The sequence below is a fragment of the Allobosea sp. 10L417 genome, from assembly GCF_056395485.1.
On the sequence record NZ_JBFTJP010000011.1, the window covers coordinates 165,209 to 221,235 of the forward strand.

At 65.9% G+C, this 56,027-nt stretch carries 51 protein-coding genes and 1 tRNA gene (1 of these 52 cut by a window edge); 31 read left to right on the top strand and 21 right to left on the bottom strand.

Annotated features, from left to right (window positions below; translation table 11 throughout):
* The first annotated feature begins 388 nt into the window (after positions 1-388).
* Positions 389-985, top strand: coding sequence for an HdeD family acid-resistance protein (locus AC1DE3_RS23290; RefSeq protein ID WP_441510730.1), 597 nt, complete (start codon positions 389-391; stop codon positions 983-985).
* Positions 986-995: 10 nt separating this feature from the next.
* Here AC1DE3_RS23290 and AC1DE3_RS23295 read toward each other — a convergent pair whose 3' ends face one another.
* Positions 996-1,490 (bottom strand): hypothetical protein, encoded by a 495-nt coding sequence (locus AC1DE3_RS23295; protein WP_441510731.1) that lies wholly within the window; start codon positions 1,488-1,490, stop codon positions 996-998.
* 268 nt (positions 1,491-1,758) lie between these two features.
* Between AC1DE3_RS23295 and AC1DE3_RS23300 the strand changes: the two genes are divergently transcribed.
* Together AC1DE3_RS23300 and AC1DE3_RS23305 are read left to right on the top strand one after the other, a co-directional pair.
* A complete protein-coding gene (locus AC1DE3_RS23300) occupies positions 1,759-2,322 on the top strand; it encodes a YceI family protein (protein ID WP_476795095.1) in 564 nt (187 codons plus the stop codon).
* A complete protein-coding gene (locus AC1DE3_RS23305) occupies positions 2,319-2,879 on the top strand; it encodes a cytochrome b (RefSeq protein WP_441510733.1) in 561 nt (186 codons plus the stop codon). The genes AC1DE3_RS23300 and AC1DE3_RS23305 overlap by 4 nt, the downstream gene beginning before the upstream one ends.
* Here the strand turns inward: AC1DE3_RS23305 and AC1DE3_RS23310 are convergent.
* The 5 genes from AC1DE3_RS23310 to amaB form a co-directional block, all read right to left on the bottom strand.
* Complete coding sequence (locus AC1DE3_RS23310; protein ID WP_441510734.1) at positions 2,876-3,382, bottom strand: hypothetical protein; 507 nt, start codon at positions 3,380-3,382, stop codon at positions 2,876-2,878. The two genes, AC1DE3_RS23305 and AC1DE3_RS23310, sit on opposite strands and share 4 nt — an antisense overlap.
* A 98-nt stretch (positions 3,383-3,480) precedes the next feature.
* On the bottom strand, positions 3,481-5,157 hold the full coding sequence (locus AC1DE3_RS23315) for a thiamine pyrophosphate-binding protein (protein WP_441510735.1): 1,677 nt from the start codon (positions 5,155-5,157) through the stop codon (positions 3,481-3,483).
* Between the two features lie 72 nt (positions 5,158-5,229).
* Complete coding sequence (locus AC1DE3_RS23320) at positions 5,230-6,420, bottom strand: CaiB/BaiF CoA transferase family protein (protein ID WP_441510736.1); 1,191 nt, start codon at positions 6,418-6,420, stop codon at positions 5,230-5,232.
* Between the two features lie 109 nt (positions 6,421-6,529).
* Positions 6,530-7,726, bottom strand: coding sequence for an acyl-CoA dehydrogenase (locus tag AC1DE3_RS23325; protein WP_441510737.1), 1,197 nt, complete (start codon positions 7,724-7,726; stop codon positions 6,530-6,532).
* 129 nt (positions 7,727-7,855) lie between these two features.
* The gene (amaB, locus tag AC1DE3_RS23330) at positions 7,856-9,373 is read right to left on the bottom strand and encodes an L-piperidine-6-carboxylate dehydrogenase (RefSeq protein WP_441510738.1); all 1,518 of its coding nucleotides are present in this window, start codon (positions 9,371-9,373) and stop codon (positions 7,856-7,858) included.
* Positions 9,374-9,614: 241 nt separating this feature from the next.
* Between amaB and AC1DE3_RS23335 the strand changes: the two genes are divergently transcribed.
* From AC1DE3_RS23335 to AC1DE3_RS23345, 3 genes are all read left to right on the top strand, one after another.
* Positions 9,615-10,529 carry a LysR family transcriptional regulator gene (locus AC1DE3_RS23335; protein WP_441510739.1) on the top strand — a complete coding sequence of 305 codons (915 nt, stop codon included), beginning with the start codon at positions 9,615-9,617 and terminating at the stop codon, positions 10,527-10,529.
* A gap of 88 nt (positions 10,530-10,617) precedes the next feature.
* The gene (locus tag AC1DE3_RS23340; protein ID WP_441510740.1) at positions 10,618-11,841 is read left to right on the top strand and encodes an NAD(P)/FAD-dependent oxidoreductase; all 1,224 of its coding nucleotides are present in this window, start codon (positions 10,618-10,620) and stop codon (positions 11,839-11,841) included.
* A gap of 16 nt (positions 11,842-11,857) precedes the next feature.
* Complete coding sequence (locus AC1DE3_RS23345; protein ID WP_441510741.1) at positions 11,858-12,364, top strand: DinB family protein; 507 nt, start codon at positions 11,858-11,860, stop codon at positions 12,362-12,364.
* Positions 12,365-12,490: 126 nt separating this feature from the next.
* Here AC1DE3_RS23345 and AC1DE3_RS23350 read toward each other — a convergent pair whose 3' ends face one another.
* Positions 12,491-13,024, bottom strand: coding sequence for a GNAT family acetyltransferase (locus AC1DE3_RS23350; RefSeq protein ID WP_441510742.1), 534 nt, complete (start codon positions 13,022-13,024; stop codon positions 12,491-12,493).
* Positions 13,025-13,200: 176 nt separating this feature from the next.
* Here AC1DE3_RS23350 and AC1DE3_RS23355 point away from each other — a divergent pair, with 176 nt between their 5' ends.
* The 3 genes from AC1DE3_RS23355 to AC1DE3_RS23365 are packed head-to-tail and all read left to right on the top strand — an operon-like array spanning position 13,201 to position 14,948.
* Positions 13,201-13,833 carry a LysE family translocator gene (locus AC1DE3_RS23355; RefSeq protein WP_441510743.1) on the top strand — a complete coding sequence of 211 codons (633 nt, stop codon included), beginning with the start codon at positions 13,201-13,203 and terminating at the stop codon, positions 13,831-13,833.
* A gap of 9 nt (positions 13,834-13,842) precedes the next feature.
* Entirely contained in the window at positions 13,843-14,409 is a 567-nt protein-coding gene (locus AC1DE3_RS23360) for a chromate transporter (protein ID WP_441510744.1), read from the top strand.
* Positions 14,409-14,948, top strand: a complete 540-nt coding sequence (locus AC1DE3_RS23365; protein ID WP_441510745.1) for a chromate transporter — start codon at positions 14,409-14,411, stop codon at positions 14,946-14,948. The genes AC1DE3_RS23360 and AC1DE3_RS23365 overlap by 1 nt, the downstream gene beginning before the upstream one ends.
* Here AC1DE3_RS23365 and AC1DE3_RS23370 read toward each other — a convergent pair.
* The gene (locus tag AC1DE3_RS23370) at positions 14,915-15,907 is read right to left on the bottom strand and encodes a hydrogen peroxide-inducible genes activator (RefSeq protein ID WP_441510746.1); all 993 of its coding nucleotides are present in this window, start codon (positions 15,905-15,907) and stop codon (positions 14,915-14,917) included. The two genes, AC1DE3_RS23365 and AC1DE3_RS23370, sit on opposite strands and share 34 nt — an antisense overlap.
* 178 nt (positions 15,908-16,085) lie before the next feature.
* On the opposite strand from AC1DE3_RS23370, the gene katA reads away from it, so the two are divergent.
* The 3 genes from katA to AC1DE3_RS23385 all read left to right on the top strand — a co-directional run bounded on the left by katA (position 16,086) and on the right by AC1DE3_RS23385 (position 19,997).
* Positions 16,086-17,573 (top strand): catalase KatA, encoded by a 1,488-nt coding sequence (gene katA / locus AC1DE3_RS23375; RefSeq protein WP_441511182.1) that lies wholly within the window; start codon positions 16,086-16,088, stop codon positions 17,571-17,573.
* Between the two features lie 157 nt (positions 17,574-17,730).
* The gene (locus AC1DE3_RS23380; protein ID WP_441510747.1) at positions 17,731-18,657 is read left to right on the top strand and encodes a cation diffusion facilitator family transporter; all 927 of its coding nucleotides are present in this window, start codon (positions 17,731-17,733) and stop codon (positions 18,655-18,657) included.
* A gap of 131 nt (positions 18,658-18,788) precedes the next feature.
* Positions 18,789-19,997 carry a M20 family metallopeptidase gene (locus AC1DE3_RS23385; protein ID WP_441510748.1) on the top strand — a complete coding sequence of 403 codons (1,209 nt, stop codon included), beginning with the start codon at positions 18,789-18,791 and terminating at the stop codon, positions 19,995-19,997.
* A 6-nt stretch (positions 19,998-20,003) separates the two neighbouring features.
* On the opposite strand, the gene AC1DE3_RS23390 is transcribed toward AC1DE3_RS23385, so the two are convergent.
* The gene (locus tag AC1DE3_RS23390; protein ID WP_441510749.1) at positions 20,004-20,585 is read right to left on the bottom strand and encodes a TetR/AcrR family transcriptional regulator; all 582 of its coding nucleotides are present in this window, start codon (positions 20,583-20,585) and stop codon (positions 20,004-20,006) included.
* Positions 20,586-20,691: 106 nt separating this feature from the next.
* On the opposite strand from AC1DE3_RS23390, the gene AC1DE3_RS23395 reads away from it, so the two are divergent.
* On the top strand, positions 20,692-20,916 hold the full coding sequence (locus AC1DE3_RS23395; RefSeq protein ID WP_441510750.1) for a hypothetical protein: 225 nt from the start codon (positions 20,692-20,694) through the stop codon (positions 20,914-20,916).
* Positions 20,917-20,924: 8 nt separating this feature from the next.
* Here AC1DE3_RS23395 and AC1DE3_RS23400 read toward each other — a convergent pair whose 3' ends face one another.
* Both AC1DE3_RS23400 and otsB read right to left on the bottom strand, forming a co-directional pair.
* Complete coding sequence (locus AC1DE3_RS23400; protein ID WP_441510751.1) at positions 20,925-22,766, bottom strand: glycoside hydrolase family 15 protein; 1,842 nt, start codon at positions 22,764-22,766, stop codon at positions 20,925-20,927.
* Positions 22,767-22,776: 10 nt separating this feature from the next.
* Positions 22,777-23,577 carry a trehalose-phosphatase gene (otsB, locus tag AC1DE3_RS23405; protein ID WP_441510752.1) on the bottom strand — a complete coding sequence of 267 codons (801 nt, stop codon included), beginning with the start codon at positions 23,575-23,577 and terminating at the stop codon, positions 22,777-22,779.
* A 279-nt stretch (positions 23,578-23,856) separates the two neighbouring features.
* Here otsB and otsA point away from each other — a divergent pair, with 279 nt between their 5' ends.
* The 6 genes from otsA to AC1DE3_RS23435 all read left to right on the top strand — a co-directional run bounded on the left by otsA (position 23,857) and on the right by AC1DE3_RS23435 (position 31,609).
* On the top strand, positions 23,857-25,410 hold the full coding sequence (gene otsA / locus AC1DE3_RS23410) for an alpha,alpha-trehalose-phosphate synthase (UDP-forming) (protein WP_441510753.1): 1,554 nt from the start codon (positions 23,857-23,859) through the stop codon (positions 25,408-25,410).
* A 182-nt stretch (positions 25,411-25,592) separates the two neighbouring features.
* Positions 25,593-27,860 carry a phosphoenolpyruvate--protein phosphotransferase gene (gene ptsP / locus AC1DE3_RS23415; protein ID WP_441510754.1) on the top strand — a complete coding sequence of 756 codons (2,268 nt, stop codon included), beginning with the start codon at positions 25,593-25,595 and terminating at the stop codon, positions 27,858-27,860.
* A 49-nt stretch (positions 27,861-27,909) separates the two neighbouring features.
* Positions 27,910-28,995, top strand: a complete 1,086-nt coding sequence (gene prfA / locus AC1DE3_RS23420; protein ID WP_441510755.1) for a peptide chain release factor 1 — start codon at positions 27,910-27,912, stop codon at positions 28,993-28,995.
* A gap of 74 nt (positions 28,996-29,069) precedes the next feature.
* Positions 29,070-29,321, top strand: coding sequence for a hypothetical protein (locus tag AC1DE3_RS23425; protein WP_441510756.1), 252 nt, complete (start codon positions 29,070-29,072; stop codon positions 29,319-29,321).
* 53 nt (positions 29,322-29,374) lie between these two features.
* On the top strand, positions 29,375-30,214 hold the full coding sequence (gene prmC, locus AC1DE3_RS23430; protein WP_441510757.1) for a peptide chain release factor N(5)-glutamine methyltransferase: 840 nt from the start codon (positions 29,375-29,377) through the stop codon (positions 30,212-30,214).
* A gap of 420 nt (positions 30,215-30,634) precedes the next feature.
* A complete protein-coding gene (locus AC1DE3_RS23435; protein WP_476780906.1) occupies positions 30,635-31,609 on the top strand; it encodes a DUF4167 domain-containing protein in 975 nt (324 codons plus the stop codon).
* A gap of 66 nt (positions 31,610-31,675) precedes the next feature.
* On the opposite strand, the gene AC1DE3_RS23440 is transcribed toward AC1DE3_RS23435, so the two are convergent.
* Together AC1DE3_RS23440 and AC1DE3_RS23445 are read right to left on the bottom strand one after the other, a co-directional pair.
* Complete coding sequence (locus AC1DE3_RS23440) at positions 31,676-32,461, bottom strand: MOSC domain-containing protein (RefSeq protein WP_441510759.1); 786 nt, start codon at positions 32,459-32,461, stop codon at positions 31,676-31,678.
* A gap of 129 nt (positions 32,462-32,590) precedes the next feature.
* Entirely contained in the window at positions 32,591-32,899 is a 309-nt protein-coding gene (locus AC1DE3_RS23445; RefSeq protein WP_441510760.1) for a DUF2293 domain-containing protein, read from the bottom strand.
* A 175-nt stretch (positions 32,900-33,074) separates the two neighbouring features.
* Here AC1DE3_RS23445 and clpB point away from each other — a divergent pair, with 175 nt between their 5' ends.
* Entirely contained in the window at positions 33,075-35,693 is a 2,619-nt protein-coding gene (clpB, locus tag AC1DE3_RS23450; RefSeq protein ID WP_441510761.1) for an ATP-dependent chaperone ClpB, read from the top strand.
* A 160-nt stretch (positions 35,694-35,853) separates the two neighbouring features.
* On the opposite strand, the gene metW is transcribed toward clpB, so the two are convergent.
* Positions 35,854-36,477, bottom strand: a complete 624-nt coding sequence (gene metW / locus AC1DE3_RS23455) for a methionine biosynthesis protein MetW (RefSeq protein ID WP_441511183.1) — start codon at positions 36,475-36,477, stop codon at positions 35,854-35,856.
* A 180-nt stretch (positions 36,478-36,657) separates the two neighbouring features.
* Positions 36,658-37,827 carry a homoserine O-acetyltransferase MetX gene (metX, locus tag AC1DE3_RS23460; RefSeq protein ID WP_441510762.1) on the bottom strand — a complete coding sequence of 390 codons (1,170 nt, stop codon included), beginning with the start codon at positions 37,825-37,827 and terminating at the stop codon, positions 36,658-36,660.
* A 309-nt stretch (positions 37,828-38,136) separates the two neighbouring features.
* On the opposite strand from metX, the gene AC1DE3_RS23465 reads away from it, so the two are divergent.
* The 4 genes from AC1DE3_RS23465 to AC1DE3_RS23480 all read left to right on the top strand — a co-directional run bounded on the left by AC1DE3_RS23465 (position 38,137) and on the right by AC1DE3_RS23480 (position 41,223).
* Positions 38,137-38,973 (top strand): chorismate mutase, encoded by an 837-nt coding sequence (locus tag AC1DE3_RS23465; protein WP_441510763.1) that lies wholly within the window; start codon positions 38,137-38,139, stop codon positions 38,971-38,973.
* A gap of 32 nt (positions 38,974-39,005) precedes the next feature.
* Positions 39,006-40,112: a histidinol-phosphate transaminase gene (gene hisC, locus AC1DE3_RS23470; RefSeq protein WP_441511184.1), complete on the top strand. Its 1,107-nt coding sequence runs from the start codon at positions 39,006-39,008 to the stop codon at positions 40,110-40,112.
* A gap of 5 nt (positions 40,113-40,117) precedes the next feature.
* A complete protein-coding gene (locus AC1DE3_RS23475; RefSeq protein ID WP_441510764.1) occupies positions 40,118-41,056 on the top strand; it encodes a prephenate/arogenate dehydrogenase family protein in 939 nt (312 codons plus the stop codon).
* 91 nt (positions 41,057-41,147) lie between these two features.
* Positions 41,148-41,223 (top strand) — tRNA-Thr (locus AC1DE3_RS23480).
* 99 nt (positions 41,224-41,322) lie between these two features.
* On the opposite strand, the gene AC1DE3_RS23485 is transcribed toward AC1DE3_RS23480, so the two are convergent.
* Positions 41,323-41,580, bottom strand: coding sequence for a hypothetical protein (locus AC1DE3_RS23485; RefSeq protein ID WP_441510765.1), 258 nt, complete (start codon positions 41,578-41,580; stop codon positions 41,323-41,325).
* A gap of 251 nt (positions 41,581-41,831) precedes the next feature.
* Between AC1DE3_RS23485 and AC1DE3_RS23490 the strand changes: the two genes are divergently transcribed.
* The 4 genes from AC1DE3_RS23490 (at position 41,832) to aspT (AC1DE3_RS23505) (ending at position 49,766) form a co-directional block, all read left to right on the top strand.
* A complete protein-coding gene (locus tag AC1DE3_RS23490; RefSeq protein ID WP_441510766.1) occupies positions 41,832-44,594 on the top strand; it encodes a decarboxylase in 2,763 nt (920 codons plus the stop codon).
* A 40-nt stretch (positions 44,595-44,634) separates the two neighbouring features.
* Positions 44,635-46,326, top strand: a complete 1,692-nt coding sequence (aspT, locus tag AC1DE3_RS23495; RefSeq protein WP_441510767.1) for an aspartate-alanine antiporter — start codon at positions 44,635-44,637, stop codon at positions 46,324-46,326.
* 49 nt (positions 46,327-46,375) lie between these two features.
* Positions 46,376-47,995, top strand: coding sequence for a bifunctional aspartate transaminase/aspartate 4-decarboxylase (locus AC1DE3_RS23500; protein ID WP_441510768.1), 1,620 nt, complete (start codon positions 46,376-46,378; stop codon positions 47,993-47,995).
* Positions 47,996-48,080: 85 nt separating this feature from the next.
* Entirely contained in the window at positions 48,081-49,766 is a 1,686-nt protein-coding gene (gene aspT / locus AC1DE3_RS23505; protein WP_441510769.1) for an aspartate-alanine antiporter, read from the top strand.
* Between the two features lie 58 nt (positions 49,767-49,824).
* Here aspT (AC1DE3_RS23505) and AC1DE3_RS23510 read toward each other — a convergent pair whose 3' ends face one another.
* Positions 49,825-50,712, bottom strand: coding sequence for a DMT family transporter (locus AC1DE3_RS23510; RefSeq protein ID WP_441510770.1), 888 nt, complete (start codon positions 50,710-50,712; stop codon positions 49,825-49,827).
* A gap of 82 nt (positions 50,713-50,794) precedes the next feature.
* Here AC1DE3_RS23510 and AC1DE3_RS23515 point away from each other — a divergent pair, with 82 nt between their 5' ends.
* A complete protein-coding gene (locus AC1DE3_RS23515; RefSeq protein WP_441510771.1) occupies positions 50,795-52,225 on the top strand; it encodes an aminotransferase-like domain-containing protein in 1,431 nt (476 codons plus the stop codon).
* 89 nt (positions 52,226-52,314) lie between these two features.
* Positions 52,315-53,253, top strand: a complete 939-nt coding sequence (gene hemC, locus AC1DE3_RS23520) for a hydroxymethylbilane synthase (protein WP_441510772.1) — start codon at positions 52,315-52,317, stop codon at positions 53,251-53,253.
* A 108-nt stretch (positions 53,254-53,361) separates the two neighbouring features.
* Here the strand turns inward: hemC and AC1DE3_RS23525 are convergent, their stop codons facing one another.
* From AC1DE3_RS23525 to AC1DE3_RS23540, 4 genes are all read right to left on the bottom strand, one after another.
* Entirely contained in the window at positions 53,362-53,568 is a 207-nt protein-coding gene (locus tag AC1DE3_RS23525; RefSeq protein WP_441510773.1) for a hypothetical protein, read from the bottom strand.
* A gap of 102 nt (positions 53,569-53,670) precedes the next feature.
* Positions 53,671-53,817, bottom strand: coding sequence for a hypothetical protein (locus tag AC1DE3_RS23530; protein ID WP_441510774.1), 147 nt, complete (start codon positions 53,815-53,817; stop codon positions 53,671-53,673).
* A gap of 4 nt (positions 53,818-53,821) precedes the next feature.
* Positions 53,822-54,034, bottom strand: coding sequence for a hypothetical protein (locus tag AC1DE3_RS23535; RefSeq protein ID WP_441510775.1), 213 nt, complete (start codon positions 54,032-54,034; stop codon positions 53,822-53,824).
* A gap of 68 nt (positions 54,035-54,102) precedes the next feature.
* Positions 54,103-55,197, bottom strand: a complete 1,095-nt coding sequence (locus AC1DE3_RS23540) for a DNA topoisomerase IB (protein ID WP_476852809.1) — start codon at positions 55,195-55,197, stop codon at positions 54,103-54,105.
* 119 nt (positions 55,198-55,316) lie between these two features.
* Between AC1DE3_RS23540 and AC1DE3_RS23545 the strand changes: the two genes are divergently transcribed.
* A protein-coding gene (locus AC1DE3_RS23545; RefSeq protein WP_441510777.1) for a M81 family metallopeptidase crosses the window boundary here: on the top strand, positions 55,317-56,027 show its start. Its footprint extends 774 nt past the window's final position; the window shows 711 of its 1,485 coding nt (coding positions 1-711); the start codon lies at positions 55,317-55,319; its stop codon lies off the right edge, out of view.

A 56,027-nucleotide genomic window follows, 5' to 3' on the forward strand; every position in this document is an offset into this window, starting at 1 on the left:
AGCCGTCATGCCGGAGCGGCGGATCGCCGCCGTCACCGGCCGCTCCAGGGGGATCGGCGCCGCGGTGGCGGACCGGTTGAAACAGGACGGCCTGACACCGTAATCTGGGACATCGCCTCTCCGTGGAGACGGTCGCGGCCATGGTGGCCAGAAGCCCGCTGAAGCGGCTCGGGGCCGTTTCGGAGCGGGCCGGGGCCGGCCGCCCGGCTTGCGAGCGAGCGCTGCAGCTTCGCGACCGGTGCGGTGTTCGGTCTTTCGGGCGGGCGCGCCACCTACTGACGCCGGGCTTGCGTCAGATCATTGACGCAACCGCTGCGTGGGTTTCTCATACGCGCCGTCGAACGAGGTAGCCCGGCTGTCGCGGCTGCCCGGAATGGAGTCGGTCGCCATGAGCACACCGTCTGGAGTCTCCAACCCTCCCTCTCTCGGTACGCATCTCATTCCGCTCCGGCGTAGCTGGGGCTGGTTGATGGCGGAGGGGATCATCCTCATCATCCTCGGCGTTCTCGGCCTCGGCGCCGTGGCGCTGCTCAGCCTCGCCAGTGCCATCTGGTTCGGCGCCATGATCTTTGTCGGCGGCATCGTCGTGCTGATCGACGCCTTCCGCCATCAAGCCTGGAAAAGCCGCCTCTGGCACATCCTGATCGGCGTGCTCTACGTTGCGGTCGGTGTGATGACCTTCGTCAATCCGCTGGTCGCCACGGCGTCGCTGACCCTTCTGGCCGGTGCGGCTCTGGTCGCGACGGGCGTGCTCCGTCTGATCATGGCCTTCCAGAACCGGGAGCTGCCCTATTGGGGCTGGGTCGCCTTCTCGGGCGCGCTCTCGCTGCTGCTCGGCGGCATGATCCTGGCGCAATGGCCCGCGTCTAGCCTCTGGGTGCTCGGCACCTTCCTGGCGATCGAGCTGATCTTCCAGGGCTGGGCGGCGATCGCACTGGCGCGCGCCATTCGCTCGACCTTCGACGGTGTCCGCTCGAAGGCCTGATGCAGCAAGGTCAGGGCAGGGCGGGTTCGCGTTGCGCCGCCGGCTGAGCCAGCGAGATGTCGGCGGGGCTGGGCGGCGCGTCGCGGAAATCGCGGAAGAAGCTGCGGCCGCCGGCCGCGGCTGCCTGCAGTTGGCCCTTCCAGCTCTTCTCGCCGGGCTTGCCGCCTAGCGCGGTAAAGTCCCCGTCGATCATGTGATCGCTGTCGCGGCCCTGATAGACCAGCACGCCGCGCGCCGTGACGACCACATCGCCGCGGCGCAATGTCGGGTCCTTCAGATACCAATCGGGGTCGCGCTGGGGGTCGAGCTTGACCACCGGCGGCTTCGGCTTGGAGGCGACCTCGGCCGAAGCGCGTTTCCGGTGAGGCTTCACGGTGACGCTCAGCGGATCATAGGGCTCGTATTCGATCACCGGGCGGGGTCTCGGCCGCCCGAACAGGGCGTTGGCCAGATCGTCGAGCAGGCCGGCGGCGCCCGCCGGCATAGTGGCGGCGATAGTCGCCACGGCTGCGACACACACGACTTTACGCAACCGTCTTGCCATCTCGCCGGCCTCCCTGCCGGAACAACAACTGACGACTCTCCGCAAAGTTTCAACGACACGACACGGGCGCGCTTAACGACTGGTCAAGCGCCCGCGCCCGCGCGAAGGCGCCGTCAACCTTGATAGATCGATCTTGAATCACCTTTCCGTGTTCCGGCTCACGCGGCCATGGCATTTCCTTCAAGTTGGCGGATGGTCGCTTCTTCTCCGGCAGCTTCCGGGTGCCATGATGATCAGGATTCGTGCCTTCGCTTTCGCCGCCCTGCTGGCCGCATCGCAGGCTCAGGCCCAATCCACTTGGACCTTCGATCGCGGTGCGACCGAAGTTGGCTTCATCGGGCACCGTTTCGGGGCCGTGGTCACGAATGGGCGCTTCGAGCGCTATGACGGCAACTTCGCCATCGATTTCGACCATCCCGAGCGAAGCCGCGTCCGGGTGACGCTGGAGACCGCGTCGATCAAGGCGGGCTCGCCATTGGTCGACGGCTTCATCGCCGGGGAGAGCATGCTCGATGTGGCTCACTATCCCGTGGCGAGCTTCGTTTCCGAACACGTTTCGCGCACAGGCGAGAACAGCCTCGACATCCGCGGCAGGTTGACGATCAAGGGCGTGACGCAGCCTTTCGACGTGAGGGCCACCGTGGATGGTGATATCGAGCGGGCGAGGCGCGGCGAAATGCTGCCTTTCCAGGCCAGCGGCAGTTTCCTGCGGCCGGTCTACGGTATCGGCCGCGACGTGAACGTCGTCGACGATCGCATGGAGATCGTCATCAGAGGGCGCCTGAAGCGATGAGCGAGCCGGCCCGCTGGCATCCGGCCAGTGTCGTGCTGCACTGGCTGACGCTGCTGCTCGTGCTGTTCCAGTTCTGGATATCCGGCCCGATGCGGGACGAGAGCCGCGACCTCATCGCCCGCTTCGAACTCTATCAGCGGCACAAATCCGTCGGGCTGACGATCGCGCTCTTCGTGGTGCTGCGTCTCGCGCTGCGTCTGGCTGTTCCGCAGCCGGAGTCGTTCGAGAAAAACCGGTGGTTACGCGCCGCGGCCGGCACTGTCCACGCCGGGCTCTATCTTTGCCTGCTGGCACTCCCGGTCACCGGGCTGCTCATGGCGGCAGCCGCTCCGATCCAGATCCCGACACTCTATTTCGGGCTGTTTCCGGTGCCGCACCCGATCGGTCCGAACCCCGCCATCTACAAGCAGATGCTTTGGCTGCACGATCAGCTCGGCAACATCCTGATCGCTCTCGGTACTGCACATGTGGCGGCTGTGGCCGTCCATATGCTGCTCTGGCGCGATGGCCTGCTTGGCCGGATGTGGTTTGGCCGCGTTGATGGCCGAAATGTCTAGCGGGCCGTCGCCTGGTTGTTTTCGCCGGCTTCGGTCGTCGCGGCTCCCGCCCTGACCGGGTCGCTATGGAACATGTTGCGGCCGCCGGCGGCTGCGGTCTGCAACGTCTGCTTCCAGCCCTTGGGGTCGCTGCCGCCCAGGGTAACGAAATCGCCGGGATGCGTCGCATCGCTGTCGCGGCCTTGATAAACCAGTACTCCGCTCGCGGTGACGACAATATCGCCCCGCCGCAGCGTCGGGTCCTTCAGGTGCCAGTTCCGGTCGGTCTGCGGGTCGAGCTTGACGACGGGCGGCTTCGGCTTTGACGCTGGCTCGGACGCACGCTGACGTGGCTTGGCCCGCGGCGCTTCGTCGAATTCATAGATCGGCGAGGCTCGCAGGCGCGGCGGGCCGAAGATCGCCCGCGCCAGATTGTCGAAGAAGCCTGCGGCCTCCGCACCAGGCGCCGCCGCGATGGCGGCCAAAGCCGCCATCCCGAATCGGATCGCAAATCCGTGCTTCATCGCCGAGCCCTCCGCATCGTCGTTTCCTCAACGACGGTTGGTCGCGAAAGGTTCGGCTCCGGTTCAGGCGCAGTGGCGAATTTCTCGCTTGGGCGCGATCAGCGCTTGCCCTGCGCGGCGAAGGCCTCGGCCCGGATCGTCGAGAGCGACTTCGCCGGGGTGATCGCTTCCGGGTCGAGCAGGCAGTGGATGATCGCGGGCTTGCCGCTCTTTACCGCCCGTTCGAAGGCCGGCGCGAACTCCGCTGTCGTTTCGACGCGCTCGCCATGGCCCCCGAAGGCCCTGGCATAATCAGCGAAATCGGGATTCTTCAGCGTCGTTGCCGAGATGCGGCCCGGATAGTGCTTCTCCTGATGCATGCGGATCGTGCCGTACATGCCGTTGTCGACCACGACGACGATCACGGGCAGGTCGTATTGCACGGCCGTCGCGAAATCCTGGCCGTTCATCAGGAAGCAGCCATCGCCGGCGAAGGCGATGACGGTCCGCTCCGGGAAGATCTGCTTTGCGCCGATCGCCGCCGGCACACCGTAACCCATCGAGCCCGAGGTCGGCGCAAGCTGCGTCGCGAACTTGTTGAAGCGGTGGAAGCGGTGCACCCAGGTGGCGTAGTTGCCGGCGCCGTTGCACATGATCGCGTCGTCGGGCAACTGGCTCCTCAGCCAGCGCACCATCTCGCCGGGGTGGAATTCTCCCGGCACCGGCGCTGGCTGCTCGCTCCAGGCGATATAGGCCTCATGCGCGGCCGCGCTCGCGCCAGCCCAGGCCGGAGCCTTCGGCGGTTCGATCGTCGCCAGCGCGGCACAGAAGCCAGCGGGCGAGGCGTTGATCGCCAGTGTCGGGCGATAGACCCGGCCGAGCTCTTCCGGGTCGGGATGAACATGCACCAGCGGCCGGCCCGGATTGGGAATGCCGAACAGGCTGTAGGACTGGCTCGGCATCTCCGAAAGGCGGCCGCCGACGAGCAGGACGAGGTCGCTTTCCTGGATACGGGCCAGCAGCTTCGGGTTCGGGCCGATGCCGAGATCGCCTGCGAAGTTCGGATGATCAGCCGGGAACAGCATCTGCCGCCGGAAGGATACCGCAACCGGCAGGTCGAAACGCTCGGCGAAATCCTGGAAATCGGCGATCGTCTCTGGGCTCCAGCGCGAGCCTCCGAGGATCGCGATCGGCGACTTGGCCGCGGCGAAGCGCTTGGCGAGATCGTCCATCTGCACCGGCGAAGGGTGCTGCTCGGTTATGCTGTAGGGCTCGGCGTCGGCGACATCCGCGAGATCGGTCAGAACGTCCTCGGGCAGCGCGATCACCACGGGACCGGGGCGGCCCGAGGTCGCGACATGGAAGGCGCGGCTGATGATCTCCGGGATGCGCGCGGCATCGTCGATCTCGGTCGCCCATTTCGTCATGGTGCCGAAGACGGCGCGGTAGTCGAGCTCCTGGAAGGCCTCGCGCTCGCGCATGCCGCGTTCGATCTGGCCGACGAAGAGGATGAGCGGGGTCGAGTCTTGATCGGCGATATGGATGCCGGGCGAGGCGTTGGTGGCGCCGGGGCCGCGCGTCACGAAGCAGATGCCGGGCTTGCCGGTGAGCTTTCCGACGGCCTCGGCCATCATGCAGGCGCCGCCTTCGGCCCGGCAGATCGTGACCTTCATCGAGGCATCGTGCAGCGCGTCGAGCACGGCGAGATAGCTCTCGCCCGGCACGCAGAAGGCGTCGGTGGCGCCATGGATCAGAAGCTGGTCGACGAGGATCTGCCCGCCGGTACGATTAGCCATGTTCGCTGCCCTTTTTCGAGCCCTCATCCTTCGAGACGCCGCATCGCGGCCCCTCAGGATGACGGCTGAGTGTCATGGTGCCGTGGAGACTCCGCCCCAGGCCGGATCGTTCAAGATGTCGTCTTCATGTTCGCCGAGCCGCGGACTCGGCCGGCTTGCCACCTGCCGCACACCGTTCATGACGATGGGCGAGGCGACGGTCGGAATGCTGCCCGCCTTGGCGGCTGCGCTCGGCAGCGCGACGTTGACGCCGCGTGCGATCACCTGCGGATCGTCGAAGACCTCGCCGATGTCGTTGATCGGCCCGGCGGGAACGCCGACCTTCTCCAGCGCCGCCAGCAGATCGGCCTTGCCGTAGCGCTGGCAGAGCGCGTGCAGCCGTGCGGTCAGTGCGATCCGGTTCTTCACCCGCGACTTGTTGTCGACATAGTCGGGGTCGTCGGCCAGGGCCGCATCGCCCAAAACGTCGCAGAGCTTGCGCCACTGGCCGTCATTGCCGGTGGCGATGATGATGTGGCCGTCTGCGACCGGGAACACGTCGTAGGGCACGATGTTGGGGTGGGCGTTGCCGAGCCGCGGCGGCGGGCTGCCCGAGACCAGATAGTTCATCGCCTGGTTGCCGAGTACCGCGACCTGCGAGTCGAGCAAGGCGAGATCGAGCGTCGCGCCTTCGCCCGTCGCGTCGCGCTGGCGCAGCGCGGAGAGGATGCCGACAGAGGCATAGAGCCCGGTATAGATGTCCGCGACCGCATAGCCCGCCTTCATCGGCGCGCCCGCAGGCTCGCCGGTGATCGACATCGCCCCGCCCATGCCCTGGACGAGGAAGTCGTAGCCGGCGCGCGGCGCATAGGGGCCGTCCTGCCCGAAGCCGGTGACCGAGCAATAGACGAGGCGCGGGAATTCCTTGCGCAGCGAGGCCGCGTCGAGCCCGTATTTCTGCAGGCCCCCGACCTTGAAGTTCTCGATCACCACATCGGCATGCGCGGCGAGCCGCCTGACCAGAGCTTGTCCTTCTGGCGTGCGGAAGTCCGCCGTGATCGAGCGCTTGCCGCGATTGGCGGCGTGGAAATAGGCGGCTGAGAGATGCTCTTCACCGGTGCCCTCGACGAAGGGCGGGCCCCATTTGCGGGTGTCGTCGCCCTCGGGCGCCTCGACCTTGACGACGTCGGCGCCGAGATCGGCCAGGAGCTGGCCGATCCAGGGGCCTGCGAGGATGCGCGCGAGTTCGAGGACGCGCAGGCCGGCGAGGGGAGGGGTCGTCATGGCGGGTTCGACTCGGGCGTCATGGTCGGGCTTGACCCGACCATCTCCGGGGGAGGTTCGCATGGGACGAGATGCCCGGGTCAAGCCCGGGCATGACGCCTGACGGCGCTCAGAAGAACGCCTGCAGGCCGGTGATGGCCCGGCCGAGGATCAGCGCATGGACGTCATGCGTGCCCTCATAGGTGTTCACCGTCTCGAGGTTCGCCGCGTGGCGCATCACCTGATACTCGATCTGGATGCCGTTGCCGCCATGCATGTCGCGGGCCTGGCGGGCGATATCGAGCGCCTTGCCGCAATTGTTGCGCTTGACGAGGCTGATCATCTCGGGGGCCATCTTGCCCTCGTCCATGAGCCGGCCGACGCGCAAGCTGCCCTGCAGGCCGAGCGTGATCTCGGTCAGCATGTCCGCGAGCTTCTTCTGATAGAGCTGCGTCTGGGCGAGCGGCTTGTTGAACTGCTTGCGGTCGAGCCCATACTGGCGGGCGCGGTGGAAGCAGTCCTCGGCGGCGCCGAGCACGCCCCAGGAGATGCCGTAGCGGGCGCGGTTGAGGCAGCCGAACGGGCCCTTCAGGCCCGAGACGTTCGGCAGCAGGTTCTCCTCCGGCACGATGACGCCGTCCATGACGACCTCGCCGGTGATCGAGGCGCGGAGCGAAAGCTTGCCGCCGATCTTCGGCGCCGAGAGACCCTTCATGCCCTTTTCGAGGATGAAGCCGCGGATCTGGTTGTCATGCGCTGATGACTTCGCCCAGACGACGAAGACGTCGGCGATCGGGGAGTTCGAGATCCACATCTTCGAGCCGCTCAGCTTGTAGCCGTCGGCGACCTTCTCGGCGCGGGTCTTCATGCCGCCGGGGTCGGAGCCGGCGTCCGGCTCGGTCAGGCCGAAGCAGCCGACCCACTCACCGCTGGCGAGCTTCGGCAGGTACTTTTTGCGCTGCTCCTCGCTGCCATAGGCATAGATCGGGAACATCACCAGCGAGGACTGCACCGACATCATCGAGCGGTAGCCGGAGTCGATGCGCTCGACCTCGCGGGCGACGAGCCCGTAGGAGACGTAATTCGCGCCGGCGCAGCCATATTCCTCGGGGACGGTGACGCCGAGCAGCCCGAGCTCGCCCATCTCGTTGAAGATGGAACGGTCGGTCTTCTCGTCGAGATAGGCGTCGTGGATGCGCGGGGCGAGCTTCTCCTGCGCGTAAGCGCGGGCCGTGTCGCGGATCAGCCGCTCGTCCTCGGTGAGCTGCTCGTCGAGCAGGTAGGCATCGTCCCAGGTGAACTCAGCGAGCTTGTGGCTGCCGGCCATGGTCTTCGTCTCCCTCATCGTCTGGCCGTCATGGTCGGGCTTGACCCGACCATCTCGAAAACCAGCATCTTCTCGTCATGAGATTCTCGGGTCACCGCTATCAGGCGCCCGAGAATGACGGCTTATGCCTCACGCATCCACGTCGAAGCTGACGCCCTGCGCCAGCGGCAGCGTGGTGCCGTAGTTCACGGTGTTGGTGGCGCGGCGCATATAGGCCTTCCAGGCGTCGGAGCCCGCCTCGCGGCCGCCGCCGGTCTCCTTCTCGCCGCCGAACGCGCCGCCGATCTCGGCGCCCGAGGGGCCGATATTGACATTGGCGATGCCGCAGTCGGAACCCTCGTCCGAGACGAAGAGCTCGGCCTCGCGCATGTTCAGCGTGAAGATCGAGGAGGACAGGCCGGCGCCGACCGCATTCTGGATCGAAATCGCCTCGTCGATGGACTTGTACTTCATCACATAGAGGATCGGCGCGAAGGTCTCGCGCTCGACCGGGCCGCACTGGCTGGGCATCTCGACCAGCGCCGGACGGACATAGAAGCCCCCAGTGCCGACATCGACCTTCTCGCCGCCATGGACCTTGCCGCCCTCGGCCTTGGCCTCGGAGAGCGCCTTCTGCATGCCCTGATAGGCGGCCTCGTCGACCAGCGGACCGACCAGCACGCCGGCCTCGCGGGGATCGCCGATCTTCACCGAGCCGTAGACCTTGGCGAGCTTCGGCACGAGCGCGTCATAGACGCTCTCATGCACGATCAGGCGGCGCAGCGTGGTGCAGCGCTGGCCGGCGGTGCCCATCGCCGCGAAGGCGATGCCGCGCAGCGCGATGTCGAGATCGGCCGAGGGAGCGACGATCGCGGCATTGTTGCCGCCCAGCTCGAGGATGGCGCGGGCGAAGCGAGCCGCCAGCTTCTGGCCGACTTCCTTGCCCATGCGGGTCGAGCCGGTGGCCGAGACGACCGGGACGCGATGGTCCTGGACCAGGATGTCGCCGAGTTCGCGGCCGCCGATCAGGATCTCGGAGAGGCCGACGGGGGCCTCGGGGCCGAAGCGCTTCATCGTCTTCTCGACGATGGCCTGCACGGCAAGCGCCGTCAGCGGGGTCTTCTCGGAGGGCTTCCAGACGACGCTGTCGCCGCAGACGAAGGCGAGCGCCGCGTTCCACGACCAGACCGCGACCGGGAAGTTGAAGGCCGAGATCACGCCGCAGACGCCGATCGGGTGCCAGGTCTCCATCATCCGATGGTTCGGGCGCTCGGTGGCGATGGTCAGGCCGTAGAGCTGGCGCGACAGGCCGACGGCGAAGTCGCAGATATCGATCATCTCCTGGACCTCACCGAGGCCCTCGGAGGTGACCTTGCCGGCTTCGAGCGTCACCAGCAGGCCGAGATCGGTCTTGGCGGCGCGCAGCTCCTCGCCGAGCAGGCGCACGAACTCGCCGCGCCGCGGCGCCGGCACCTTGCGCCAGGCGAGATAGGCGGACTGGGCCCGGCCGATCGCGGCCTCGGCTTCGCCCGGGGAGGTCTCGCGCAGGGTTACGACGGTCTCGCCGGTGATTGGCGAGCGGGCCGAGAGGCCGGCATCGGCATAGGCACTCTCGGAGACGCCGAGGCGCTTGAGCAGGGCGAGCGTGTCGTTAGGGAGAGAGGTCATGTGTCTGCCTGTTCGCCGATGCCAGTGAACCACAGCCCTCATCCTGAGGAGCGCCGAAGGCGCGTCTCGAAGGATGTTCCAGTGAGCGGCGTCTTCTGGAGCATCCTTCGAGGCGCAGGCTGGCGCCTGCTCCTCAGGATGAGAGCTCGGGAGACCGTGGTCGCCCTTTGGTCGCGGAGAATGCCCCCTTTCCTATCGCTGGGGCAACCGATATGTTCTCACCACTTGGTGAGTTCTAATCATGGACGATGTTCTGATCCCCGGCCGCCTTACGGTGCCATCGCTGTCCGCGCTCGCGGCCTTCGAGGCGGCGGCCCGGCATGGCAGCTTCACCCGCGCGGCCGAGGAGCTGAATCTGACGCAAGGAGCCGTCAGCCGGCAGGTTGCCCATCTCGAAGGGGCGCTTGGCGTCAGCCTGTTCGAGCGCATCAAGAAGCGCGTCAGCCTCACCGCCGCGGGCGCGGCCTATGCCGCGGAGGTGCGCGAGGGGCTGTCGCGGCTCGCCGCCGCCACCGTCTCGACGATGGCTTTTCGGGGCGCGGCCGGCGTGCTCAACCTCGCCATCCTCCCGACTTTCGGCACCCGCTGGCTGATTCCGCGTCTGCCGCGCTTTATCGAAGCCCATCCCGGCATCACCATTAATTTCGCTACCAAGCTCGTGCCCTTCGACTTCACGCGCGAGCCGCTCGATGCCGCCATCCATTTCGGCGACCCGGTCTGGCCCGGTGCCCGGCTGCACCGGCTGATGGGCGAGGAGATCGTGCCGGTCGCTTCGCCCGCCCTTGTCGCGCGCTTCGGCCTTGCAGAGGCCGCCGATATGCTTAAAGCGCCGCTATTGCAGCAATCGACACGACCGCGCGCCTGGGCCAACTGGCTGGAACAGCAGGGCCTGCCGCCGCAGCGGGCGCTGATGGGGCCGCGCTTCGAGCAATTCGCCATGGTTTCGCAAGCGGCGGTGGCGGGCCTGGGCCTCGCCATCGTGCCGCGCTTCCTGGTCGAGGAGGAATTGCGCTCGGGCGCGCTCGTCATCCCGGTCGACCGCTCCCTGGTCGGGCAGGAAGGCTATTATCTCGTCTATCCCGAGGAGAAGGCGGGGCTGCCGGCCGTCGCCGCCTTCCGCGATTGGCTGCTGGCGGAGTGCGCGCCCGCACCCTGACCCTCTCGACAAGCGGCTCCGGTCGCGTCATTCATGCGCGGAATTCACCAACCCGGCTCTTGAGCCGAACCGTCGCGCGAGGGCCGCCATGTCGTCCGTCTCCGAAACCGCCGATGTCGTGATTTGCGGGGGCGCCGCGATCGGCTCCTCCGTCGCCTATCATCTCGCCGCCGATCCCGGCTTCACCGGCAAGGTCGTGGTGATCGAGAAGGACCCGACCTATCGCTTCTCCGCCTCCGCGCTCTCCGCCGCCTCGATCCGCCAGCAATTCTCCAGCGCGGTGAATATCCGCATCTCGCTCTTCGGCGTCGATTTCCTGCGCAATATCGGCGCACATCTCGCGGTTGATGGCGAAGTGCCGGCGATCGACCTGCATGAAGGCGGCTATCTCTATCTCGCGAGCGACGCCGGCGCGCCGGTCCTTGCCGCCAACCAGAAGCTGCAGGCGGCTGAAGGCGCCGATATCGCCCTCTATGACCCGGCCGCGCTGAAGCAGCGCTTCCCCTGGCTCAATACCGAGGATCTCGCCTGCGGCACCTTTGGTGTCAGCGGCGAGGGTTGGTTCGACGGCTGGGCGTTACTCCAGGCCTTCCGCAAGAAGGCGCGCAGCCTCGGCGTCGAGTACCAGCAGGGCGAGGTCGCGGGTTACGTTACCGAGGGTGGCCGGGTGACCGCTGTCGAACTCGCCGATGGCAGCCGCATCGCCTGCGGCGCCGTGGTCAATGCTAGCGGGACGCATGGCGCAAAGCTGGCGGCGACGGCGGGCATAGACATCCCGGTGAAGTCGATGAAGCGCTACGTCTTCACCTTCACCTGCAAGGGTGATGTCGATGGCTGCCCGCTGCTGATCGACACCACCGGCGCCTGGTGCCGGCAGGAGGGCAAGCGCACGGCGGAGGGCCAGCTCTTCATCGGCAGCTGTTCGCCGCTGACGCCCGAGCAGGATGTCGAATGGATCGAGACTGATCCTTCCGCCGAGGACGTCGATTGGGGCTTCTTCGAGGAGGTCGTCTGGCCGGCGCTCGCCCACCGCATACCGGCCTTCGAGCAGATCAAGCCCGGCCGCGCCTGGGCCGGTCCTTACGACATGTGCGGGCTCGACCATAACGCCATCGTCGGCCCGGCGGTCGGAGTGCCCAATCTGTATCTCGCCAACGGCTTCTCCGGCCACGGCCTGCAGCAGTCGCCGGCAGTTGGCCGTGGGCTCGCCGAGCATATCGCGCATGGCCGCTATCGCTCGCTCGACCTTGCCGATCTCGGTCACGAGCGCATCGTTACGGGCAGGCCGCTCAAGGAGGCCAACGTCATCTGACGAGGAGGCCGCCACCATGGTCGATCCCGCCTATGTCCGGACCATGGCCCGCTACAATGCCTGGCAAAACCGCAGCCTGATGGAAGCGGCGGACGGGCTGACAGACGAGGCGCGCAAGCTCGATCGCGGCGCCTTCTTCAAGTCGATCCACGGCACCTTCAACCATATTCTCTGGGGTGACGAGATCTGGCTCAGCCGTCTCACGGGCAGCGAGAAGCCGTCAGTCGGCGGCCGCGATTCGGCGGTTTATTTCGAGGACTGGGCGCAGTTCTGCGCGCGCCGCCGCTTGCGCGACCAAGCCATTCTCGACTGGGCGGAGAGCGTCGAGGCCGATTGGCTGCGCGGCACGCTGATCTGGTATTCCGGCGCAGCCGGCCGCGAGATGGGCAAGCCGCGTGCCTTCGTGATCGCCCATTTCTTTAACCACCAGACCCACCATCGCGGCCAGATTCACGCCATGCTCACGGCGGCCGGTGCGAGGCCCGACGATACCGATCTCTTCCTGGTCGACGAGACGCGGTGAGGGCAACCGCTGTCATGCTCGGGCTTGCCCCGAGCATCTCCTGCCGAAAGAAGCTCCAGTGCTCTTGCTGCCGGAGATTCTCGGGTCACTGCTTCGCGGCGCCCGAGAATGACGCGAGGCGACCGCTTATCCTTCGCCTGCGACGGAGGAGGGTATGCCCGCATGTCCCTTTGGTCGCCTGTCTTTCGCGCCTTCCTCATCCTCCTCATGCTCCGGCGGAACCGACGCCGTCGCGTTCTGGCTGAGCTTCTGGAAGAGGCCGAGACCCACCAGCGCGAGCACTGCCAGCAACATCAGGAGGCCGGGATAGACGAGGTCTCGCATCGTCTCGCGCGACGTCTTGGCGATCAGCACCAAAGACTCCAGCGAGAGCGCCACGATCATGATCGACATGAACTTGGTCAGCGATCCCCGTGCCTCGGCGGGCCGGCGCATCTCGCGATCGGCCACCACCTCTTCCTCGAACAGGAACTTGCCGACATCGGCGACCGCCACCGCGATGATCACCAGGCCGATCGCGTCGAGCATGGTGTCGAGCGCGCCGTCGCCGGTCCAGAAGCCGTGCGACGTCCGCCAGACCGCGACCCCTATCAGGATGATCGAGGCGCCGAGCAGCGCGAAGGCGATGATGGTGTAGAGCAGCCGGCTGAACAGCGTCATGTCTCCCCCCAATCCGCTTGCTGGCGACAACCGCCGTTGAGGCGGCCGGTTCCGTTCCTGTGCCTCCGGGGCCGCCGCGGACGCATCGAAGGCTTGCATGGCGGCTCCCGCGGCAATGCGATTGCCGGCTACCCTGTTCCATGGTCCAAGCGCTGAGTTCCGCGGAGCGCTGAGCCATGCCCGAGACGACCACCCTCGTGACCTTCGCCCTGATCGCGCTGGGCATGGTGCTGACGCCCGGACCCAACATGATCTACCTGATCTCGCGCTCGATCGCGCAGGGCAGGGGAGCGGGGCTGATCTCGCTCGGCGGCGTCATCCTCGGCTTCTTCGTCTACATGTTCTGCGCCGCCTTCGGCATCACGGCGCTGCTCTTCGCCGTGCCCTATGCCTATGACGCGCTCAGGCTGGGCGGTGCTGCCTATCTGCTCTGGCTGGCCTGGCAGGCGGTGCGGCCGGGCGGGCGCTCGCCCTTTCACATCCGCGACCTGCCCCATGACGGGCCGCGCAAGCTCTTCGCCATGGGCTTCCTGACCAGCCTCCTCAATCCCAAGATCGCGATGTTCTATCTCGCGCTGCTGCCGCAGTTCATCGACCCGGCCGCCGGCGATGTGCTGGCCCAGTCGGTCGTGCTCGGCTTCATCCAGATCGCGATCAGCGGCAGCGTCAACGCTCTGATCGCGACGGCGGCGGGCAGCATCGCGCTCTTCCTGCGCACGCGTCCGTTCTGGTCGCTGGTCCAGCGCTGGCTGATGGGCACTGTGCTCGCCGGCTTCGCCTTGCGCATGGCGATGGAAGCGCGGCGCTAGCAATCGTCGATGTCAGCCCTCGAAACCGCGACGGACGCGCCTCCGCCTTCCCTGCCGGCCCTGTTCACCGGTTTTCTCAAGATCGGGATGATGGGTTTCGGCGGCGTCGGCCCCGTGGCGCGCCATATCATCGTCGCCGAGCGCAACTGGCTCGACGATCGCGGCTATGCCGAGCTGATGGGCATCTGCCAGGCGCTGCCGGGCGCAAATACCGTCAACGCCGCCGTCATGCTCGGAGACCGCTTTCGCGGCGCGGCCGGTGCTTTGACCTGCGTCTTCGCCCTGATGGCGATGCCGCTGCTCGCGCTCGTTGCGATCGCGAACATCTATAACGCGGTTTCCGACCATCCGCTGGCGCAGGTCGCGCTGACGGGCGCTGCTGCCAGCGCAGCCGGGCTGATCCTCGGCACAGCCGCACGGCTGCTCGCAAAGGCCGGCCTTGCTCGCTGGGCCTGGATCATGGCCATGGCCGCTTTCGCGGCGGTTGGCGTGCTGCGGCTGCCCATGCTGCCGACCCTGCTGGTGCTCGTGCCGCTCGGCCTGGCCGCCGCCTCTCTGGGAGCGCGGCGGGTCTGATGGAGCGCGGCATCTTCGGCCAGTTGATCGTCACCTTCGGCACGATCTCGCTGATGGCGATCGGCGGCGCCAACGCCGTGGTGCCGGAGGTCCACCGCCAGATCGTCGACATTCTCGGCTGGATGGACGCGCCGACCTTCGCCCGCCTCTTCGCCATCGCCCAGTCCGCGCCGGGGCCGAACGTGATGCTCGCCAGCATCGTCGGCTGGCATGTCGCCGGGACGGGCGGCCTGCTCGTCGCCACCGCGGCGATGCTGCTGCCGTCCTCCGTGCTGGCGCTCGCCTGCAGCCGTGGCCTGCAACGCTTCAGCGACAACAGCATCGTTCGGATCGTGACGCTCGCCCTGGTGCCGATCGCGCTCGGCCTGATGCTCGCGAGCGGTGCCGTCGCGACGCTGGCAGCCGACGCCGGGCTTTTCGGCTTCGTGATCACGGCTGCAACGGCCGCGGTGACCTATCGCTCGAAGCTCAATCCGCTAGTGCCGATGGCGGTGGGCACCGTCGTCTATGTCCTAGCCTGGTACGCCGGCCTCGTCTGACGTTCCGGCTGGGCGGCCGCGAGGTTGATCGCTCCCGGCTCGGCCGCAGGGAGGCGATTTGCCGTCAGGGCTTCGCCGATTTCCGTGAGAACGGCACCGAGTGCCTCGAAATCAGCCTTGCGGGGCGAGGTTCGGCGCCAGGCGAGGCCGATCGAGCGGCTCGGCACCGGTGCGGCGAAGCGGAAGAGCCGCACCGGCATGTCCGGTCTGAATTCGATCGGCAGCGCCATCGCAGGCATCAGCGTGGTGCCGAAGCCGTTGGCGACCATCTGCATGATCGTGGAGAGACTGGAGGCGCCATATTGCCGACGCGAGCCGCCCGCGGTGGTGCGGCAGAAGCTCAGCGCCTGGTCACGGAGGCAATGGCCTTCCTCGAGCAGCAGCAGGTTCTCGCCCGCGAACGGGGCGTCGGGCCGGAAGGGCGGGGCATTCTGTTGCGTTTCGGCGGGGACGGCGAGCAGGAAAGGGTCGTCGAACAGCGGCAGGGTCTCGATTCCCGCGCGTTCGATCGGCAATGACAGCAGGGCGACGTCGAGTTGCCCTTCGATCAGTTCCTCCAGCAGCGTCGCGGTCTGCGTCTCTCGCAGCCTCAAATCCAGCGCCGGGAAGCGCCGCTGCAGCAGCGGCAGGGTCGTCGGCAGCAGATAGGGCGCGATCGAGGGAATGACGCCCAGGTCCAGCTCGCCGCCAAGGAGGCCGCGACGGTGGCGGGCGTGGTCGACGAGATCGCTGGTCTCCAGCAGTATGCGGCGGCCGCGCTCGGCGATCTCGGCGCCCATCTCGGTCAAGGCGACTGCGCCGCGCCGTCGCTCGACCAGCTGACAGCCCAGAAAGGCCTCGAACTCCTGGATCTGCAGTGACAAGGCGGGCTGGCTGACATGGCATTCCTGCGCGGCGCGGCCGAAATGACGGTGCCGGGCGAGGGCGACGAAATAGCGGAGCTGCTTCAGTGTGACCATGTCGATTTGATAAACTTATCGTGCCCTGCCGTAAACGGTATTGGACATTGTCGTCACATGGCGCTGTTACTTCCTCCAATTCCAAACCGGCCGTGCCCGTCACGCGGGCGGTCGACCGTTCAGGAGGGAATGAGCCATGTCAGCCAACGATCCGAAGAACCCGCAGACCGGCGTCGCGATGACGACCACGGCCGGAGCGCCGATCCCGGACAACCAAAATTCGATCACTGCCGGCGAACGCGGCCCGGTCCTCCTGCAGGATTATCAGCTGATCGAGAAGCTGGCTCACCAGAACCGCGAGCGTATCCCGGAGCGCGTCGTCCACGCCAAGGGCTGGGGCGCCCATGGCACGCTGAAGATCACCGGCGACATTTCGAAATACACCAAGGCCAAGGCGCTCCAGCCTGGCACCGAGACCCCGCTGATCCTGCGCTTCTCGACGGTGGCGGGTGAAATGGGCGCCGCCGACGCCGAGCGCGACGTGCGCGGCTTCGCCATCAAGTTCTACACCCCGGAAGGCAACTGGGATCTCGTAGGCAACAATACACCGGTCTTCTTCGTGCGTGACCCGGTCAAGTTCCCCGACTTCATCCACACCCAGAAGCGCCATCCCAAAACCAATATGCGCTCGCCCACCGCGATGTGGGATTTCTGGTCGCTCTCGCCGGAAAGCCTGCATCAGGTCACCATCCTGATGTCGGATCGCGGCCTGCCGACCGATGTTCGCCACATCAATGGTTACGGCTCGCACACCTATTCCTTCTGGAACGACAATGGCGAGCGCTACTGGGTGAAGTTCCACTTCAAGACCATGCAGGGCCACAAGCACTGGACCAATGAGGAAGCGGAGAAGGTCATCGGCAGGACGCGTGAGTCCACGCAGGAAGACCTGTTCAATGCACTGGAGCGCGGGGAGTTCCCGAAGTGGAAGGTGCAGGTCCAGATCATGCCCGAGCTGGACGCCGAGAAGACCCCCTACAACCCCTTCGACCTCACCAAGGTCTGGCCGCATGCGGATTATCCGCCGATCGACATCGGCGTGATGGAGCTCAACCGCAACGCGGAGAACTATTTCGCCGAGATCGAGAACGCCGCCTTCTCGCCGTCGAACATCGTGCCTGGCATCAGCTATTCGCCTGACAAGATGCTGCAGGCCCGCATCTTCTCCTATGCCGACGCCCATCGCCACCGGCTCGGCACGCATTACGAGAACATCCCGGTCAACCAGCCGAAATGCCCGGTGCACCACTATCACCGCGACGGCCAGATGAACACCTATGGCGGCATCCGCACCGGTCATCCGAACGCCTACTACGAGCCCAATTCCTTCAATGGCCCGGTCGAGCAGCCCGCGGCCAAGGAGCCGCCGCTGAAGATCTCGGGCGATGCCGATCGCTATAACCACCGCATCGGCAATGACGACTACGGCCAGCCGCGTGCGCTGTTCAACCTGTTCGATGCCGGCCAGAGGGAGCGCCTCTTCTCCAACATCGCCGCGGCGATGGGGGGCATCCCGCAGGAGATCGAGGAGCGCCAACTGGCGCATTTCGACAAGGTCCACCCGGATTACGGCAACGGCGTGCGCCGCGCGCTCGCCAAATCCGACGGCCGGGCCCGGCCGGCGATCTCGGTGACCGAGAACACGCCGCAGGAAGCGGCCGAGTGATCGGCTGATCCTTCGCGAGATAGGAAAAGGCCCGTCTGCCTCGCAGGCGGGCCTTTTTTATTAGGCGGCACGGCCTCACGCCCAATGTGGGGGAATGGCATTTCGGCCGCCCGGCCTGTAGCGTCCGGGGAGGGCGGCGGAGCGAAGGGCCAACTCCGTGAACACAGAGCAAAACGTTCTGCGCGTCTCGATCGCCGTCACCTTCCTCCTCGCAGCGGCGGGCATTGCCTTCGGCCTCCTCTCCGGCTCCTTCGCGATCGTCTTCGACGGCGTCTACGCTCTGACGGACGCGACCATGACGATCGTCGCGCTGCTGGTCGCCAATCTGATTACGTCCTCGACGGCTGACGGCGCTGTCGGCGGCAGGCTGGTCAAGCACTTCACCATGGGCTTCTGGCACCTGGAACCAATGGTCCTCGGCCTTAACGGCATCCTCCTGACGGGAGCAGGGATCTATGCGCTGATCAACGCAATCGGCAGCATCATGGCCGGTGGGCGGCATCTCGCCTTCGATTACGCCATCGTCTATGCGGTGCTGACGATGCTGATCGCCTTCGCCATGGCGATCTACGGCAAGCGGGCCAACCGGGACCTCCATTCGAACTTCGTCGCGCTGGATGCCAAGGCCTGGGCGATGTCCGGCGGCCTCAGCGGCGCGCTGCTCGTCGCCTTCGTCTTCGGTTACGCGATCCAGGGGACTCGGTTCGCCTGGATGCTGCCCTATGTCGATCCGGTCGCGCTGGCGCTGGTCTGCATCGTCGTGATCCCCATGCCGATCGGAACGATCAAGCAGGCCCTCGCCGACATTCTGCTGGTAACGCCGGCCGATCTGAAGCGCCATGCCGACAACGTCGCGGAGGACATCGTCCGTCGCTACGGCTTTGCCACCTACCGATCCTATGTCGCGCGGGTCGGCCGCGGACGGCAGATCGAGCTCTATTTCATCGTGCCCAAGGACGGGCCGGCGAAGAAGCTGGAGGAATGGGACCGCATCCGCGATGAGATCGGCGAGGCGATCGGCGACGATACGCCTGACCGCTGGCTCACCATCGTTTTCACCACAGATCCCGAATGGGCCGATTGAGCCCGTCTAGGCGGCGCCGGCTGGCATGCGCGCGGTGAATGGGATCTCCGCTGTGGTTTGCCGTTGCCGCGAAAGGCCCAGCCTATAAGCTGCCCGGCATTGTCCCATCCGGAACGAATGCGAGTGAGCCGATGAGCGCTTTGACCCCCGAGGAGCAGAAGGTCACGGAGTGGCTGGCGAGCCGCAAGGAAGGCATGGTCGCGCTGTTGCGCGAACTGGTCGATACCGACTCGGGCTCCTACGACAAGGCCGGCGTCGACCGGGCAGGAGAGGTCGTCGCGCGCTTCCACAAGGCGAATGGGCTCGACGTCGAGGTTTTGCCGGACGCCCGCTTCGGCGATGCCGTCAAGGCGCGCCTGCGCAATCCGACAGCCAATGACCAGCGACCCGTGCTGCTGCTCGGCCATCGCGATACCGTCTTCCCGCAGGGCGAACCGACGCGCAGGCCGTTCACGATCAAGGGCGCGCGTGCCTATGGGCCGGGCGTCGCCGACATGAAGGGCGGCATCGTGATCTCGGCCTTCGTCGCCGCGGCGTTTTCAGAATGCGGCGGCCTGACCTCGCCGCTCATGATGCTGACGACCAGCGATGAGGAGATCGGCTCACCGTCCTCCCGGCCGGTGATCGAGGAAGCGGCGCGCGAGTCGCGCTGCGTCTTCAATGCCGAGCCCAGCCGGCTGCCTGCCGGAACCGATTTCGCCAGGGACCACAAGCAGTCGGTCACCAGCGGCCGCAAGGGCGGCGTCTTCATGCGCGCCGAATTCACCGGCAAACCCGCCCATTCCGGCGCGAACTATGAGAAGGGCGCCTCGGCCATCGTCGATCTCGGCCACAAGATCCCGCAGCTCCAGGGCCTCACCGATCTGGAGAAGGGCATCACCGTCAATGTCGGGCTGATCGGCGGTGGCCAGACCGTCAACACCATCGCCCCGCACGCCTGGTGCGAGATCGATCTGCGCTATGTCACCGCTGCCCAGCGCGACGAGATGGTCGGCAAGATCACGGCGATCGTCGAGGCGCCGCAGGTGCCGGGCACCAGCGCCGTGCTCTCGATCAAGGGCGAATTCCTGCCGCTGGAGCGTTCATCGGAATCGGCCGTGCTCTACGACGTCTATCGCGAGGCCGCGGGCGCTTTCGGCATCGGGGTGACCGCGGAATTCACCGGCGGTTGCGCCGATTCAGGCTTCACCGCCGCGCAGGGCACTCCGACCTTGTGCAGCGTCGGGCCGATCGGCGGCATGGCCCATACGCCGGACGAGTTCCTGGAGGTCGAGAGCCTGGTCCCGGCGGCGCAGGTGCTGGCGCTTGCCGTGATGCGCGCTGCCGCGAAGGTCGGCTGAGAGCGGTCAGCGGCAGAGCAGATCGATCTTGCGGCTGAGCGAAGGCTCGTCCTCGCTCAGCCGGTCGGTCAGCACATGCAGCCAGTTGAAGCCGACCCAGAGCTCGAGCCGGTCGTCGATCTCCTCAGGCGCGAACTCGCCGCGCTCGGCGGCGCGCACGAACATCTGCCGTGGCGCCGCCAGCCTCTCCGGCATGAACTTGAAGCGCAGCGCGGCGAGTGCGCTTTCGCTGCTCTGAGCCTCGGCGATCAAACCCCGGAAGACGCGCCCCGCCGTATCCTCGCGCCAGAACCGCCAGAGATCCCTGGTGTAGCGCAGAAGGTCGGCGCGCAATGAGCCCTCGTCGGGCACGGGGATCGCGGCGTCCTTTTCCGCGCCGTAGACGTCAATGAACAGATCGGCCTTGTTCGGCCACCAGCGGTAGATCGTCGGCTTGCCGGCGCCGGCACGGCGGGCAACCTCCTCGATCGAGAAGCCGGCATAGCCCTTCTCCGCCAGCAGATCCCGCGCTGCCGCCTTCACGGCCGCCTCCGTCTCGGGGCTGCGCCGCGCGCCGATCGAGGCACGCCGCTTCAGGTGCGGTTCCATTGCAATCCCGTCCTTGTCGCTTCGCGGTCTCTCCTTGACATAACGAAACGGGCCGTTTAGATCAACCAATCGAAACGGTCCGTTTCGTTATGAACAAGGCCATCACATGGGCACGCCTTCTTCCTTCTCGCGCCTTGCGGCACGCCTGCGCTTCCTGGCGGTTGCGACTGCCGGCGCCTATGGCGCCATCAATCTCCTGCTGGCTTTGCTCGCGCCGCTGACACAGGGGTGGCCGACGCTCGGCGTCACGGCCCTGGCAGTGCCGCCGATGGTGCTGGCGATGGTCTACGGTGTGATCCCGATCGCGTTCCGTTTCGGTTCGCCCCGCTGAAGCATGGCTCAGAACGCCTCTTCCCAGTCGCGGCTGAGGCGCATCGCGCAGTTGATCAGCCCGACCATCGAATAGGTCTGCGGGAAATTGCCCCAGAGCTCGCCGGTTTCGAGGTCGGCATCCTCCGAAAGCAGGCCGAAGCTGTTGCGCCGCTTCAGGATGCGCTCGAACAGCTCCTTGGCCTCCTCGCTGCGCCCGATCGCGTTCAGCGCATCGACATACCAGAAGGCGCAGATCAGGAAGCCGGTGTGCATGTAGCCGAAATCGTCCTGTACCGCGTAGCGCAGCAGCAGGTCGCCGCGCTTCAGGTCGCGGCCAATCGCCTCGACGGTGGCAATGAATCGGGCGTCATCCGGCTTGACGAAGCCGATCTCGGCGAGGAGCAGCAGCGTCGCGTCGAGTTCCTGACCGTTGAAGGTCGAGACGAAATGACCTTTCTCGCCGTTCCAGATCTGCTCGGCGATGATGGTTTTGAGCCGCTTCGCCTCGCCCTTCCAGTATTCCTTGCGATCGGCGCGCCCGAGCGTGCCGGCGATGCGGGCGAGCCTGTCACAGGCGGCCCAGCACATCACGCTGGAGAAGGAGTGCACGGCTTCCTTCTCGCGCAGCTCCCAGGGGCCGGCATCGGGCTTGTCGAACACGGAGATCGCCAGCTCGCCCATCCGTTCGAGCTGGCTGAACAGCGTATCCTTGCCGGGCTGGATCAGGCGACGGTCGAAGAAGGAATGCGTCGCCGCCAGCACAACCGCGCCGTAGCCGTCGTTCTGGATCTGCACCGCCGCGCCGTTGCCGAAGCGCACCGGCTGGTGCCCGCGATAGCCTGAAAGGTTCGTGGCCTCGAACTCGATCAGCGTGCCGCCGCGCGTGATCGGGTAGAGCGGCGGCAGGTGCTCGGCGCCGCTCTCCGAGAAGGTGTCGACGATATTGGTGATGAAGCCGAGATAATCCTCCATCGTCCGCGTCGTGCCGAGCCGGTTCAGCGCATGGACGACGAAATAGGCGTCGCGCAGCCAGCAATAGCGATAGTCCCAGTTACGTTGTGTGCCAGGCGCCTCCGGAATCGAGGTGGTCAGTGCGGCGACGATGGCCCCGGTCTCCTCGAAGGAGCAGAGCTTGAGCGTGATCGCCGCGCGGATCACCTCTTTCTGGTACTCGAACGGGATCGAGAGCGAGCGCACCCAGTCGCGCCAGTAATCGGTCGTCTTGTCGAGGAATTCGCGTGATGCCGTTTCGATTTCCGCGCGCAGCGCCTCGTCCGAGCCAATGACGAAGGAATAGGTCTGATCCACGGCGAACGGCGTGCTCTCCATCACGTAGGAGATCGGCGCATTCGTCGTCAGCCGGATCGTCTGGTCGGCGCCGACGAAGCGCATGTGGTTGGAGCCGCGGGTGATCTCGTCGGGCTCTTCTCCGATGCCGAGGCAGGGCTTGAGCAGGACGCGGATGCGCGGACGGCCCGAGATGCGGCGCACGCGGCGCACGAGCTGCGGCGGACGGAAAAAACGCTCGTAGCGCACGAAGCGCGGCGCGAAATCGAGAATCTCGATGGCGTTGCCCTGATCGTCCGACAGCACGGAGGAGAGGATCGCGGTGTTGTCGAGATAGCCCTGCTCGCAGCGCGTCATGCCGACGAGCTCGATGGCGAAGAAGCCCTTGTCGAGCTCATCATTGCCGTCATCGGCCTTGTTGTTGATCAGCGAGCAGAACACCGGATCGCGGTCGAAACGCGGGAAGCAGCCCCAGACGATGCGGGCGCGCCGGTCGATGAGCGCGGCGATCGAGCAATTGCCGATCACGCCGAGGTCGAGCGAGGCGGAGTGCTGCCCCGCAGCCGTGGTCGTTACGCTCATGGCTAGGCCCTTAGTTCTGGGAAAAACTGGAGGCGGTCAGGCCGCCATTCTCGGCGGCTTCGAGCAGGATATGCCGCAAGGCGGTCGGCGAGGCGAGGCGGATCGTCGCCAGGCTCTCTCGATCCGCGCCGATGCGGATCGAAAGCCCACCCATGGCGTTGACCGTCTCGAAGCCATCCTCGTCGGTGATGTCGTCGCCGATGAAGACGGGGCGGTGGCCGGCATAGGCCGGTGTCGCCATCAGCCAGGCGATGGCGCCGCCCTTGCTCGCGCCGGCCGGAACCAGCTCAGCGACGGACTTGCCCTCCTGGAGGCGCACGCCGGGCCCAAGCTTCGCAGCGGCCTTTCGCATCAGATCCAGCGCCTCGTCCTTGAGCTCGGGCGCAAGCCGCCAGTGCAGCGCTGCCGAAATCCGCTTGTCCTCGACGATGATGCCGACATGGCTGTTGGCGAAGCGCGCGAGGTCCCGCAACGTCTCGCGCATATGTTCGGGGGGGGCGGACTGCGAGCGCAGCTCGCCCCCCATCCGAATCTGGGCGCCGTGCAACCCGGCGATGTCGAAGCGGTAAGGTGCCAGCATCTCGTCGAGAAAGGCGATCGGGCGCCCCGAGACCAGGGCCAGCGCCCCGCCAAGCTGGCTGCGCAGGCTTTCCAGCGCCGGGGCGACGCGCCGGTCGAGCTGGACGTCCTCGGGGGAGGGCGCGATCTCGACCAGTGTTCCGTCGAAGTCGAGGAACAGCGCGATCTGCTCCGCCTCCGTAGCGATATCACGAGCGCTGTGGACAGTTTCCGGTTCGATCAATGTCGTCATCGCTTTCTATTTGGGCAGGGAAGACGGCAGAAGAACGGCTGTCCTCGCTGGCAATCCTTTCTCATGGCCGGCGCGCGGCTACCAGCGCGGAAAAATCGTCATCGGGGTTGTCTCATTTTACTGTTCGCCCGATAGTGGCGATCACGATTTCATCGCAGCTCCGCCACCGCTTCGCCATGCGGCCAGCGCTGCACCCCGGAAACATTACGCTTGCCTGGGCGTTCTGTTCCTGCCGCCGATGGCAAAAATCGGGCGGCCCTCCTGGAGAAATTCGTCGCTATGCGTCTCATCGTCGTTTCGAACCGCGTCACCATCCCCGATCGTCAGGAAAAGGCGACGGCGGGCGGGCTGGCGGTGGCGCTGCGCGAGGCGCTCGAGCAGCATGGTGGCCTCTGGTTCGGCTGGAGCGGCGGCATCAGCGACGCCGCGGTCCATGACATCCGGCAGATCCAGCGCGGCAACGTGACCTATGCCGTGACCGACCTCAGCGAAGCCGAGCGGCAGAGCTATTATCTCGGCTTTTCGAACCGGGCTCTCTGGCCGCTGATGCACTACCGGCTCGGGCTGACCGATTTTCAGCGCAGCGACTATATGGGCTATCTCGGCGTCAATCGCCGCTTCGCCCGGGCGCTGGCGAGTCTCATCCAGCTCGACGACGTCATCTGGATCCACGACTATCATCTGATCCCGCTGGCGGCGGAACTGCGCCGGCGCGGTGTGACCAACCGCATCGGCTATTTCCACCATATCCCGTGGCCCTCGGCCGATGTGATCGGGGCCTTGCCGTTCAGCGGGACACTGATCCGCACCATCGCCGCCTATGATCTGGTCGGGATGCAGACGGAGCTCGATGTCCGCAACCTGATCGGTGGGCTGGAGGCGCTGTGCGGCGGGCGCCGCGACGGGCAGCGCGTGCGCGTCGGTACGCGCGAGACTGAGGTGCAGGCCTTCCCGATCGGCATCGACGTCGAGGGGTTCCGCCGCCTCGCCACGGCCTCGACGCGTCAGGCGCCGACACCGCTGCGGGCCACGCGGGAATCGCTCGGTGAGCGCAAGCTCGTCGTCGGCGTCGATCGGCTCGACTATTCGAAGGGTATCGTACAGCGTCTCGAGGCGTTCGGAGAGTTCCTGCGCAGCCATCCCGAGCATCGCGGCAAGGTGAGCCTCCTGCAGATCGCCCCGCCTTCGCGCAGCGACGTGCCCGAATATGCCGAGCTGGACCGCCTTTCCGACGAGGTTGCGGGCAGGCTGAACGCCCAGCTCGGCGAGTTCGACTGGACGCCGATCCGGGTGGTGAAAAAGGCATATTCCCGCAATGCGCTCGCCGGCTTCTATCGCCGCGCGGAGGTTGGGCTCGTCACCCCGATGCGGGACGGGATGAACCTCGTCGCCAAGGAATATGTCGCGGCCCAGAATCCCGCGGATCCGGGTGTCCTCGTCCTCTCGCGCTTCGCCGGCGCCGCCCAGCAGATGCGCGAGGCGCTGATCGTCAATCCCTATGATGCCCATGAGGTGGCGGACGCGATCCGCACCGCGCTCGCTATGCCCAAGACCGAGCGCATCCGCCGCTTCGAGGCGCTTTACACTACGATCGCCGCTGCGGACATCGATTGGTGGACGCAGAGATATCTCGACGCATTGACGGGCCGTGCTGGCGTGCCGGGCGTGGAAGCCGAGCGCGAGAAACCGAGGACCGGGACCCGGCGCCCTGCGCGGACCGCCGTCATCACGAAGCGGCCGTCCCAGGATGGCAAGAGCCGCAAGGTCTCGAAAGAATCACCGCGGAAGCCGGAGGCCCTCGCGGCGTCTCATCTGGCGGTGGTTCGACCATGAGACCTTGGCTCAATCGCGACGAAGACGGTCGAAATCTTGGGGGGATGTTCCAAGGCCTGTTCACAGCCCTTGCCGAATAAGGTCTTTGGTCGCTAGAAGGCAGCATGGCCGGGTTGGGCGACTCGGGTCGGACAGGCATCGTATCGTCGATGGCTGAGGAGGCGGGCGGAGGGCTGAGATCGATGCGAGGTGCTCTCGGAGGACCGGGCGTTCTGTTGCGCCGCCTCCGCGAGGTCATGGCCGCATCGATCAGCCCGCAGGAGCGGCTCGATCGGCTCGTCGTCCTGATCGCCGGCAACCTCGTCGCGGAAGTCTGCTCCGTCTACGTTCTGCGCGAGGACGGCTCGCTCGAGCTTTACGCCACCGAGGGCCTCAACCGGGAGGCGGTTCACCTCACGACCATGCGCGCGGGCGAAGGCCTCGTCGGTCTGATCGCGAGCGAGGCTGAGCCGTTGGCGCTTTCGGATGCGCAGGCGCATCCCTCCTTCTCCTACCGGCCCGAGACGGGCGAAGAGGTTTATCGCTCCTTCCTCGGCGTGCCGATCCTGCGTGGCGGCGCCGTGATGGGCGTGCTCGTCATCCAGAACCGCGCCTCGCGCATCTATTCCGAAGAGGAGGTCGAGAGCCTCCAGACCACCGCCATGCTGATGGCGGAGATGATCGCGGCCGGCGGGTTGAAGTCGCTGGCAGCGCCCGGGGCCTCCATCGGTCTCGACCGGCCGATCCACAGTGTCGGCGTGATCCTGGCTGACGGCGTCGGGCTTGGCCATGCGGTGCTGCATGAGCCCCGCGTCGCCATCAGCAACCTCATTGCCGAGAATCCGGCTGCGGAGGTCGGCCGCCTCGAAGCCGCGATCGGCGAGATGCGCGCATCGATCGACGAACTGATCGAGCGGGGCGACGTCGCTCACACCGGCGAGCATCGCGACGTTCTCGAAACCTTCCGCATGTTCGCCCATGACCAGGGCTGGCTGCGCCGGATGCGCGAAGTCGTGATGACCGGTCTGACTGCCGAGGCGGCAGTGGAGCGCGTCCAGTCCGACACCCGCGCGAAGATGCTGCGCCAGACCGACCCCTATCTGCGGGAACGGCTGCATGACCTGGACGATCTCGCCAACCGGCTGCTGCGCACCCTGCTGGGCAAGGCCAATGGCGTTGCGCATGAGCAATTGCCCGAGAACGCGATCCTCGTCGCGCGCTCCATGGGGCCGGCCGCTCTGCTCGACTATGAGCGCGCGCATCTGCGCGGCCTCGTCCTGGAAGAAGGCGGCCCGACCAGTCACATCGCCATCGTTGCCCGCGCGCTCGGCATTCCCGCAGTCGGAGAGGTCGCGAATGCGACTGCGCTCGTCCAGGCGGGAGACGCCATCATCGTCGACGGCCAGGCGGGCGAGGTGCAGATCCGCCCGCAGCCGGATGTCGAGAACGCCTACAAGGACAAGGCCCGGCTGCGTGCCCGCAAGCAGAAGCAGTACGAGAAGCTCAAGGAGCTGCCGGCGGCGACCAGGGATGGCGTCGCGATCACGCTGCAGATCAATGCCGGCCTGATCGTCGACATGCCGAACATCGAGGCGACGGCGGCGTCCGGCATCGGCCTGTTCCGCACCGAGCTCCAGTTCATGGTGGCACAGCATATGCCGACCACCGCCGAGCAGCAGGCGCTCTATACGGCGGTGCTGGATGCGGCTGGCGAGCGCTCCGTAACCTTCCGCACCCTCGATATCGGCGGCGACAAGGTGTTGCCCTATATGGAGCGGGTCGAGGAGGAGAATCCGGCGCTCGGCTGGCGGGCGATTCGCATCGGGCTCGACAAGCCCCGCCTGCTCAGGGCGCAGTTGCGCGCGATGCTGCGTGCCGGAGCCGGGCGCGATCTCAAGATCATGCTGCCGATGGTCGCGACGACCGACGAGTTCCGCCGCGCCCGCATGATCATCCGCCGCGAGCAGGCAATGCTGGAGAAACAGGGCGTCGCTCCGCCGCATGATCTGCGCGTCGGGGTGATGGTGGAAGTGCCTTCGCTTCTGTTCGAGCTGCCGGAAATCGCCCGCGAGGCCGATTTCCTCTCGATCGGCACGAACGACCTGATGCAGTTCCTCTTTGCCGCCGACCGCGAGAACAAGCGCGTGGCGGATCGCTTCGATCCGCTCGGTGTCGGGGCCTTGAGGGCGCTGCGCCGGATCATCGATGCGGCGTCGGAAACCGACTGCCCGGTGACGGTCTGCGGCGAGATGGGTGGCAAGCCGCTCGAGACGATGGCGTTGATCGGTCTGGGTTATCGCGGTTTCTCGATGTCGGCCGCCTCGGTCGGCCCGGTCAAGGCGATGCTGCGTGCGCTCGACGTCCGCAAGCTCCGCGAACGCATGGACTGGATGCTCGCCTCGCCGGAAGGAGCCGCCAGCCTGCGCCCGCACCTCGCCGCCTTCGCGGCTGAATTCAAGGTCCCGGTCTAGCGACGCTCGCTCGCACACCCGGCCTTCTCGTCATTCGCAGAGTTATCCAATGTCCCTTCAGCTTCCCCAGGATCGTCTCGACACCATCGTGGCGCGTCATGCCGCCGCGATGGACGAGATCAACCATGCGAGCGATCCGGTCCGAACCGTCGAACTGGCGAAGGAACTCTCGGAGCTCGATCCCGTCGTTGCAGCGATCGCGTCCTGGCGCCAGGCTCAGGTCTCGCTGGAGGAGGCGGAGGGCCTGATCGCAGATCCCGCTACCGACCCGGAATTCCGCGATCTCGCCTATGAGGAGCGCGATGCCGCCCGCGCCGAGATCGAAGTGCGTGGCCGCGAGATCCTGATCGCGCTGCTGCCGAAGGACGCCGCCGACGAGCGCGGCGTCATCATTGAAATCCGGGCGGGAACCGGGGGGGACGAAGCTTCGCTCTTCGCCGGTGATCTGCTGCGCATGTATCAGCGCTATGCCGCCCAGAAGGGCTGGAGCGTCGACATGCTTTCGGAAAGCGAGGGAACCGTCGGCGGTTACAAGGAAGCCATCGCCGAGATCAACGGCCGCGGCGTCTATGCCCGGCTCAAATTCGAATCCGGCGTTCACCGTGTCCAGCGCGTGCCGGATACCGAGGCGAGCGGGCGCATCCATACCTCCGCTGCAACGGTCGCGACCCTGCCGCTCGCGAGTGATGTCGACGTCGTGCTGAACGATGGCGATATCCGGGTCGACACGCTGCGCTCCGGCGGCGCCGGGGGGCAGCACGTCAACAAGACGGAATCGGCGGTGCGCCTCACCCATATTCCGACAAATACGGTCGTGCTGGTTCAGGACGAGCGCTCTCAGCACAAGAACAAGGCCAGGGCCTATGAACTGCTGCGCGCCAAGCTCTACGACATGGAGCGCCTGCGCATCGATGCCGAGCGCTCAGCGGACCGGCGTTCGCAGGTCGGCTCGGGCGATCGCTCGGAGCGCATCCGCACCTATAATTTCCCGCAAGGTCGCGTCACCGACCATCGGATCAACTTGACGCTCTATAAGCTCGACGAAATGATGCAGGGCTTGGTGCTCGACGAGATCGTCGATGCCCTGACCGCCGAGCATCAGGCAAAGCTCCTGGCAGAGGAAGGAGCGGCGTAAGTCCGTGGCGATGAAACCAAATCGCCCCCTCCACGTTGGTGGTGTGTTGACACCAGCAAAGGGGGGATCCTCCCATGATCAAGACGATGTCCACGGTAGCGATGGCCGGCCTGATGGCGCTGGCGATGAGCGGAGTCTCGCAGGCGCAAGAGAAGGCGCTTCGGAAAGTCACCTCGGGTCCGCCCGCGGCCTTGCAGGGGGCAATGACCCAGTCGCAGGCGCGCAAGGCCTGCCAGATGGAGATGAAGGGCGCGCGCGAGAGCAAGGCCTCGATCAATACCAAGATGAAGCTGTGCATCGACCAGAAGATGCAGGGCAACAGCTGATCGACCGCGCGAACCCGAGCGCTTCGGCGATCGATTGGTCAGGGGAGGGCGCCGTGCCGACCGTCAGGGAAGCGCGGCGTTTCCTTGCGCGGCGCCTGATCCAGTCTGGCTCTCAGAGTGCAGGGCTCGACGCCCGCCTCCTTGTCGAGGGAAGCCTGGGAGTCGAGAATCCGGATCCCGACATGGCTTTGCCGCCGGAGGGGCTTGCCAGGCTGCGCGACTTTGCGCTGCGGCGGATATCGGGCGAGCCCGTCTGGCGCATTCTCGGCGAACGCGAATTCTGGGGCCTCGCATTTCGGCTTTCGCCCGCCACGCTTGAGCCGCGGCCGGACAGCGAGACCATCGTCGAAGCCGCCTTGAGGGAACTGGCCGATCGCCGGGGCGAGGCCCTGAAGCTGCTCGATCTCGGAACCGGCACCGGCTGCTTGCTGATCGCGCTGCTGAGCGAGCTGCCGCTGGCGACGGGCATCGGGATCGATCTGTCGGAAGACGCTATCGTCACGGCGGCCGGCAACGCTGAGCTGAACGGAGTGGCCGAGCGCGCGAACTTCCGGCGAGGCAACTGGACGGAAGGGCTGGGCGGCGGCTTCGACTTGATCCTGTCCAACCCGCCCTATATCCCCTCGTCAGAGATCGCCGGTCTGTCCGTCGAAGTGCGAGAGCATGACCCGTTGCTGGCGCTCGATGGTGGTGAAGACGGGTTGGGGCCCTATCGCATCCTTGCTCGGTCCTTGCCCGCTTTGCTGGCACCCGGCGGCCTGGTCGTCTTTGAGATCGGTGCCGGGCAGGGCCCCGACGTCATCGCGCTGATGCGCGCCGGTGGGCTTGAATTCCGCGGCAGCCGGAACGATCTGGGAGGGCACGAGCGGGCGTTGATCTTCGCGCTCGCCTGAAATGCACAGGCTTTTGGTTGATTTCGCTTGGAGAAGCAGTCAAAAGCCGCTATGCAGCATTCAGCCGAAGCTGGTGGCGTCAGAGCCGGGCCTCAGGGCAGTTTCCGTTTTTGCAGGATTTGCTCGAGTTCGGCATCGTTTGCAGGCATGTTCCTGAGGCGATGCAGCTGACAAGCCGGGTGGAGCCCCGAAGGCGCGTGGCGCCGATCGGCTCATGGGGTTGAGGCCCCTTTTGGGGCGGAGCCCCGTTTTGGAAAAGAGCGCGTGAAGACCAGAAACGGCGTATCGCCCCTTCGGGTCAACTCAGTCCGGCACAGCGTCGCAACCCGCTGTGTGTCGCAACGCGTATGACGGCACCACGGTTGCTTTGAGCACAGAAGCGCGAGACAGACGCGAATGAGACCAGGTCAGAACCGGCGTATGCGCGGCCGTAACAATAACGGCAACAACAACGGCAATCGCAAATCTCCAAATCCGCTGCAACGTAGCTACGAATCCAACGGTCCGGACGTAAAGGTCCGGGGCACGGCGCAGAATGTCGCCGAGAAATATCTGCAGCTTGCGCGCGACGCCCAGTCTTCTGGGGATACGGTCGCGGCCGAGAGCTATTTCCAGTATGCCGAGCATTATTATCGCATCCTGCTAGCGGCGCAGGAGCAGATGGCCCAGCAGTTCGGCCATTCCTTCCCGCCGAACCGCGCTTTCGTCGAGGATGCGGATGAGGGTGACGAGGAGGGCGACGAGGAGGCCATGTCCTTCCAGCCCGGCACCGGGCCGCAGCCCGAGATTCGTGGGCAGAACGGCTATGTCGGCCCCAACGGCTACAACGGCCATGGCGGCCAGCGGGCTGAGGGCGAGGGCGGCGAGGGCCAGCAGCAAGGCGGCCAGCGCTTCGATCGCCAGAATCGCCGCGAGCGTTTCAACAACGACCGCCGCTTCGACCGCCAGGACCGCGGCGAGCGCCGTTTCGATCGGAATGCGGAAGGCGATCAGGGCGCTCCGGGCGGCTACGCACCGCGTCCCGACGCGCCGCGTTCCGATATCCCGGTCGCCGGCGAGGGCTCGGCCGAGGTTGCTTCCGAGCAGGCTCAGGGCGAGCGCCGCTTCGAGCGGGCCGAGCGTCCCCAGCGCGAGCGTCGTCCGCGCCGCGAGCGCGAGATCGAGGCGGATGCGGGCGAGGATGTCGCCGCGGCCCTGCCGTCCTTCCTGACCAACCCCGTGCGCGTCTCGGCGCCGGAGCCCGTCGAGGCAGCCCCGGCCGAGCCGGTGGCGGCTCCGGTTGAGGCGGCTGCGGAAGTCGCTGCGGAGGCGGCGCCTAAGCGCACCCGCCGTCGCCGCTCGCCGCGCGAGGTCATGGACGCGTTGGGTTCTGAGACGGATGGTTCCGCCGAGTGAGTGGCGGAGCTTGCTGACAGCTTTGAAAAAGGGCCCGCAAGGGCCCTTTTTTATTGGTCTGCGCTCTCAGGCGATGCCGAGTTCGACCGTCGCTTCCGCCGGCGTCAGCACGTCGCCTGCCTGTAGGCTCCCGCCGGCGACGATGCGGCAATAGATGCCGCAATCGACATGGCCGTAGTTCTGCATCAGCGCCTTCGGGATCTGCATGTCGCGCGCGCCGGTCTCCGGGTCGACATTGGTCGCCGCGCAGCGCTCGATCCGCTTGATCACATGCAGCCGCAGGCCATCCGGCCCGTCGAGATCGCGGCCAACCAACTCGTTCTCTGCCCAGGGCTCGAGACCGCTCACCATCAGATTGCCGCGGAAGCGCAACGGATCGACTGGCCGCCCGAGGCGTCTTTCGAGATCGGCAACGCTGGCGAGATTGATGATCGAGACGAAGCCGGAACGGGAATCGGTGAAGCGATAGGTCGAGGGCGCCGTCAGCAGTTTCGGTTCGCCGCGCAGCTCGTCGGGCATGAAGCCCTCGAAGAAGCGCGTGATCGCTGCCCTGCCGTCATCACTGGCGGTCGCTGCACGCAGCACTTCCCGGCCTCCCTCGTGGATGACGAGATCTCCGCTCGCATCGTCATAGCGGCTGCGCAGCCGGGCCAGCGACTCGTTGCGCATCAGCATCAGGTATTTGATCTTCGGCTGATGCACCGGTTCGGCCGGGTCGAAGCCGGAAAGGCCGTTCTCGATGGCGAACAACCGGTCGCCGGGAAAATAGCCTTCGGTGGGCAGGTCGGCGCGCTGAAGCGGCTCCGGCGAGAGGCCTTTCACAGGGTAGCGATAGAGCGTTTCGATGCGCATGGTCCGACCTGAGCAGGCAAAAGATGGCGGACCATAGCCTTGCCACGCCGTCCTGACAGATCAAATCTTGTATCCGTTTCGATCAATCCGCCGGCATGGGAACCGGTTTTGGGCATAGCCGACGCTGCATTAGTCGTCTTCGCCGTCGCTGACCGAGCGTTGGCAGCCCCAGCCGGCGAGCACGGCGTCGGTCTCATCGGCGACGAAGAAGCGGGCGGCGTCGCGGTCATAGCCTTCGGACAGCAGGCGTTCGTAGTCGGTATGGACGTGGCGGACATGGCTGCCGAGCGCGAGCCAGAGCGCGGTCGAAGGCGGCAGGTCCTTCATGTGCCGCCGCTCGGCCAGTGTGACTACAGCCTCAGCGTCGGAGAGCGGGATGCCAGGCGCAATCGCCCTCAACGCCCGACGAATCGCCTGCTGTCGCTTGGTCCCGGCCATGCCCGATCTGTGCCTGGCGCTTGCGTCAGGTCAATTGTGGCTCGCCACCTCTTCCGTTGCGCCAATGTCACACTATGTTGGAGAGCGAGGGGCGGCTTATTGTGGCGCCCCATCTTGATGAAAGGGCAGCGGAGCACGTCGCCACGGGGCGCGTTCCGCGGGCGGAGTGATGTGAATGAACATTGAAAAATATACGGATCGTGCGAAGGGCTTTCTTCAGGCGGCGCAGACGATCGCGTTGCGGGAGGGGCACCAGCAGTTCACGCCCGAGCATTTGCTGAAGGCGTTGCTTGATGACAACGAAGGCATGGCGGCGGGCCTGATCGATCGGGCCGGCGGCCAGTCGCGCGTCGCGTTGCAGCTTGTCGATCAGGCGCTGGCGAAGCTGCCGAAGGTCTCGGGCGGCTCGGGCGGCCTCAACCTGACGCCGGGCTTGGCCCGCGTCTTCGACACCGCCGAGAAAGCGGCCGAGAAGGCCGGCGATAGCTTCGTCACGGTTGAGCGGCTTTTGCTCGCTCTCGCGATCGAGAAGGACACCGAGGCCGGCAAGGCCCTGTCCAAGGCCGGCGTGACGCCGCAGGCGCTGAACGCCGCCGTCGAGGCGATCCGCAAGGGCCGCACCGCCGATTCCGCGTCCGCCGAGCAGGCCTATGACGCGCTGAAGAAATATGCCCGCGACCTGACCGCTGCGGCGCGTGAGGGCAAACTCGATCCGGTGATCGGCCGTGACGAGGAAATCCGCCGCACCATCCAGGTGCTGTCGCGTCGGACCAAGAACAACCCCGTCCTGATCGGCGAACCCGGTGTCGGCAAGACCGCCATCGCCGAGGGCCTTGCCCTGCGCATCGTCAATGGCGACGTGCCCGAGAGCCTCAAGGACAAGGAACTGCTCGCCCTCGACATGGGCTCGCTGATCGCCGGCGCGAAGTATCGCGGCGAGTTCGAGGAGCGGCTGAAGGCTGTGCTGACCGAGGTTTCGTCCTCGGATGGCGGCGTCATCCTGTTTATCGACGAGATGCACACCCTCGTCGGCGCCGGTAAAACCGACGGCGCGATGGATGCGTCCAACCTGCTGAAGCCGGCGCTCGCCCGCGGCGAACTGCACTGCATCGGCGCGACCACGCTCGACGAGTATCGCAAATATGTCGAGAAGGACGCCGCTTTGGCGCGGCGCTTCCAGCCCGTCTTCGTCGACGAGCCGACGGTCGAGGATACCATCTCGATCTTGCGCGGCCTGAAGGAGAAATACGAGCAGCACCACCGCGTCCGCATCAGCGACTCGGCGCTGGTCTCGGCCGCGACGCTCTCGAACCGCTACATCACCGACCGCTTCCTGCCCGACAAGGCGATCGACCTCGTCGACGAAGCCTCGGCGCGGCTGCGTATGCAGGTCGACTCGAAGCCCGAGGAGCTGGATTCGATCGACCGCGAGATCGTGCGGCTCAAGATCGAGCAGGAGGCGCTCAAGAAGGAGAACGATGCCGGTTCGAAGGAGCGGCTGAAGCGGCTCGAATCCGAACTGGCCGATCTGGAGGCGCGCTCCGACGCGATCACCACCAAGTGGAAGGCCGAGAAGGACAAGCTCGGGCAGGCGGCTGAGATCAAGACCAAGCTCGACAACGCCCGCAACGAGCTCGCCCAGGCCCAGCGCAAGGGCGAATACCAGCGGGCGGGCGAGCTTGCCTATGGCGAGATCCCGCAGCTCGAGAAGCGGCTGGCCGAGATCGAGGAGAAGGGCGAGAGCACCGGCATGGTCGAAGAAGCCGTGACGCCGGACCATGTCGCGCAGGTCGTCAGCCGCTGGACCGGCGTGCCGGTCGACCGGATGCTCGAAGGCGAGAAGGAGAAGCTGCTGCGCATGGAGGAGGTTTTGGGCGCCCGCGTCGTCGGCCAGCGCGAGGCGGTGGAAGCGGTCTCGACCGCGGTCCGTCGCGCCCGCGCCGGCTTGCAGGATCCGAACCGCCCCATCGGCTCCTTCATGTTCCTCGGCCCCACGGGCGTCGGCAAGACCGAGCTTACCAAGGCGCTGGCCGCGTTCCTGTTCGACGACGACAGCGCGCTCGTCCGGATCGACATGTCCGAATACATGGAGAAGCATTCGGTTGCTCGTCTCATCGGCGCGCCTCCCGGCTATGTCGGCTATGAGGAGGGTGGGGCGCTGACGGAAGCCGTGCGGCGCCGGCCCTATCAGGTCGTGCTCTTCGACGAAGTCGAAAAGGCGCATCCGGATGTCTTCAACGTCCTGCTGCAGGTTCTCGACGACGGCCGCCTGACCGACGGCCAGGGCCGCACGGTCGACTTCCGCAACGTGCTGATCATCATGACCTCGAACCTCGGTTCGGAATTCCTGGTGAACCAGCCCGAGGGGCAGGACAGCGATGCCGTCCGCGACGAGGTCATGGGCGTGGTCCGCCACGCCTTCCGGCCGGAGTTCCTGAACCGGATCGACGACATCATCCTGTTCCACCGCCTGCGGCGGCAGGACATGGGCGCGATCGTCGACATCCAGATGGCCCGCCTCGCGAAGCTGCTCACCGACCGCAAGATCACGCTCGAGCTGTCCAAGGAGGCGCGCGAGTGGCTGGCGGACAAGGGCTACGACCCCGCTTATGGCGCGCGCCCGCTCAAGCGCGTGATCCAGAAGTTCGTGCAGGACCCTCTTGCCGAGGCCATCCTTGCCGGCGAGATCGTCGACGGCGAGACGGTGCCTGTCACCGTCGGGCCGGGCTCGCTGATGCTCGGCGAGGTCGCGGCCGTGAAGGAGAAGCGGCCTGCGGGCGTCGCGCTGAACTGAGCCGGCGCGCGAAGCCTTCTCCCCTTGGGGGAGGAGGTGTCTGCGGAGCAGACGGATGAGGGAAGGGCCGCGCAAGCGGCCCTTTTCCTGTTTTGAAGAGATTCATCCCTCATCCGTCATGGCTTCGCCATGCCACCTTCTCCCCCGAGGGGAGAAGGATTTATCCCCGCTTCAGCAGGAACACCGCCTGCGCGCCGAACAGGTTCCAGAACCACCAGGGCGCGTTGACGCCGACTTTACCGCCGGCGGCGTCGAGCGCGACGGCGCGTTCCTTCTTGGCGCCGATCACTTCGCAGAGCGCGACGAAGTCCCGGATCGTGCAGAAATGGATGTTGGGCGTGTCCCACCATGAATAGGGCAGGGCGTCTGTCACCGGCATCCGCCCCTGGAAGAACACCTGGCCACGCATGCGCCAATGTCCGAAATTCGGGAAGGAGACGATGGCGTGCCGGCCGATGCGCAGCATCTGCTCCAGCACGAGCCGCGGATTGCGCGTCGCCTGGATCGTCTGGGAGAGGATGACGTAGTCGAAGCTGTCGTCAGGATAGTCGGCGAGGTCGGTGTCGGCGTCGCCCTGGATCACCGACAACCCTCGTGCCACGCAATCGGCCACGCCCTCGCGGGAGAGTTCGATGCCGCGCGCATCGACTCTCCGGGTTTCGGCGAGCAGCGCCAGCAGCGCGCCGTCGCCGCAGCCGACATCGAGCACGCGCGTGCCCGGCTGCACCATCTCGGCAACAAGCTTCAGGTCGATGCGGCTGGTCTGGTTGTCGGGGAGGGTCATGGCGGTCAGCTCGTCATGCTCAGGCTCGCCCCTCGTCATTCCGGGGCTTCGCGTAGCGAAGAACCCGGAACCCACGGCTGGGCTCGGTCTTATGCAGCTGCAACGGGATAGGGCTCACCCGGTCGTGGGTTCCGGATTCGGCCTTCGGGGCCGCCCCGGAATGACAGAGGGCGGCACTCATCACAGGCCCCGTGCCCGGGCGGCCGCACCGATGAAGCCGCGCGTCGTGGCGAAGAGATTAGGCTCTTCCAAAAGGAAGGCGTCGTGCCCCTTGTCGCTTTCCAGCTCGACGAAGGAAACCGAGGCACCGGACGCATTCAGCGCGTGCACGATGGCCCGGGAATCAGCCGTCGGGAACAGCCAGTCCGAGGTGAAGGAGGCCACGCAAAAGCGCGTCTTGGTGCCGGTGAACGCGCGCGCCAGCACCCCGTCATGGTCGGCGGCGAGGTCGAAGTAGTCCATCGCGCGCGTAACGTAGAGATAGGAATTGGCGTCGAAGCGCTCGACGAAGCTCAAGCCCTGATGGCGCAGATAGCTTTCGACCTGAAAATCCGCGTCGAAGGAGAAGGTCGGCGCCTCCCGGTCCTGCAGCTTGCGGCCGAATTTGCGGTGCAGCGCCTGCTCGGAGAGATAGGTGATATGCGCGCCCATGCGGGCCACAGAGAGGCCCTTTGACGGCCGCGTGCCCTCTTCGAGATAGCGGCCCTGCCGCCAGTCGGGGTCGGCCATCACCGCCTGCCGGCCGACTTCGTGGAACGCGATGTTCTGGGCCGAGTGCTTGGCGCCGGTCGCAAGGGGCAGCGCCGAGAACACGCGGTTCGGATAGCTTGCCGCCCATTGCAGCACCTGCATGCCGCCCATCGAACCGCCCGCGACGCAGAACAGCGTGTCGATGCCGAGAGAGTCGACCAGGGCGGCTTGCGCCCGCACCATGTCGCGGATGGTGACGACCGGGAAGGACAGGCCCCAGGGCTTGCCCGTCGCCGGATTGGTCGAGGCCGGACCGGTGGTGCCGGTGCAGCCGCCGATCACATTGGCTGAGATCACGAAGAAGCGGTCGGTATCAACAGGCTTGCCCGGCCCGATCATCGCGGTCCACCAGCCGCCCTTTCCGGTGATCGGATTGCGGCTCGCCACATATTGGTCGCCGGTCAGGGCATGGCAGACCAGGATCGCGTTCGACCGAGACGCATTCAACTCACCATAGGTCTGATAGGCGATCTGCCAGTGATCGAGCACCACGCCGCAATCCATCAGCAGTGGCGTGTCGGGCCCGAAGCGCGCGACCGGGCTCGAAGGCTCGTTCGCCTCCTTCAGCGGGTCGGCCAGGCTGGGGGAAAGATCGCTCATGTCGTCCGTTTCGGCAGAATGATTTGTCTTGCCGGTCCAAGTGTTCGGAAAATCGAACCCTAGCGATGCCGTGCCCTGACGCGTCTGTCAACGCGGGACTGCGCAGCCGGCTTTGCCAAGGCGTGGCGGGAGCGCTAAGGAGCGTGGCAACTCCTAAAGCCCTCATCCTGAGGAGCCGCGGAACGCGGCGTCTCGAAGGATGATCCAGCGGGTTCCGGCACCTCCTGGAGCATCCTTCGCGACGCAGCCTTGCGGCTGCTCCTCAGGTGAGGGTTCACAGGTCCTCGTCGAGAAGCGCACCCTGCTGCCATGACCGAAGCCGCCCCCACGACCCTCGCCGATCTGCGCTCCGAGATCGATCGCATCGACAGCGAGATGCATGCGCTGCTGATGGAGCGCTCGCAGATCATCGAGACGCTGATCTCGGTCAAGAAGACGCAGGCCTCCGGCTCCGCCTTCCGTCCCGGCCGCGAGGCCGACATGATGAAGCGCCTCGCGCTGCGCCATAAGGGGCTTTTGCCGCTCGATACGGTCGAGAGCATCTGGCGCATCATCATCGCGACCTTCACCTATGTGCAGGCGAACTACTCGGTCCACGCCGATGTCTCCGGCGGCGACCCGGCAATGCGTGATTCCGCCCGCTTCCATTTCGGCTTCACCGTGCCTTTCGTCCCGCATGAGGATGCGCGCGCGGTCATTCACGCCGTCGCCGAGTCGGCCGGCGATCTCGGCATCTTCCGCATGGATCAGGGCGCCAGCGCCGGCATCTGGTGGCGCGACCTGATCGGGGTGGACAAGCCCAAGATCATTGCGCGCCTGCCCTTCATCGAGCGGCCGGATCATCCCGCCGGCACGCCGGTCTACTGCATCGCCAAGCCGCTGACCGACGCCGCCGTGCGCGAGATCGTGCTCTATGCCGCCCGCGTCGAGCGCTGGTCCGAGAACCTGCGTCACGGCCTCGCTGAGCATCTGGCCGAGGTCTCGGCCTCCGCCGCCGACGGCTCGCATCTGTCGCTGCTGGTCGCCGCTTCCGGCGAGGTCGATCAGTCCGTGATCCGCGAAGCCCTCGTGCCCGCAGGCCTCAGCGATTTCTCAGAGGTCGGCAGCCACGCCGCCCGTTTCGCCGTCAAATCATCAGCCCGCTGATCGGGCGCGCTCTGTTTCCCGTTGCAAGGTCAATCACCATGGCGACCCGTCCCACTCCGCGTCCCGGCGTCCTCGACATCGAGGCCTATGTCCCCGGAAAATCCGCAGCGCCCGCCGGTGTGAAGCTGCATAAGCTGTCCTCCAACGAGACCCCGCTCGGCCCGAGCCCCAAGGCGATCGCAGCCTTCGAGGGCCTCGCCGCCAAGCTGGAACTCTATCCCGACGGCACGTCGAGCAAGCTCAAGCAGGCGATCGCCGGCCGCTATGGCCTCGATCCCGCGCGCATCATCTGTGGCAACGGCTCGGATGAACTGCTCGAACTCGTCACCAAGGCCTATCTCGGGGCGGGCGACGAGGGCATCTACAGCCAGTACGGCTTCCTCGTCTATCGCATCGCCATCCTCGCCGCCGGTGGCAAGCCGGTCATCGTGCCCGAGAAGAACTATACGGCCGATGTCGATGGCATTCTCGCCGCGGTGACACCGAAGACCAAGATCGTCTTCCTCGCCAATCCCAACAACCCGACCGGCACCTATCTGCCCTTCGACGAGGTTAAGCGCCTGCAGGCCGGCCTGCCGCCGCATGTCCTGCTCGTGCTCGACGCGGCCTATGCCGAATATGTCCGCCGCAACGACTACGCTTCCGGCATCGAGCTCGTCGCCGAGAGCGAGAATGTCGTGATGACCCGCACCTTCTCGAAGATCTATGGCCTCGCCAATCTGCGCATCGGCTGGATCTATGCGCCGGCTCATATCATCGATGCGCTCGAACGTATTCGCGGCCCCTTCAACGTCAATGGCGCCGCGATCGAGGCGGGCGCCGCCGCCGTCGCCGACGAGGCTCATGTCGCTGCCGCGCTCGAGCACAACGAGAAATGGCTGGCCTGGACGACGGCGGAGGTCGAGAAGCTCGGCCTCACCGTCACGCCTTCGGTCGGCAATTTCATTCTCATCCACTTCCCGAAGACGCCAGGCAAGACCGCGAAGGAGGCCGACGCCTTCCTGACCCAACGTGGCCTCATCCTGCGTGCGGTCGGCGGCTATGGCCTGCCGGACGCGCTGCGCATGACCATCGGTTCCGAGGAGGCGAACCGTCTCGTCGTCGCCGCGCTCGCCGACTTCGTCGCGGCCAAGGCGTGACGCAGATGGCGGAAAGCTTCGCCCCGCGTCGGTCCGAGCCGATCTTCGCCCGCCTCGCCATCATCGGCATCGGGCTGATCGGCTCTTCCATCGCGCGGGCGGCGAAGGAGCTGAACCTCGCCGGCACCATCGTACTGTCGGATCGCGACGAAGCAGTTCGACAGCGGGCGCGCGAACTCGATCTCGGCCATGCCGTCGTCGAGACGGCGGCCGAAGCGGCTGCTGACGCCGATCACATCATCCTCTGCGTGCCTGTCGGTGCCTGTGGGGAGGTCGCGGCGGAAATCGCGGCCGTGCTGAAGCCGGGTGCGATCCTGTCGGATGTCGGCTCGGTCAAGGGCTCGGTGGTCGATGCCGTCCTCCCGCATCTGCCGGAGGGCGTCTCTTTCGTGCCGGCCCATCCGGTCGCGGGCACCGAGAATTCCGGCCCCGATGCGGGCTTCCCCAGCCTCTTCCTCAACCGCTGGTGCATCCTGACCCCCCCCGAGGGCACCGATCCGAGCGCGACCGCCAAGACCCGCCAGCTCTGGGAGGGCATGGGCGCGCTGGTCGAGGTGATGAGCGCGCAGCACCATGACCTGGTGCTGGCCGTGACCAGCCATCTGCCGCATCTCATCGCCTACAACATCGTCGGCACGGCCGAGGATCTGGAGGCGGTGACGCAGTCCGAAGTGATCAAGTTCTCTGCCGGCGGCTTCCGCGATTTTACCCGCATCGCTGCTTCCGACCCGACGATGTGGCGCGACGTCTTCCTGCATAACAAGGAGGCGGTGCTGGAGATGCTCGGCCGCTTCAACGAGGACCTCGCTCTGCTCACCCGCGCGATCCGCTATGGCGACGGCGAGACCTTGCACAAGCACTTCACCCGCACCCGCGCGATCCGCCGCGGCATCGTCGCGCTCGGTCAGGAGAAGCCGGAGACGGAGAAGCTGCGCAAGGATTGACGTCTGCCGCACGATGCCGTGTGGAGGCACTGTGCATGACGTCGAGATTGGCTTGCCAAGGCCGGCGCCTGCTGGTACAGCGCCACCCATTGCCGCTTTAGCTCAGCTGGTAGAGCACCTCATTCGTAATGAGGGGGTCGGGGGTTCGAATCCCTCAAGCGGCACCACTTTCATATCCGCTGGCGCTCGCCGGCATTCAGAAACCGGCCACAGCGGCCGGTTTTTTCGTATCTGGCGGTCGCCCGCTTATCACGCTGCGCCGCTGCTCATTGTCTTGCCGCGCGGGCCCGGATCGCGGCCTCGTCGGCGGCCTGCTGGCGCCTGAAGGCGGCAATGTTCTCCTGACCCGCACGCATGTTTTCGGCTGCGCGCCCGTCCTGCATCATGTCGTGGCCCTCCTGCAACACATCCATGGTGCAGCCGGCAGTGCGATTGCAGGCCCTCGCCGGCAGGGAACCGACGGTCAGGTAAATCGCCGCGCCAGCCGCCGCTATTCCGGCAAGGATGAGGATTTTTCTATCCATGTGGCGGGCTCCACGCCGAGGCATTGAACACGGCAAAGGCAAGTCCAATCCGCCGGTGCTCGCGCACGACTTAAACGCGTGCCGCGGCTTCTCGTCACGCGCGCTGAAAACATCGATTGGCCTAACGAATACTCCGATCTTGAGAAGTCGGAACCTGTCCCCAAGGACAATACGCCGCCCTCTCTCATTGTGCTGAATTTGGCGGCCGGCTGGCGCCTCACGGATCGTGCAACCTGAGGGAAGGATTCACGATGGCCTCTCCAGTTCAGGAACCGCACACCATCGACCACTTCTTCTCGGCTCCCTCGGGCCGCGCCGACCGCTGGCGGGATCTCCATTCCGCCGCGCGCTCCTGGTCGACAGGTGGCAAAAGCCGCCGGGCGGTTGAGGTTGCGCTGAATGAGCTCGGCGTCATCGAGGAGTTTCATGCATTCCCGGGAGCGGAGCTGCTCGCCGCGCTGCGGGGCCTCCTGCAGAATGACGACGCCACTGGTTTCCTGTCGCTGGCCAAGCGCATTTCGCTGGCCATCATCACGAGCAACTACAAGCATGATCCGAAGGAATGGCAGTCGGCCGACCTGTCGCTGGCGGAGCCGGTGGATGTCATCCCGTCATCGCTCGGAGACAGCGCGGCGCAACGTCCCTATTTCGAGATGTTGATGGTGACGCCCGCCCCTGCGGGGCGCTGGCCGCATATCGCCGCGGAGTTTCGCCGCTTGAGACGTCCCGAGGATGCGTTCGTCTACGAAGTGGTGCTGGTCGGCAGCCTTGAAGACGCGATCTGTGCGGCCGTGCTGAACACGAATATCGCCGCGGTGGCCATCTATGAAGGCTTCGCATTCAGGTCCCGGCACGACGCCCCGATCCTGCGCAGCGTGCTCGCTGCCCAGCAGCCCCTGCTCGGTAATACGGAGGAGGCTGATATGGCCTTGCGCCTCGCCGCCGGGCTGAAGGCGATCCGGCCCGAGCTCGACATCTACCTGCTCTCCGATCGGCGCGTCGAGAAGCTGGCGGGCGATCCGCGTGCCGCGATGATCCGGCGCGTGATGTATCAGGTCGAGGAACCGCTGGAGCTGCATTTGTCGGTGCTGGAGGGCATCAAGGCGCGCTACGACACGCCGTTCTTCGACAATCTCAAGCTCTATGCGCAGAGGCCGATCGCCACCTTCCATGCCCTTCCCATCGCGCGCGGCAAGTCGGTGTTCCGCTCGCCCTGGATCCGCGACATGGGCCAGTTCTACGGCATCAATCTCTTCCTGGCGGAGAGCAGTGCCACCACGGGCGGCCTGGACAGCCTGCTGGAGCCTACCGGCAACATCAAGCGCGCCCAGGACATGGCGGCGCGCGCCTTCGGTGCCGACCACGTCTTCTTCGTCACCAACGGCACCAGCACGTCGAACAAGATGGTTCTGCAGGCGCTGATCGCGCCCGGCGACATCGTCATCCTCGATCGGAACTGCCACAAGTCGCACCATTACGGCCTGGTGCTGAACGGCGCGCAGCCCTTCTATGTCGAGGCCTTCCCGATGGCGGAATACTCGATGTACGGGGCAGTGCCGCTACGCACCATCAAGAAGGCCCTGCTCGACCTGAAGGCGGAGGGGCGCCTGGATCGCGTCAAGATGGTCGACCTGACCAACTGCACCTTCGACGGCCATATCTACAACACCCGGCGCGTGATGGAGGAATGCCTCGCCATCAAGCCGGACCTGATCTTCCTCTGGGACGAGGCCTGGTTCGGCTTCGCGCGCTGGTCGCCCTTCCTCAGGCCGCGAACGGCGATGGGGGCGGCGGCCGACATCGAGGCCTGGATGGAGGACCCCGAGGCCGTCGACCGCTATGAGCGGCAGCGCAAGGAACTCGGCGCGGCACCGTCCGTGGAAACCCTGCTGGACACGCACCTCATTCCCGATCCGCGCGCCATACGGCTGCGTGTCTACCAGACCAATTCGACCCATAAATCCATGTCGGCGATCCGGCAGGGATCGATGGTGCTGGTCAAGGACGTCGACTTCCACAAGATCGAGGCGCAGTTTCACGAGGCGGTCTTCACCCATGCCTCGACCAGCCCGAACCAGCAATTGATCGCCAGTCTCGATGTCGCCCGCCGGCAGATGGAGCTCGAGGGTTACGGGCTGGTGATGAACGCCATCGAGGTGGCGCTCGACATCAGGCGGGAGATCGCCATCCACCCATTGATCTCCAAATATTTCAAGGTCGTCGGCGTCGATGGGATGGTGCCCGCCCAATACCGCACCAGCGGCTTCGTCGATTTCCTCGCTCCCGAGACGCGCTGGGACGATCAGTTGCGCAGCATGCGCGAGGATGAATTCTGCCTCGACCCGACGCGCATGACCCTGGTTTGCGGCACGGCGGGCTTCGATGGCACGTCGTTCAAGGGCTTGCTGGCTTCCGAGTACAACATTCAGGTCAACAAGACCTCGCGCAACTCGGTGCTCCTCCAGTCCAATATCAACAATACACGCAGCGACGTCGCACTGCTGATCAGCGTCCTGCTCAAGATCTGCAACGAGATCGAGACGCGCCTGCGTCAGGGCGGCGAAGGCGAACAACGCGCCTTCGAAGCCCGTGTGCGCAGCCTGATGAAGGATTTGCCCGAGCTCCCCGACTTCAGCCGCTTCCATGAAGCCTTTCGCGGCGATGCCGGCAAGAATACGCCGGAAGGCGATATCCGCACGGCGTTCTTCTGCGCCTATGCTGAGGACAAATGCGAGTATCTGCCGATCGACAGCCCCGAATGCGATCGTCGCATCGACAAGGGCCCGGCGCTGATCTCGGCCAATTTCGTCATCCCCTACCCACCCGGCTTCCCGATCCTGGTGCCGGGCCAGGTTGTTACGCATGAAACGATCACCTTCATGCGCAAGCTCGATGTGAAGGAGATCCACGGATACGAGAAAGCAAAGGGTCTCAAATTGCTGAGACCGGACGCGCTTTCCGCCAAGCAGGATGTGAATTCCGAGAAGGGAAACAAGAAGGCGCGGGCGGCCTGACGGACGGCCGCGCCTGAACGCCAGCAATTGGGGGAGTGAAATGTTCGACTGGTTCGCTGCCACCCTGAGAAGCTACCCGGAGATCTCGCTCTTCCTGTCGCTGGCGATCGGATACTATGTCGGCGGCTTCGCCTATAAGGGCTTCAGCCTCGGCGCGGTGACCTCGACCTTGATCGCCGCGGTGATCATTGGACAGCTTGGCATCACGATCTCGCCCAATGTGAAATCGACGTTCTTCCTGATGTTCCTGTTCGCCGTCGGCTACGGCGTCGGGCCGCAGTTCGTTCGCGGCATTGCCAAGGACGGCGCGCCGCAGGCGATCTTTGCGGTCGTCGTCACCGTCTTCTGCCTCGCAGCTCCCGTCGCGATCGCGAAGATCGCAGGTTATCATCCGGGCTACGCCGCTGGCCTTTATGCCGGTTCTCAGACGATCTCGGCCTCGATGGGTCTGGCGACCGACGCCATCAATCGACTCGGGCTGTCACCGGAGCAGACCAAGGAATATCTCGATGCGATGCCGGTCGCCTATGCGGTGACCTACATCTTCGGCACCGTAGGTTCGGCCGTCATTCTCGCCCAGCTCGGTCCCAAGCTGCTCGGTATCGATATCGCCAGGGCCTGCAAGGACTACGAGGCCCGGCTTGGCGGCGGCAAGGAGATCGGCGGCCCGGGCTCGGTCTGGCGGCGCTTCGAGCTACGGGCTTTTCGCCTGCGCGAGGGCGCCAGGGTCGCCGGCATGCGCGCGGCGGAAGCCGAGGCGCTCGTGCCGGACGCACGTGTCTTCGTCGAACGCATCCGACGCAACGGCGTCATCGAGGACGCGACCGCAGACACGATCCTGCGGGAGGGCGACGTCATCGCTGTCGCCGGCCCGCGCGAGACGCTGGTCAACCTGATCGGCCAGAATGCCGAAGAGGTCGAGGACCCCGAACTGCTCGATCTGAAGGCCGAAGGCGTCGATATCTACGTCACCAGCAAGGAGGCCGACGGCAAGACGTTGACCGAGCTCTCCCGGATGCCGACCGCGCGCGGCGTCTTCCTCCGCAAGATCGTCCGCGGGGCGACCGCCGTCAGCATCCCGATCCTGCCGGAAACCCCGATCCATCGCGGCGACATTCTGACCGTGGTCGGCCGCACCCAGGACATCGCCGCGGTCGCCAAGACCCTGGGCCATGCCGACCGGCCGAGCGACATCGCCGACGTCGCCTTTATTTGTGGTGCGATCGTATTGGGCGCGCTCATCGGAGCCCTGGTGTTCAAGGTCGGAGGCGTCCCGCTGACGCTGTCGACCGCCGGCGGCGCGCTGATCTCCGGCCTCGTCTTCGGCTGGCTGCGTTCGGTGCACCCGACTTTCGGCCGGATCCCGAGTTCGACCGTCTGGTTCATGAATTCGGTCGGCCTCAACATGTTCATCGCCGTCGTCGGCATCTCGGCAGGGCCGGGCTTCGTCAAAGGCCTGCAGACGCAGGGCGTCGGCCTCTTTCTCTGGGGCGCATTGGCGACTGCCATCCCGCTGATCCTGGCGATGTTCGCCGGCAAATACGTCTTCCGGTTCGATCCGGCGATCCTGCTTGGCGCCTGCGCTGGCGCCCGCACCACGACGGCCGCTCTCGGAATGATCTGCGAGACCGCAGGCAGCCAGGTTCCGGCGCTCGGCTACACCGTCACCTATGCGGTCGGGAACACGCTTCTGACGATCTGGGGCATGGTGATCATCATTCTGATGACTTGACCAAACGAGACGAAACCATCCGATTTCAGGCTCATATCAGGGGTTTGCCATGGATCCTGTCACTCTGCGGAGCTTCGAGAAACTCAGCCCCTTCGAGATCAAGGACGAGCTCATCCGCCTTGCCAAGCTGACGTCGCAGAATTCGTCCATCGCGATGCTCAACGCCGGCCGCGGCAACCCGAACTGGGTGGCGATGACGCCGCGCGAGGGCTTCTTCCTGCTCGGGCAATTCGCGATCACCGAGAGCCGGCGCGTGATGAACAAGCCCGCCGGCATCGGCGGCATGCCCAAGGCGGACGGCATAGCGGCGCGCCTCGAGGACTGGTTGACTACCCATAAGGATTCCCCCGGCGCCAGCTTTCTTCGCGAGATGGTCGCCTTCGCCGTCAAGAAATTCGATTTCAAGCCCGATGCGTTCGTTCACGAACTCGTCGACTCGATCATAGGCGACAACTACCCGGTGCCGGACCGCATGCTCGTCCACAACGAGCGCATCGTGCACGAATATCTGATGTGGGCGATGTGCGGCGAGCCGCGCCCTTCCGGCCAGTTCGATCTCTATGCCGTCGAGGGCGGCACGGCGGCGATGTGCTACATCTTCAAGTCGCTCAAGGCCAATAGGCTGCTGAACCCCGGGGATACGATCGCGCTGGCAACGCCGATCTTCACCCCCTACCTCGAAATGCCGCATCTCGAGGATTACGGCCTCGATGTCGTCACCGTGGCGGCGCCGCAGGAGAACCGTTTCCAGTTCACCGACGAGGAGCTGAAGAAGCTCGAGGACCCGAAGGTCAAGGCCTTCTTCGTGGTCAATCCCGGCAATCCCTCCGCTGTCGCGCTGAGCGAGGAGACGATCGCCAAGATCGTCAAGCTCGTCACCACGAAGCGCCCCGATTTGCTGCTCCTGACCGACGATGTCTATGGAACCTTCGTGAAAGGCTTCCGCGGCCTGCTCGGTGCTCTCCCGCGCAATACGATCGGCGTCTATTCCTACTCCAAATATTTCGGCTGCACCGGCTGGCGGCTCGGCGTCATCGCCATCCACCGCGACAACATCTTCGACAAGGCGATCGCGAACCATCCCGAGAAGACCCTGACGGTGCTCGACAAGCGCTACGGGCCGCTGACGCTGAAGCCGCGGGAGATGAGGCTGATCGACCGCATCGTCGCCGACAGCCGCGACATCGCGCTCAATCACACCGCCGGTCTCTCGCTTCCGCAGCAGGTGATGATGTCGCTGTTCTCGCTGTCCGAGATGATGGACGAGGCCAAGCTCTATCAGAAGACCTGCATGGACATCGTCAGGTCTCGTGCCGACAGGATGATCGAGGGGTTGGGCATCGAGGTGCCCGACAATCCGCTTCACGACCGCTATTACGGGCTGGTCGATTTCGAGTTCTGGGCCAACAAATATGTCGGCCCCGAGGTCGTGGCCTATATGAAGCAGCACATCCACCCGCTCGACATCGTGTTCAGGCTGGCCGAGGACCACGGCATCGTGCTGCTCAATGGGGGCGGCTTCCACGCGCCGGACTGGTCTGTGCGCGTCTCCTTCGCCAATCTCGACGACGAGGTCTACGGCCAGATCGGCCGCGCGACGCGTGCGGTGGCGCGCGGATATCGGCAGGCCTTCGAAGCTTACAATCTCGCGCTCAAGGAGAAGGCCTGACCGTGCTGCGGCGCGGGCTTGAATGCCGATCGGCGCCATCGAGTCGCTCCGCTGAATGCGAGAGCGCATCTGCGGGGAGGCGAGCATGAGTTTCGTCGTCGATGCGTTACGCGGCAATCCCGAGCTCGCGATCTTCCTGACCATCGCACTCGGCTTCCTGATCGGCCGGTTCAAGTTCGGCAGCTTCAGTCTCGGAACGGTCGTCGGCTGCCTGTTGGCCGGCGTCCTGATCGGCCAGCTCGACGTCAAAGTGCCCACGGCCGTGAAAGCGGTGTTCTTCGACCTGTTCCTGTTCACCACCGGCTACAAGGTCGGCCCTCAGTTCTTTCGCGCCCTGAAGCGCGATGCGGTCCCGCAGGTCGCGCTGACGGTCCTGCTTTGCGTGGCCTGTCTTCTCACGGCTTTGGTGTTCGCAAAGCTCCTCGGCTACGACATCGGCACAGCCGCCGGCCTGCTCGCCGGCGCCTTTTCGGAATCGACCGTGATCGGGACCGCGGGTGAGGCGATCCAGCGGCTCGACCTTCCCCAGTCCGAACGGACTGCGCTGATCAACAACATCCCCGTTGCCTATGCCGTCACTTATCTCGTCGGCACCGCATCCCTGGTCTGGTTCCTGCCGAAGATCGGTCCAAAGCTGATGGGCATCGATCTCAAGGCAGCCGCCGCAGAGATGGCTTCGCAATCATCCGGGCCCGTTGCCGAGGTCGAAGGCGTGGTCTCGGCGGCGCGTCTGTTCGACGTAAGGACATATCGCGTTACGAACGAGCAGTTCATCGGCAAGACGGTGGCTGAAATCGAGGCGCGTCCTCGCGCTGTTCGCGCCTATCTGCTGCGCGTTCGTTCGGCGGGTTCGATACGGGAGCCCGAAGCCAGTCTCGTGATCCGCGCGGGAGACGTCGTCGCGGTTATGGCGCGGCAGGAAGTCCACGCTCAGCATGGCGATCTGATCGGCCCGGAAGTCAGCGATCCCGGTCTCCTCGACATCCCCATCGAGTCGCTCGACGTGGTGCTGACCAACCGCTCCCTTGATGGGCGAACCTTGGCGGAGCTTGCCGGCGAGGAGTTCGCCCGCGGCGTCTTCCTCACGCGGATGATGCGCTCTGGCCTCGCCATGCCGATCAAGCCGGAAAGCCAGGTCAATCGCGGCGATGTCCTCTCTCTGACAGGACCCGTGAACGCCGTGGAGCGAGCGGCGGAGAAGCTCGGCTACCCCGACAGGCGAACATCGGCGACCGACATGGTATTCGTCGGCCTCGGCATATTCCTGGGCGGGCTGGTCGGGCTTTTGAGCGTCGTCATCGGCGGCATCCCGCTGACGCTGACCGCCAGCGGCGGTGCGCTCATCATGGGGCTCGCCTTCGGCTGGCTGCGGTCGGTCTATCCCTTCTTCGGCCGCATCCCCGAACCGGCGATCTGGATCTTCGATACGCTCGGCCTATGCGTGTTCATCGGCATCGTCGGCCTCGGCGCGGGGCCGAGCTTCATCTCCGGGCTGAAGACGACCGGGCTCAGCCTGGTCGCTGTCGGCCTGGTCTCGGCCTTGCTCCCGCATACGCTGGGCATCCTCTTCGGCCGATATGTCCTGAAGATGGACCCCCTGATCGTGCTCGGCGCCTGCGCCGGCGCAGGTACGATTACGGCCGCCCTCAGGGCGATCCAGGACGAAGCCAAGAGCAGCGTCCCCGCTTTGGGCTATACGGTGCCCTATGCGATCGGCAACATTCTCCTCACCGCGTGGGGGCCGATCCTGGTCGCGCTGATGGCCAGGTAACCCGCTCCGCGTCGGCCCGCTGTGGAAACCCCGGTGCCATGGCGAAGCCCTTGGAGGCTCAGGCGAAGCGCTTCGCCCCGGCGACGCAGAGGACCACCACTCCCGTCGCTGCGATCATCGTCCAGGCGATGGGTTCATGCAGCAACAGGCCGGCGAGGAGGAGGCCGAAGAAGGGCTGCAGGAGCTGGAGCTGCCCGACACCGGCGATGCCGCCGAGCGCGAGCCCGCGATACCAGAACACGAAGCCGACCAGCATGCTGAAGACCGAGACATAGGCCAGGCCGAGCCAGGCGTGCGCCCCGATGCCCTGCCAGGAGGACGGCAGGTACAGCAGTGCGAGCAGGGCCATCGCCGGCAGCGACAGAAGCAGCGCCCAGGAGATGACCTGCCAGCCGCCGAGCCGGCGCGAGAGCGCCGCGCCTTCGGCATAGCCGAGCCCGCAGAGCAGGATGGCAGCGATCATCAGCAGGTCGCCGGTGAGCGAGCCGCCCTCGCTACGGGCGAGAGCGAAGCCTGCGACGGTCGCAGCGCCAAGCAGGGAGAACAGCCAGAAGGCGGGTTTCGGCCGCTCGCCGGCACGCAAGACGCCGAACAGCGCCGTCGCCAGCGGCAGCAGGCCGACGAACACGATCGAGCGGGCCGCGGCGATGTGCTGGAGCGCCAGCGCCGTCAGCAACGGAAAGCCGAGAACGACGCCGAGCGCGACGATGGCGAGCGGGCCGAGATCGGAGCGTTCCGGCCGTTTCTGGCGCAGCAGGACGAGGAAGAACGCGCCCAGCAGCGCGGCGATCACGGCGCGGGCGGAGGTGAGGAAGAGCGGCGAGAAGCCGGCGACGGCGACGCGCGTGGCCGGCAGGGAGCCGCTGAAGATCAGCACGCCGATGAGACCGCTGCCCCATCCCTTGCCCGCCCAGTCCTGCTGCATCGCCGCTGTCTTGTCTCGCATCCTCGCAGGCTTACGCAGTCTGCACTCGCCGAAACAGCGACAATTCGATACATTCGGCGCAAGCTGTATGGGTATGGTCGTCATGACAGTTATCGATCCGAGCGAAATCGAGGGCGGGCAGGGACGGACGGCGGCGGTGATGGCCGCCATTCGGGCCAAGCTCGCGGCTCGGTCTCTGGCCCCTGGCGACCGGCTGCCGTCGATCCGCCGTTTCGCCGCGACGATGCGGGTTTCGCCGTCGACCGTGGTTGAGGCCTATGATCGTCTGGCCGCAGAGGGCTTGATCCGCGCCCGGCAGGGCTCGGGCTTTTATGTCACCGGCAGTGGCCTGCCGCCCCTGGCGCTGACGCAGGCTGCATCGCCGCATGAGCGCGCGGTCGATCCGTTCTGGGTCTCGCGTCAGTCGCTCGATGCGGACGACGCCGCGCTCAAGCCAGGCTGCGGCTGGCTCCCGGCCGATTGGATGCCCGGCGAGGCGCTTCGCCGCGGTTTTCGCGCTTTGGCACGGGCGCAGGACCCGGTTCTCTCCGAATATGGCGGGACGCGCGGTTCGTGGGCTCTGCGCCGCCATCTGCTCGGGCGCTTCGCCGAGGAGGGGCTCGCCGCCGGCCCCGAACAGCTCCTGCTGACCGGTTCGGGCACGCAGGCGCTCGATCTGGTCTGCCGTTTCCTGCTGCGCCCGGGCGATACCGTTCTCGTCGACGATCCCTGCTACTTCAATTTCCAGGCATTGCTGCGTGCCCACCAGCTACGTGTGCTCGGCGTGCCCTATACGCCGTCGGGGCCGGACGTCGCCGCTTTCGAAGCGCTGGTTTGCGCCGAGCGGCCGCGGCTCTATCTCACCAATTCCGGGCTGCACAACCCGACCGGGGCCAGTCTCTCGCCGCAGACGGCCTTCCGTGTGCTGCAAATCGCCGCCGCTCATGATCTCGTCATCGTTGAGGATGAGATCTTCGCGGATTTCGAGCCCGAACCGTCGTCTCGCCTCGCCTTGCTCGACGGTCTCGACCGTGTGATCCGGATCGGCAGCTTCTCGAAGACGCTCTCGGCCTCCCTGCGCTGCGGTTATATTGCCGCGCGAGCCGACTGGATCGAAGGGCTTGTCGACCTTCAGGTTGCGACGAATTTCGGCGGCCCCGGCCCTGTCGCTGCCGATCTTGTCGCAGGGGTCCTCGCTGGTGGCGGCTATCGCAAGCATATGGAGGAGGTGCGCCGCCGGCTCGCCCAGGCCCGCCGCGAGATTGCTGCCCGACTGGAAGCACTCGGAATCCTGCCCTGGCTGATGCCGCGCGGCGGCTTCTACCTCTGGTGCCACCTGCCCGCGGGGATCGATTCCGCCGAACTCGCGCGGTTGGCGGTGGCGCGGAACGTCGTCCTGGCGCCCGGCAATGTCTTCAGCGTCTCGCAGGGCGCGTGCGGCTTCATGCGTTTCAACGTCGCCCAGACGCGCGATCCGCGCGTGTTTGAGGTATTGCAGCAGGGGATGGAGGAGCTACGGCGGGGCGGCGGCTGATCGGGCGCAGCGCCACTCGTCAGCCAGCTGCCCCCCTGTTATAGACCGCCGCAACCGGCCCGGCCGGACAGGATCGAAAGTAAGAAGTCATGCATCTGAGGATCGGCACGCGCCGCAGCCCGCTGGCGATGGCGCAGACCAATCACGTCATGGGGTTGATCCGGGAGAAGTTCCCAGAGACGGAATTCACCCTTTGCCAGATCGCCACCATCGCGGATCGCGACCGCGTCTCCGAATTCCATCAGTTCGGCATGGTCGGTGTTTTCGCCGTCGAGCACGAGCAGCAGCTCGTGCGCCGCGAGGTCGATTTCGTCGTTCATTCCCTGAAGGACCTGCCGACCGCCCTGCATGAGGGGCTCGTTCTCGCCTCCGTGCCGACGCGCGAGAACCCGTGCGACGCGCTCTGCGGCGCGACGATGGCCTCGCTGCGGCAGGGCGCGCGGGTCGGCACCGGGTCGCTGCGGCGTCGCGCGCAAATCCTCAACCTGCGGCCCGATGTCACCGTCGTGCCGATTCGCGGCAATGTCGGCCCGCGCCTCGCCAAGATCGGCGGCGAGGATGCGCTCGATGCCGTCATCCTCGCCCAGGCCGGCCTGCGCCGGCTCGGGCTGGACGAGGCCTCGTCCGAGATTCTGGCGCCGGAGCTTTTCCCCTATGCCGTCGGGCAGGGCGCGCTTGGCCTCGAAGCCCGCGCCGACGATGCCGCCGTGATCGAGATCCTGCAGGCCATCCAGTGCTCGAAAGCGCGCGCCGAGGTCGAAGCCGAGCGTGAGATGATGCATGCGCTGGGTGCCGGCTGCAGCTTGCCGGTCGGTACCTGCGCGAGCTGGGCCGATGGCCGCCTGACCCTGCATGCCCAGGTCACCTCCGTCGAAGGAACGGAGCGTGTCGACGCCAGCGACAGTGCGGCGCCCGAGCAGGCGCGGGAACTCGGCCTTGCCGTCGCCGAAGCGTTGAAGGCGCGGGGCGGCGGAGCGATCCTCGAGAAGAGCTATCGCGGCTATTACCCGACCTTCAAGACGCTGTAGCTTCGGCGAGAATCCTATTCAGATGGAAAGGCCCGGCATCCTTGTCGGAGCGCCGGGCCTTGTCATGGCCACGGTCGCATTCAGGCGAGTGGCCGCTTCGGGACAAGGTCAGAGGCGGACGGCGACCTCGCCATGCCGTGCGGCGAACTGCGCCGCCTCCTTCCGGAACAGCATCCAGGCAGGCTGCGGGCTTTCGTGTCCGGGTTCCTGCATCGACATCGTATAGGGGCCTTTGTTGCCGGCCGGCTTGTCGGGGTCGAGCCGCGCGGCCCTGCACATCGCGCGGGCAATCCGTGTGATTCTCTCTTCGTCCATGTCTGTCTCCGCCGCCAGGATTCAGCGGCGACGAAACGCGGAAGCGGGGAGGCGAGTTCCCGAAAATCTCATGAAAATAAATTAGTTAATTATATCAGTGTCTTAGATGGGATCGCGCGGATCCTCGGCGCTCGGCTTGTCGAGCATGGCGCCGGGGCCCCGCGAGCCTGCCCAACGCGTCGCCAGCGCGATCCCCAGTGGAATCGCGATCACGACGATCCACACAACGAAGCCCCAATCCCCGTTCATTCCGTCAATTCCGTCCAGAGCCTTCGCCCGACGGTAGCTTCTTCTGGCCGGCCTGGAAATCCGTCTGCGGCGCCTCCTCCTCATACTCGAATGGCGGGGCGGGGCCGGTCGGATGGGCGGAGTGCGGCGACGGGCCAGGGCGCGTTCCGGCCGCGACCGACTGACCGGGCTGCTGCGGCGTCTCGACCGGCTTGGGCGAACCGACACGATTGAGCATCTCAGCCTCCATAAATGCGTGCCAGATACTGGACCAAGCGCCGAACGGCGGCATTGTTCCCGCTGGCTTCAGGCCGCCAGCAGCCCGAGCGCGCGCTCGATGCGCGAGCAGCCCGCCCGGGCGCGCGCCTTGGCATAGCTGCGCTGTAGTTGGCCGCTGGCATAGGATTCGATGACGATGGCGTGGACATAGCTCTTGCGAACCACGGCCGGCGTGTTGACGAGGCGCTCCGAGATCGCGCGCATGATGTCGGCGAGCTGGCGCTTGCGTCCGGCCTCGGTTGCGACCGTCTCGCCTGAGAGGAGCAGTTCCGCCGCCGCGGCGTTGGCAGCAAGCATCCGCAGATCCTTGCTGCTGACCGGGAGGCCGCAGACCTGCTTCAGATAGGCGTTGATCTCGGCCGCATGGACCGGCGCGACGGACCCGTCTTCGCGGCGATATTGCAGCAGCCGGCGCCCCGGTAATGTGGCGATGCGCGCGAGCGCCCGTGCGAGCGGGGCGTCGTCGACCGCGCAAGCGATATCCTTGCCGCTCTTGCCCCGAAAGTGGAGCGCGATACGCGCGCCTGTGAGCCTGACGTGCCGCTTGAGCAGCGTCGAGGTGCCATGGCTGCCGTTGCTCTTCGCATAGCTTTCGTTGCCGACACGCAGATGGCAGCGGTCGATGATCGCCGCAGCGCAGGCGAGAGCTTTCTCATGGGAAAGCGTGCGGGCCCGCATGTCGGCTGCGATCCGGGCGCGCAGCTTCGGCAGCGCAGCGATCAGCCGGCCCAGTTGCTGCAGTTTGCGGCGTTCGCGCACCTTCTCCCATTCGGGGTGGTAGCGATGCTGTACACGGCCTGCTTCGTCATGGCCGATGGCCTGGAGATGCGCTCGCGGATCGGCGGCGATGCGGACATCCTCATAGGCCGGAGGGATCGCGAGCGAGCGAATCCGGGCCAGCGTGTCTTCGTCCGTGATCTTGGCGCCTTCCGCATCGCGATAGCCGAAGAAGCGCCCATGGCGCACACGGCGGATCGTGAGTTCGTCGGACGAAACGCGCCGCAGTCGTGTCTTGGCGGGCTGTCGTCTAGCTTGCGGGGAGACCGGCATGGCGTGGACTCGCAGATCACTGCTGCGGAAATGCGCCGACACCGACTTGGTTCCGCCGAGTGAGTTCAGCATATTCACCACATTTCGACAAGCGCCCTCATTCGAGGGGGTGCATGCGCGGAAATCAGTGGCGTTGCGAAGACGCCTCGCCAAAACTGTCAAAAAATTTGAACAAGACGAAGAGGGAGAGAATGACGCGTCGCGTGCTGATTGCCGAGTTCATGCATGAGACGAACACCTTCAGTGTTCAGCTCACGGACGAAGCCACTTTCCGGGCGCATGGCGCTTTTCTGGGTAACGAAATCCCCGAGGCTTTCCGCGGTACCCGAACCTCGATGGGGGCTGCCTTCGAGGCTGCCGACAAGTTCGGCTGGAGCCTGACCCATCCGCTGGTGACCGGCGCCAATCCCTCGGGCCGCGTCACCGATGCCGCCTTCGACGTCTTCGCCGGCCATATCGTCAATGCTGCCGATGGCGTCGACGGCGTGCTGCTGCATCTCCACGGTGCGATGGCGACCGAAAGCTCCGATGATGGCGAGGGCGAATTGCTGGCGCGGCTGCGCAAGCGAATCGGCCCGGACGTGCCGGTCGTCGCCGTGCTCGACCTGCACGCCACGGTCACCCAGCTCATGGCCGACAACGCCAATGCGCTGATTTCCTACCGCACCTATCCGCATATCGACCAATACGAGCGGACCTGGCAGGCAGCGGAGCTGCTCGAGCGCGCGATGAAGGGCGAGATCAGGCCCAAGGTCGCACTCGCCCGGCGCCCGATCCTCTATGCGCTCGATGGCGGGCGCACCACCTCGCCGCCCTTCCTGGAGTTGCTGCGCCGTGGTGACGCGCTGGAAGCCTCCGGCGATGCGCTGGTCGTCAGCGTTCAGGCTGGCTTCTCCTCGGCC

Bases quoted from the DNA above. Each gene is read 5' to 3' on its own strand.
- AC1DE3_RS23290 (WP_441510730.1), top strand. From the start codon at position 389: ATGAGCACACCGTCTGGAGTCTCCAACCCTCCCTCTCTCGGTACGCAT.
- AC1DE3_RS23300 (WP_476795095.1), top strand. From the start codon at position 1,759: ATGATCAGGATTCGTGCCTTCGCTTTCGCCGCCCTGCTGGCCGCATCG.
- AC1DE3_RS23305 (WP_441510733.1), top strand. From the start codon at position 2,319: ATGAGCGAGCCGGCCCGCTGGCATCCGGCCAGTGTCGTGCTGCACTGG.
- AC1DE3_RS23310 (WP_441510734.1), bottom strand. From the start codon at position 3,382: ATGAAGCACGGATTTGCGATCCGATTCGGGATGGCGGCTTTGGCCGCC.
- AC1DE3_RS23315 (WP_441510735.1), bottom strand. From the start codon at position 5,157: ATGGCTAATCGTACCGGCGGGCAGATCCTCGTCGACCAGCTTCTGATC.
- AC1DE3_RS23320 (WP_441510736.1), bottom strand. From the start codon at position 6,420: ATGACGACCCCTCCCCTCGCCGGCCTGCGCGTCCTCGAACTCGCGCGC.
- AC1DE3_RS23325 (WP_441510737.1), bottom strand. From the start codon at position 7,726: ATGGCCGGCAGCCACAAGCTCGCTGAGTTCACCTGGGACGATGCCTAC.
- amaB (WP_441510738.1), bottom strand. From the start codon at position 9,373: ATGACCTCTCTCCCTAACGACACGCTCGCCCTGCTCAAGCGCCTCGGC.
- AC1DE3_RS23335 (WP_441510739.1), top strand. From the start codon at position 9,615: ATGGACGATGTTCTGATCCCCGGCCGCCTTACGGTGCCATCGCTGTCC.
- AC1DE3_RS23340 (WP_441510740.1), top strand. From the start codon at position 10,618: ATGTCGTCCGTCTCCGAAACCGCCGATGTCGTGATTTGCGGGGGCGCC.
- AC1DE3_RS23345 (WP_441510741.1), top strand. From the start codon at position 11,858: ATGGTCGATCCCGCCTATGTCCGGACCATGGCCCGCTACAATGCCTGG.
- AC1DE3_RS23350 (WP_441510742.1), bottom strand. From the start codon at position 13,024: ATGACGCTGTTCAGCCGGCTGCTCTACACCATCATCGCCTTCGCGCTG.
- AC1DE3_RS23355 (WP_441510743.1), top strand. From the start codon at position 13,201: ATGCCCGAGACGACCACCCTCGTGACCTTCGCCCTGATCGCGCTGGGC.
- AC1DE3_RS23360 (WP_441510744.1), top strand. From the start codon at position 13,843: ATGTCAGCCCTCGAAACCGCGACGGACGCGCCTCCGCCTTCCCTGCCG.
- AC1DE3_RS23365 (WP_441510745.1), top strand. From the start codon at position 14,409: ATGGAGCGCGGCATCTTCGGCCAGTTGATCGTCACCTTCGGCACGATC.
- AC1DE3_RS23370 (WP_441510746.1), bottom strand. From the start codon at position 15,907: ATGGTCACACTGAAGCAGCTCCGCTATTTCGTCGCCCTCGCCCGGCAC.
- katA (WP_441511182.1), top strand. From the start codon at position 16,086: ATGACGACCACGGCCGGAGCGCCGATCCCGGACAACCAAAATTCGATC.
- AC1DE3_RS23385 (WP_441510748.1), top strand. From the start codon at position 18,789: ATGAGCGCTTTGACCCCCGAGGAGCAGAAGGTCACGGAGTGGCTGGCG.
- AC1DE3_RS23390 (WP_441510749.1), bottom strand. From the start codon at position 20,585: ATGGAACCGCACCTGAAGCGGCGTGCCTCGATCGGCGCGCGGCGCAGC.
- AC1DE3_RS23395 (WP_441510750.1), top strand. From the start codon at position 20,692: ATGGGCACGCCTTCTTCCTTCTCGCGCCTTGCGGCACGCCTGCGCTTC.
- AC1DE3_RS23400 (WP_441510751.1), bottom strand. From the start codon at position 22,766: ATGAGCGTAACGACCACGGCTGCGGGGCAGCACTCCGCCTCGCTCGAC.
- otsB (WP_441510752.1), bottom strand. From the start codon at position 23,577: ATGACGACATTGATCGAACCGGAAACTGTCCACAGCGCTCGTGATATC.
- otsA (WP_441510753.1), top strand. From the start codon at position 23,857: ATGCGTCTCATCGTCGTTTCGAACCGCGTCACCATCCCCGATCGTCAG.
- ptsP (WP_441510754.1), top strand. From the start codon at position 25,593: ATGCGAGGTGCTCTCGGAGGACCGGGCGTTCTGTTGCGCCGCCTCCGC.
- prfA (WP_441510755.1), top strand. From the start codon at position 27,910: ATGTCCCTTCAGCTTCCCCAGGATCGTCTCGACACCATCGTGGCGCGT.
- AC1DE3_RS23425 (WP_441510756.1), top strand. From the start codon at position 29,070: ATGATCAAGACGATGTCCACGGTAGCGATGGCCGGCCTGATGGCGCTG.
- AC1DE3_RS23435 (WP_476780906.1), top strand. From the start codon at position 30,635: ATGCGCGGCCGTAACAATAACGGCAACAACAACGGCAATCGCAAATCT.
- AC1DE3_RS23440 (WP_441510759.1), bottom strand. From the start codon at position 32,461: ATGCGCATCGAAACGCTCTATCGCTACCCTGTGAAAGGCCTCTCGCCG.
- AC1DE3_RS23445 (WP_441510760.1), bottom strand. From the start codon at position 32,899: ATGGCCGGGACCAAGCGACAGCAGGCGATTCGTCGGGCGTTGAGGGCG.
- clpB (WP_441510761.1), top strand. From the start codon at position 33,075: ATGAACATTGAAAAATATACGGATCGTGCGAAGGGCTTTCTTCAGGCG.
- metW (WP_441511183.1), bottom strand. From the start codon at position 36,477: ATGACCCTCCCCGACAACCAGACCAGCCGCATCGACCTGAAGCTTGTT.
- metX (WP_441510762.1), bottom strand. From the start codon at position 37,827: ATGAGCGATCTTTCCCCCAGCCTGGCCGACCCGCTGAAGGAGGCGAAC.
- AC1DE3_RS23465 (WP_441510763.1), top strand. From the start codon at position 38,137: ATGACCGAAGCCGCCCCCACGACCCTCGCCGATCTGCGCTCCGAGATC.
- AC1DE3_RS23475 (WP_441510764.1), top strand. From the start codon at position 40,118: ATGGCGGAAAGCTTCGCCCCGCGTCGGTCCGAGCCGATCTTCGCCCGC.
- AC1DE3_RS23485 (WP_441510765.1), bottom strand. From the start codon at position 41,580: ATGGATAGAAAAATCCTCATCCTTGCCGGAATAGCGGCGGCTGGCGCG.
- AC1DE3_RS23490 (WP_441510766.1), top strand. From the start codon at position 41,832: ATGGCCTCTCCAGTTCAGGAACCGCACACCATCGACCACTTCTTCTCG.
- aspT (WP_441510767.1), top strand. From the start codon at position 44,635: ATGTTCGACTGGTTCGCTGCCACCCTGAGAAGCTACCCGGAGATCTCG.
- AC1DE3_RS23500 (WP_441510768.1), top strand. From the start codon at position 46,376: ATGGATCCTGTCACTCTGCGGAGCTTCGAGAAACTCAGCCCCTTCGAG.
- aspT (WP_441510769.1), top strand. From the start codon at position 48,081: ATGAGTTTCGTCGTCGATGCGTTACGCGGCAATCCCGAGCTCGCGATC.
- AC1DE3_RS23510 (WP_441510770.1), bottom strand. From the start codon at position 50,712: ATGCGAGACAAGACAGCGGCGATGCAGCAGGACTGGGCGGGCAAGGGA.
- AC1DE3_RS23515 (WP_441510771.1), top strand. From the start codon at position 50,795: ATGACAGTTATCGATCCGAGCGAAATCGAGGGCGGGCAGGGACGGACG.
- hemC (WP_441510772.1), top strand. From the start codon at position 52,315: ATGCATCTGAGGATCGGCACGCGCCGCAGCCCGCTGGCGATGGCGCAG.
- AC1DE3_RS23525 (WP_441510773.1), bottom strand. From the start codon at position 53,568: ATGGACGAAGAGAGAATCACACGGATTGCCCGCGCGATGTGCAGGGCC.
- AC1DE3_RS23530 (WP_441510774.1), bottom strand. From the start codon at position 53,817: ATGAACGGGGATTGGGGCTTCGTTGTGTGGATCGTCGTGATCGCGATT.
- AC1DE3_RS23535 (WP_441510775.1), bottom strand. From the start codon at position 54,034: ATGCTCAATCGTGTCGGTTCGCCCAAGCCGGTCGAGACGCCGCAGCAG.
- AC1DE3_RS23540 (WP_476852809.1), bottom strand. From the start codon at position 55,197: ATGCTGAACTCACTCGGCGGAACCAAGTCGGTGTCGGCGCATTTCCGC.